67 protein-coding genes are annotated in these 42,853 nt (G+C 32.1%); 35 read left to right on the top strand and 32 right to left on the bottom strand.

Annotation, left to right across the window (positions count from 1 at the left end):
- A partial coding sequence (locus tag A6V39_RS05250; protein ID WP_187150625.1) for a restriction endonuclease subunit S occupies nucleotides 1-361 on the bottom strand: 361 nt, incomplete at its 3' end.
- A gap of 385 nt (nucleotides 362-746) precedes the next feature.
- Here A6V39_RS05250 and A6V39_RS05255 point away from each other — a divergent pair.
- Nucleotides 747-1,124 carry a hypothetical protein gene (locus A6V39_RS05255; protein WP_187150626.1) on the top strand — a complete coding sequence of 126 codons (378 nt, stop codon included), beginning with the start codon at nucleotides 747-749 and terminating at the stop codon, nucleotides 1,122-1,124.
- Nucleotides 1,125-1,658: 534 nt separating this feature from the next.
- Here the strand turns inward: A6V39_RS05255 and A6V39_RS05260 are convergent.
- A complete protein-coding gene (locus A6V39_RS05260; RefSeq protein WP_187150627.1) occupies nucleotides 1,659-2,312 on the bottom strand; it encodes a hypothetical protein in 654 nt (217 codons plus the stop codon).
- 8 nt (nucleotides 2,313-2,320) lie between these two features.
- Nucleotides 2,321-2,992, bottom strand: coding sequence for a hypothetical protein (locus tag A6V39_RS05265; RefSeq protein WP_187150628.1), 672 nt, complete (start codon nucleotides 2,990-2,992; stop codon nucleotides 2,321-2,323).
- Nucleotides 2,993-3,092: 100 nt separating this feature from the next.
- On the opposite strand from A6V39_RS05265, the gene A6V39_RS05270 reads away from it, so the two are divergent.
- Nucleotides 3,093-3,233, top strand: coding sequence for a hypothetical protein (locus A6V39_RS05270; RefSeq protein ID WP_187150629.1), 141 nt, complete (start codon nucleotides 3,093-3,095; stop codon nucleotides 3,231-3,233).
- On the top strand, nucleotides 3,211-3,603 hold the full coding sequence (locus A6V39_RS05275) for a hypothetical protein (protein ID WP_187150630.1): 393 nt from the start codon (nucleotides 3,211-3,213) through the stop codon (nucleotides 3,601-3,603). Before A6V39_RS05270 ends, A6V39_RS05275 begins: the two co-directional genes overlap by 23 nt.
- A 340-nt stretch (nucleotides 3,604-3,943) precedes the next feature.
- Here A6V39_RS05275 and A6V39_RS05280 read toward each other — a convergent pair whose 3' ends face one another.
- Together A6V39_RS05280 and A6V39_RS05285 are read right to left on the bottom strand one after the other, a co-directional pair.
- On the bottom strand, nucleotides 3,944-4,579 hold the full coding sequence (locus A6V39_RS05280) for a hypothetical protein (protein ID WP_187150631.1): 636 nt from the start codon (nucleotides 4,577-4,579) through the stop codon (nucleotides 3,944-3,946).
- A complete protein-coding gene (locus tag A6V39_RS05285; protein ID WP_187150632.1) occupies nucleotides 4,569-5,006 on the bottom strand; it encodes a hypothetical protein in 438 nt (145 codons plus the stop codon). Before A6V39_RS05285 ends, A6V39_RS05280 begins: the two co-directional genes overlap by 11 nt.
- 31 nt (nucleotides 5,007-5,037) lie before the next feature.
- Here A6V39_RS05285 and A6V39_RS05290 point away from each other — a divergent pair, with 31 nt between their 5' ends.
- The 4 genes from A6V39_RS05290 to A6V39_RS05305 are packed head-to-tail and all read left to right on the top strand — an operon-like array spanning nucleotide 5,038 to nucleotide 6,424.
- A complete protein-coding gene (locus tag A6V39_RS05290; RefSeq protein WP_187150633.1) occupies nucleotides 5,038-5,649 on the top strand; it encodes a hypothetical protein in 612 nt (203 codons plus the stop codon).
- A gap of 45 nt (nucleotides 5,650-5,694) precedes the next feature.
- Complete coding sequence (locus tag A6V39_RS05295; protein ID WP_187150634.1) at nucleotides 5,695-5,910, top strand: hypothetical protein; 216 nt, start codon at nucleotides 5,695-5,697, stop codon at nucleotides 5,908-5,910.
- A 31-nt stretch (nucleotides 5,911-5,941) separates the two neighbouring features.
- Nucleotides 5,942-6,169 (top strand): hypothetical protein, encoded by a 228-nt coding sequence (locus A6V39_RS05300; protein WP_187150635.1) that lies wholly within the window; start codon nucleotides 5,942-5,944, stop codon nucleotides 6,167-6,169.
- Between the two features lie 24 nt (nucleotides 6,170-6,193).
- A complete protein-coding gene (locus A6V39_RS05305) occupies nucleotides 6,194-6,424 on the top strand; it encodes a hypothetical protein (protein ID WP_187150636.1) in 231 nt (76 codons plus the stop codon).
- A 40-nt stretch (nucleotides 6,425-6,464) separates the two neighbouring features.
- Here A6V39_RS05305 and A6V39_RS05310 read toward each other — a convergent pair whose 3' ends face one another.
- The 10 genes from A6V39_RS05310 to A6V39_RS05355 form a co-directional block, all read right to left on the bottom strand.
- Complete coding sequence (locus A6V39_RS05310; protein WP_187150637.1) at nucleotides 6,465-7,106, bottom strand: hypothetical protein; 642 nt, start codon at nucleotides 7,104-7,106, stop codon at nucleotides 6,465-6,467.
- On the bottom strand, nucleotides 7,106-7,504 hold the full coding sequence (locus A6V39_RS05315) for a hypothetical protein (RefSeq protein WP_187150638.1): 399 nt from the start codon (nucleotides 7,502-7,504) through the stop codon (nucleotides 7,106-7,108). Before A6V39_RS05315 ends, A6V39_RS05310 begins: the two co-directional genes overlap by 1 nt.
- Before the next feature lie 69 nt (nucleotides 7,505-7,573).
- Nucleotides 7,574-7,801: a hypothetical protein gene (locus A6V39_RS05320; RefSeq protein WP_187150639.1), complete on the bottom strand. Its 228-nt coding sequence runs from the start codon at nucleotides 7,799-7,801 to the stop codon at nucleotides 7,574-7,576.
- Between the two features lie 52 nt (nucleotides 7,802-7,853).
- Entirely contained in the window at nucleotides 7,854-8,372 is a 519-nt protein-coding gene (locus A6V39_RS05325; RefSeq protein ID WP_187150640.1) for a hypothetical protein, read from the bottom strand.
- Entirely contained in the window at nucleotides 8,372-9,004 is a 633-nt protein-coding gene (locus A6V39_RS05330; RefSeq protein ID WP_187150641.1) for a hypothetical protein, read from the bottom strand. The genes A6V39_RS05325 and A6V39_RS05330 overlap by 1 nt, the downstream gene beginning before the upstream one ends.
- A 12-nt stretch (nucleotides 9,005-9,016) precedes the next feature.
- Nucleotides 9,017-9,649, bottom strand: coding sequence for a hypothetical protein (locus A6V39_RS05335; RefSeq protein ID WP_187150642.1), 633 nt, complete (start codon nucleotides 9,647-9,649; stop codon nucleotides 9,017-9,019).
- Nucleotides 9,649-10,005 (bottom strand): hypothetical protein, encoded by a 357-nt coding sequence (locus tag A6V39_RS05340; protein WP_187150643.1) that lies wholly within the window; start codon nucleotides 10,003-10,005, stop codon nucleotides 9,649-9,651. The genes A6V39_RS05335 and A6V39_RS05340 overlap by 1 nt, the downstream gene beginning before the upstream one ends.
- 31 nt (nucleotides 10,006-10,036) lie before the next feature.
- A complete protein-coding gene (locus A6V39_RS05345) occupies nucleotides 10,037-10,522 on the bottom strand; it encodes a hypothetical protein (RefSeq protein ID WP_187150644.1) in 486 nt (161 codons plus the stop codon).
- A gap of 2 nt (nucleotides 10,523-10,524) precedes the next feature.
- On the bottom strand, nucleotides 10,525-11,145 hold the full coding sequence (locus A6V39_RS05350) for a hypothetical protein (protein ID WP_187150645.1): 621 nt from the start codon (nucleotides 11,143-11,145) through the stop codon (nucleotides 10,525-10,527).
- Nucleotides 11,138-11,596 (bottom strand): hypothetical protein, encoded by a 459-nt coding sequence (locus A6V39_RS05355; RefSeq protein WP_187150646.1) that lies wholly within the window; start codon nucleotides 11,594-11,596, stop codon nucleotides 11,138-11,140. Before A6V39_RS05355 ends, A6V39_RS05350 begins: the two co-directional genes overlap by 8 nt.
- Nucleotides 11,597-11,778: 182 nt before the next feature.
- Here A6V39_RS05355 and A6V39_RS05360 point away from each other — a divergent pair, with 182 nt between their 5' ends.
- Nucleotides 11,779-12,294 carry a hypothetical protein gene (locus tag A6V39_RS05360; RefSeq protein WP_187150647.1) on the top strand — a complete coding sequence of 172 codons (516 nt, stop codon included), beginning with the start codon at nucleotides 11,779-11,781 and terminating at the stop codon, nucleotides 12,292-12,294.
- A gap of 22 nt (nucleotides 12,295-12,316) precedes the next feature.
- On the opposite strand, the gene A6V39_RS05365 is transcribed toward A6V39_RS05360, so the two are convergent.
- Both A6V39_RS05365 and A6V39_RS05370 read right to left on the bottom strand, forming a co-directional pair.
- On the bottom strand, nucleotides 12,317-12,901 hold the full coding sequence (locus A6V39_RS05365; protein ID WP_187150648.1) for a hypothetical protein: 585 nt from the start codon (nucleotides 12,899-12,901) through the stop codon (nucleotides 12,317-12,319).
- Between the two features lie 232 nt (nucleotides 12,902-13,133).
- Nucleotides 13,134-13,604, bottom strand: coding sequence for a hypothetical protein (locus A6V39_RS05370; RefSeq protein WP_187150649.1), 471 nt, complete (start codon nucleotides 13,602-13,604; stop codon nucleotides 13,134-13,136).
- Nucleotides 13,605-13,656: 52 nt separating this feature from the next.
- On the opposite strand from A6V39_RS05370, the gene A6V39_RS05375 reads away from it, so the two are divergent.
- The gene (locus tag A6V39_RS05375) at nucleotides 13,657-14,286 is read left to right on the top strand and encodes a hypothetical protein (protein WP_187150650.1); all 630 of its coding nucleotides are present in this window, start codon (nucleotides 13,657-13,659) and stop codon (nucleotides 14,284-14,286) included.
- Here A6V39_RS05375 and A6V39_RS05380 read toward each other — a convergent pair.
- Together A6V39_RS05380 and A6V39_RS05385 are read right to left on the bottom strand one after the other, a co-directional pair.
- Nucleotides 14,276-14,929, bottom strand: coding sequence for a hypothetical protein (locus tag A6V39_RS05380; protein ID WP_187150651.1), 654 nt, complete (start codon nucleotides 14,927-14,929; stop codon nucleotides 14,276-14,278). The two genes, A6V39_RS05375 and A6V39_RS05380, sit on opposite strands and share 11 nt — an antisense overlap.
- On the bottom strand, nucleotides 14,919-15,389 hold the full coding sequence (locus tag A6V39_RS05385) for a hypothetical protein (protein WP_187150652.1): 471 nt from the start codon (nucleotides 15,387-15,389) through the stop codon (nucleotides 14,919-14,921). Before A6V39_RS05385 ends, A6V39_RS05380 begins: the two co-directional genes overlap by 11 nt.
- Before the next feature lie 42 nt (nucleotides 15,390-15,431).
- Here A6V39_RS05385 and A6V39_RS05390 point away from each other — a divergent pair, with 42 nt between their 5' ends.
- The 12 genes from A6V39_RS05390 (at nucleotide 15,432) to A6V39_RS05445 (ending at nucleotide 22,553) form a co-directional block, all read left to right on the top strand.
- Nucleotides 15,432-16,052, top strand: coding sequence for a hypothetical protein (locus A6V39_RS05390; RefSeq protein ID WP_187150653.1), 621 nt, complete (start codon nucleotides 15,432-15,434; stop codon nucleotides 16,050-16,052).
- A gap of 12 nt (nucleotides 16,053-16,064) precedes the next feature.
- Entirely contained in the window at nucleotides 16,065-16,715 is a 651-nt protein-coding gene (locus A6V39_RS05395) for a hypothetical protein (protein WP_187150654.1), read from the top strand.
- A 59-nt stretch (nucleotides 16,716-16,774) separates the two neighbouring features.
- A complete protein-coding gene (locus A6V39_RS05400; RefSeq protein WP_187150655.1) occupies nucleotides 16,775-17,035 on the top strand; it encodes a hypothetical protein in 261 nt (86 codons plus the stop codon).
- Between the two features lie 6 nt (nucleotides 17,036-17,041).
- Nucleotides 17,042-17,209 carry a hypothetical protein gene (locus A6V39_RS05405; RefSeq protein WP_187150656.1) on the top strand — a complete coding sequence of 56 codons (168 nt, stop codon included), beginning with the start codon at nucleotides 17,042-17,044 and terminating at the stop codon, nucleotides 17,207-17,209.
- Nucleotides 17,210-17,437: 228 nt separating this feature from the next.
- On the top strand, nucleotides 17,438-18,469 hold the full coding sequence (locus tag A6V39_RS05410) for a hypothetical protein (RefSeq protein WP_187150657.1): 1,032 nt from the start codon (nucleotides 17,438-17,440) through the stop codon (nucleotides 18,467-18,469).
- A gap of 3 nt (nucleotides 18,470-18,472) precedes the next feature.
- Nucleotides 18,473-18,934 carry a hypothetical protein gene (locus tag A6V39_RS05415; RefSeq protein ID WP_187150658.1) on the top strand — a complete coding sequence of 154 codons (462 nt, stop codon included), beginning with the start codon at nucleotides 18,473-18,475 and terminating at the stop codon, nucleotides 18,932-18,934.
- Nucleotides 18,935-18,989: 55 nt separating this feature from the next.
- Nucleotides 18,990-20,069 (top strand): ICP22 family protein, encoded by a 1,080-nt coding sequence (locus A6V39_RS05420; protein ID WP_187150659.1) that lies wholly within the window; start codon nucleotides 18,990-18,992, stop codon nucleotides 20,067-20,069.
- Between the two features lie 2 nt (nucleotides 20,070-20,071).
- The gene (locus tag A6V39_RS05425) at nucleotides 20,072-20,692 is read left to right on the top strand and encodes a hypothetical protein (RefSeq protein ID WP_187150660.1); all 621 of its coding nucleotides are present in this window, start codon (nucleotides 20,072-20,074) and stop codon (nucleotides 20,690-20,692) included.
- 6 nt (nucleotides 20,693-20,698) lie between these two features.
- Nucleotides 20,699-20,911 carry a hypothetical protein gene (locus A6V39_RS05430; RefSeq protein WP_187150661.1) on the top strand — a complete coding sequence of 71 codons (213 nt, stop codon included), beginning with the start codon at nucleotides 20,699-20,701 and terminating at the stop codon, nucleotides 20,909-20,911.
- A 96-nt stretch (nucleotides 20,912-21,007) separates the two neighbouring features.
- Nucleotides 21,008-21,322: a hypothetical protein gene (locus A6V39_RS05435; protein WP_187150662.1), complete on the top strand. Its 315-nt coding sequence runs from the start codon at nucleotides 21,008-21,010 to the stop codon at nucleotides 21,320-21,322.
- A 12-nt stretch (nucleotides 21,323-21,334) separates the two neighbouring features.
- Nucleotides 21,335-21,958: a hypothetical protein gene (locus A6V39_RS05440; protein ID WP_187150663.1), complete on the top strand. Its 624-nt coding sequence runs from the start codon at nucleotides 21,335-21,337 to the stop codon at nucleotides 21,956-21,958.
- A 4-nt stretch (nucleotides 21,959-21,962) separates the two neighbouring features.
- Complete coding sequence (locus A6V39_RS05445) at nucleotides 21,963-22,553, top strand: hypothetical protein (protein ID WP_187150664.1); 591 nt, start codon at nucleotides 21,963-21,965, stop codon at nucleotides 22,551-22,553.
- Here the strand turns inward: A6V39_RS05445 and A6V39_RS05450 are convergent, their stop codons facing one another.
- A complete protein-coding gene (locus A6V39_RS05450) occupies nucleotides 22,554-23,165 on the bottom strand; it encodes a hypothetical protein (RefSeq protein ID WP_187150665.1) in 612 nt (203 codons plus the stop codon).
- Nucleotides 23,165-23,761 carry a hypothetical protein gene (locus tag A6V39_RS05455; RefSeq protein WP_187150666.1) on the bottom strand — a complete coding sequence of 199 codons (597 nt, stop codon included), beginning with the start codon at nucleotides 23,759-23,761 and terminating at the stop codon, nucleotides 23,165-23,167. Before A6V39_RS05455 ends, A6V39_RS05450 begins: the two co-directional genes overlap by 1 nt.
- 55 nt (nucleotides 23,762-23,816) lie before the next feature.
- On the opposite strand from A6V39_RS05455, the gene A6V39_RS05460 reads away from it, so the two are divergent.
- From A6V39_RS05460 to A6V39_RS05480, 5 genes are all read left to right on the top strand, one after another.
- On the top strand, nucleotides 23,817-24,848 hold the full coding sequence (locus A6V39_RS05460) for a hypothetical protein (RefSeq protein ID WP_187150667.1): 1,032 nt from the start codon (nucleotides 23,817-23,819) through the stop codon (nucleotides 24,846-24,848).
- 76 nt (nucleotides 24,849-24,924) lie between these two features.
- Nucleotides 24,925-25,932 (top strand): hypothetical protein, encoded by a 1,008-nt coding sequence (locus tag A6V39_RS05465; RefSeq protein WP_187150668.1) that lies wholly within the window; start codon nucleotides 24,925-24,927, stop codon nucleotides 25,930-25,932.
- Nucleotides 25,932-26,405 (top strand): hypothetical protein, encoded by a 474-nt coding sequence (locus A6V39_RS05470; RefSeq protein WP_187150669.1) that lies wholly within the window; start codon nucleotides 25,932-25,934, stop codon nucleotides 26,403-26,405. The genes A6V39_RS05465 and A6V39_RS05470 overlap by 1 nt, the downstream gene beginning before the upstream one ends.
- Before the next feature lie 3 nt (nucleotides 26,406-26,408).
- On the top strand, nucleotides 26,409-27,077 hold the full coding sequence (locus A6V39_RS05475; RefSeq protein WP_187150670.1) for a hypothetical protein: 669 nt from the start codon (nucleotides 26,409-26,411) through the stop codon (nucleotides 27,075-27,077).
- Between the two features lies 1 nt (nucleotide 27,078).
- Entirely contained in the window at nucleotides 27,079-27,654 is a 576-nt protein-coding gene (locus A6V39_RS05480) for a hypothetical protein (RefSeq protein ID WP_187150671.1), read from the top strand.
- Here A6V39_RS05480 and A6V39_RS05485 read toward each other — a convergent pair whose 3' ends face one another.
- The 9 genes from A6V39_RS05485 to A6V39_RS05525 all read right to left on the bottom strand — a co-directional run bounded on the left by A6V39_RS05485 (nucleotide 27,655) and on the right by A6V39_RS05525 (nucleotide 33,901).
- Nucleotides 27,655-28,269 (bottom strand): hypothetical protein, encoded by a 615-nt coding sequence (locus tag A6V39_RS05485; protein WP_187150672.1) that lies wholly within the window; start codon nucleotides 28,267-28,269, stop codon nucleotides 27,655-27,657. It abuts the gene before it with no gap.
- Nucleotides 28,269-28,862 carry a hypothetical protein gene (locus A6V39_RS05490; protein WP_187150673.1) on the bottom strand — a complete coding sequence of 198 codons (594 nt, stop codon included), beginning with the start codon at nucleotides 28,860-28,862 and terminating at the stop codon, nucleotides 28,269-28,271. The genes A6V39_RS05485 and A6V39_RS05490 overlap by 1 nt, the downstream gene beginning before the upstream one ends.
- Nucleotides 28,855-29,505, bottom strand: coding sequence for a hypothetical protein (locus tag A6V39_RS05495; RefSeq protein ID WP_187150674.1), 651 nt, complete (start codon nucleotides 29,503-29,505; stop codon nucleotides 28,855-28,857). The genes A6V39_RS05490 and A6V39_RS05495 overlap by 8 nt, the downstream gene beginning before the upstream one ends.
- Nucleotides 29,505-30,134: a hypothetical protein gene (locus A6V39_RS05500; RefSeq protein WP_187150675.1), complete on the bottom strand. Its 630-nt coding sequence runs from the start codon at nucleotides 30,132-30,134 to the stop codon at nucleotides 29,505-29,507. The genes A6V39_RS05495 and A6V39_RS05500 overlap by 1 nt, the downstream gene beginning before the upstream one ends.
- Nucleotides 30,134-30,736, bottom strand: coding sequence for a hypothetical protein (locus A6V39_RS05505; protein WP_187150676.1), 603 nt, complete (start codon nucleotides 30,734-30,736; stop codon nucleotides 30,134-30,136). The genes A6V39_RS05500 and A6V39_RS05505 overlap by 1 nt, the downstream gene beginning before the upstream one ends.
- Nucleotides 30,736-31,368, bottom strand: coding sequence for a hypothetical protein (locus tag A6V39_RS05510; protein WP_187150677.1), 633 nt, complete (start codon nucleotides 31,366-31,368; stop codon nucleotides 30,736-30,738). Before A6V39_RS05510 ends, A6V39_RS05505 begins: the two co-directional genes overlap by 1 nt.
- Nucleotides 31,368-31,973, bottom strand: coding sequence for a hypothetical protein (locus A6V39_RS05515; protein WP_187150678.1), 606 nt, complete (start codon nucleotides 31,971-31,973; stop codon nucleotides 31,368-31,370). Before A6V39_RS05515 ends, A6V39_RS05510 begins: the two co-directional genes overlap by 1 nt.
- Nucleotides 31,973-32,614, bottom strand: a complete 642-nt coding sequence (locus A6V39_RS05520) for a hypothetical protein (RefSeq protein ID WP_187150679.1) — start codon at nucleotides 32,612-32,614, stop codon at nucleotides 31,973-31,975. The genes A6V39_RS05515 and A6V39_RS05520 overlap by 1 nt, the downstream gene beginning before the upstream one ends.
- A 654-nt stretch (nucleotides 32,615-33,268) precedes the next feature.
- A complete protein-coding gene (locus A6V39_RS05525; protein ID WP_187150680.1) occupies nucleotides 33,269-33,901 on the bottom strand; it encodes a hypothetical protein in 633 nt (210 codons plus the stop codon).
- Between the two features lie 88 nt (nucleotides 33,902-33,989).
- Here A6V39_RS05525 and A6V39_RS05530 point away from each other — a divergent pair, with 88 nt between their 5' ends.
- On the top strand, nucleotides 33,990-35,042 hold the full coding sequence (locus A6V39_RS05530) for a hypothetical protein (protein ID WP_187150681.1): 1,053 nt from the start codon (nucleotides 33,990-33,992) through the stop codon (nucleotides 35,040-35,042).
- 13 nt (nucleotides 35,043-35,055) lie between these two features.
- Nucleotides 35,056-35,670 carry a hypothetical protein gene (locus A6V39_RS05535; RefSeq protein WP_187150682.1) on the top strand — a complete coding sequence of 205 codons (615 nt, stop codon included), beginning with the start codon at nucleotides 35,056-35,058 and terminating at the stop codon, nucleotides 35,668-35,670.
- Between the two features lie 4 nt (nucleotides 35,671-35,674).
- On the opposite strand, the gene A6V39_RS05540 is transcribed toward A6V39_RS05535, so the two are convergent.
- On the bottom strand, nucleotides 35,675-36,310 hold the full coding sequence (locus A6V39_RS05540) for a hypothetical protein (RefSeq protein ID WP_187150683.1): 636 nt from the start codon (nucleotides 36,308-36,310) through the stop codon (nucleotides 35,675-35,677).
- Nucleotides 36,310-36,909, bottom strand: coding sequence for a hypothetical protein (locus tag A6V39_RS05545; RefSeq protein ID WP_187150684.1), 600 nt, complete (start codon nucleotides 36,907-36,909; stop codon nucleotides 36,310-36,312). Before A6V39_RS05545 ends, A6V39_RS05540 begins: the two co-directional genes overlap by 1 nt.
- A 133-nt stretch (nucleotides 36,910-37,042) precedes the next feature.
- Here A6V39_RS05545 and A6V39_RS05550 point away from each other — a divergent pair, with 133 nt between their 5' ends.
- The 7 genes from A6V39_RS05550 (at nucleotide 37,043) to A6V39_RS05580 (ending at nucleotide 42,677) form a co-directional block, all read left to right on the top strand.
- Nucleotides 37,043-37,732, top strand: a complete 690-nt coding sequence (locus A6V39_RS05550) for a hypothetical protein (protein WP_187150685.1) — start codon at nucleotides 37,043-37,045, stop codon at nucleotides 37,730-37,732.
- A gap of 67 nt (nucleotides 37,733-37,799) precedes the next feature.
- The gene (locus tag A6V39_RS05555) at nucleotides 37,800-38,894 is read left to right on the top strand and encodes a putative sodium/potassium/calcium exchanger (RefSeq protein WP_187150686.1); all 1,095 of its coding nucleotides are present in this window, start codon (nucleotides 37,800-37,802) and stop codon (nucleotides 38,892-38,894) included.
- A 416-nt stretch (nucleotides 38,895-39,310) separates the two neighbouring features.
- On the top strand, nucleotides 39,311-40,330 hold the full coding sequence (locus A6V39_RS05560; RefSeq protein ID WP_187150687.1) for a hypothetical protein: 1,020 nt from the start codon (nucleotides 39,311-39,313) through the stop codon (nucleotides 40,328-40,330).
- Nucleotides 40,331-40,334: 4 nt separating this feature from the next.
- Nucleotides 40,335-40,778 carry a hypothetical protein gene (locus tag A6V39_RS05565; RefSeq protein WP_187150688.1) on the top strand — a complete coding sequence of 148 codons (444 nt, stop codon included), beginning with the start codon at nucleotides 40,335-40,337 and terminating at the stop codon, nucleotides 40,776-40,778.
- Nucleotides 40,779-41,387, top strand: coding sequence for a hypothetical protein (locus A6V39_RS05570; RefSeq protein ID WP_187150689.1), 609 nt, complete (start codon nucleotides 40,779-40,781; stop codon nucleotides 41,385-41,387).
- A 28-nt stretch (nucleotides 41,388-41,415) separates the two neighbouring features.
- The gene (locus A6V39_RS05575; protein WP_187150690.1) at nucleotides 41,416-42,087 is read left to right on the top strand and encodes a hypothetical protein; all 672 of its coding nucleotides are present in this window, start codon (nucleotides 41,416-41,418) and stop codon (nucleotides 42,085-42,087) included.
- A gap of 5 nt (nucleotides 42,088-42,092) precedes the next feature.
- Nucleotides 42,093-42,677, top strand: a complete 585-nt coding sequence (locus A6V39_RS05580) for a hypothetical protein (RefSeq protein WP_187150691.1) — start codon at nucleotides 42,093-42,095, stop codon at nucleotides 42,675-42,677.
- The last annotated feature ends 176 nt before the right edge of the window (nucleotides 42,678-42,853 follow it).

Below are 42,853 nucleotides of genomic sequence, written 5' to 3' on the forward strand. Positions count from 1 at the left end.
TGGATTTGGAAATTAGGAAATGATAAAGATAATCTCTATTGACTTTGTCAGATATAGGCTCTATCTTTAATATATGGCTGTTAAATAGGAATTCTCTATCTATATTAATCTTTCCCAATTTCCCAATGGATGCATCCTTTGCAATAATTAAGTCGTTTTTCTTAAGTAAGTATTTATTTAAATCTTGAGAGTAGTCTTCAACATCTATATAGACTAAATTCTTTTCATTAATTTCAAAGTTATCAATATTTGCCACTCTAAGAATAGGAATTCCTGTTTCTTTGTATGTTGAGGCTTTAAAGCCTCCAAATCCTTTTGAAAACGTACAAACTTCTCCTAAAGTTAAAGACTTAATATTCAATTAGGTCAAAAAATTACTCAAATTTATAATAAACAGCCAATAATTTAAATCTATCTAAAATTGCCTTATTTAATGAGTTCTCAACAATAATTTTTTAAAAAATGATAATTAATTTTATTTATTTAAAGAAATATTTTGTTTAATTTAACACTATTAATAGTAATTTCATTTGCAACATTCAAATATATTTTTTTATTCATAAATTAAAGGATTCCAGCTTTAAAGATTTTTAAAAAGATTAACTAAAAATGGCTTTAGTAACTTATTTCTTTGAAAATATTTATCCTATTTTTGGAATCATAAGGCATTAAATTTTGCTTGGTGTGTTAATGAGAAAAAGCAAATTTAAAAGGTAGAATTGATTTATTGGACAAATTAACAATTAGTGTTTAATTTTAAAGCTTTAATTATTGGATTTATTATTGTTGCTTTGGGAACTGGCGTTACTTATTTATCTTACAAAGCAGAACAAGAAGAATTCAGAGAAGAGTTTGAACTAAATAAATTTAATGAAAAATGAAATAGTGGCGATGATTCTCAAAGATTAGATTTATTGGAAGAAGAATTAAAAAAATTATGTAATGCAAATCCAAATGGATGTAGAACCGATCAAGAAATGAAGGATATGGTTAATAAAAAACCAGATTTAAAAAGAATACTTGAAGAAAAATTTACTAATTTTTCAGGAACTAATAATAGTTTTAGCGATATATGTAGGCAAACAATTAAACAAATGAAAATTAAAGCCTTTTGTCCAACCTAGCATTAAGTAAATTTTTTGAAAAATATTAATATTTTTAATTGCTATTAATGAGTCTTATGGGACTGTTTTTGATTTTAAATTTTTTATATCCGTTGCTAAGATTGAAATTTTAATGTTAAGAAATGCTTTTATCTATTAGACATGCTTCGCATCATGAATTATAATCTGAGTCTCCTCCGCATCGGCTTAATTGTTGGTCTGACTCAGCCTCCTTGTAGCAATAATCTCTAAATGATAAAGCATTTGGATATTTTTTTATGAAGTCTTCTTTGTTATTTTTAAGATCAAAGCTTTTTGTTCTGTTAGCATAAATTGTTTGTCATAAATTATTATTTTCGTATTCTGGTAAATCTAAGCTTTTTCAATAGTCTCCCCTATTTGCTTTAATAATTTTATTTATGTTTCCATAATGAACGACCTTTTGATTTCAATCTATAGCGTCCTTTGTTTTAATCCCTCCAAAAGAAGCAACTGCAACCGTTACCCCCCCCCTAGCAAGCCACCAATAATGTTCTTATTTATTTGCATTAATTCCTAATCAGATTTAGCTTCAGTACATCATTGTTTAACCGCTAAATAAGTTGGATCTTTAGTATTTTTTACCTCTGTTTGTTTTTTGCTGTCACATTTTGTTTTGTAATCATTAGGTGCATTTAGGCTGTTACTTTCTTTTATTGTCGGTCAATCATCAAGACCTAATTCATTGTTATTATTTATGTTAGCGATGTAATTTTTTCAAGCTTTGTTTCATTTTGCATCTCCTTGATTTGCATTTATTAGTACGATATCTTTTTCTTCTCCTATTAAAGATGAAATGGAAAAAGACTTAGTACATAAATCTTTAACTTGTTGATAAGTATCAGATTTATTATCTGTTGTTCTTTCAGATGCTTTACTATAGCAGGTATCTTTAAAGTTTTGTGGAATATCGCTTTCGCTAGTTGTTTTTCCAGTATAGTTATCTAATCTTCATATGTTATTTCCTTTTGCAACATATTCTTTTCATCTTTTCAATCACTCTGTATCAGAATCACTAGAACTTAGCAATTTTAAGTCTTCTTTCTTAATAAGTTCTGAAATACTTTCTTTTGTAAGTCGATCATAGGCTACATAACTACCAGTAGAAATAGCGGCAGCTCCTGTTAATCCGATAGCTAATTTTGCTGCTATGCTTGGACTAAGATTCATTTAAAGAATTATGCCGGCCTAGAAACTGGAGTTTTAGCTTCAGTACATCATTGTTTAACTACTGAATATGCTTTATCTTTATTATTTTTTATTTCTTCTGCTTGTTTTGCTTCACATCGCGTACCATAGTCATTAGGAACAGTTTCTGCTTTGATGTCGCCAGTTAAAGCAAGACCTAAAGGATTTTCTGTTTTGGCTTCTGCAAAATATTTACTTCAAACAGCCTTTCATTTTGTGTTATCTGAAGGAGTTGTTTTTGCGGATATTAGTTGGATACTTTCATCTTTTGCTATTAATTCGGATACGGTAAAGCCTTTAGTACAGAATTCTGCAATTTCATCGTAGATATCTTTTTGACTAGTGATATTAATTCTTTTGGCAGATCTATAGATACATGCATCTTTAAAGTCCGCAGGAGCATCATCAGATTTGCTAGTGTTTGCTTGATAACTTGATAACGCTCATTTATTATTGCCTTTTTTTACATATTCTTGTCATCTTTTTCCTCATTGGACTTTTTCTCCTTCTTTTGTAAGTAAAGTTAAATCATCCTCTTTAAGTAATTCAGTAATCTTAGTTCCTAAGAGATATTCATTTGTTAAGTAGCCTCCAGTAGCTATAGTAGCTGCACCAGCAACGCCCGCAACCACTTTTGTTCCTATACTTAAATTAATTGCCATTTAGATTAAATAATAGTTTTGTTTTTTAAAAGAATGAAACTTATATGAGTTCATTAATACCAAAAATAATTGGCGGTAGCACTAAGCACTTTAGGAGCTGATGCTTATTTATTTTGGAATTAAAGAATTATTAAAGCCTACAACATTTAAAGGTAAGCTAGTCAGTAAGGGATTTAAACCTATTAGATCAGATGATATTGCTCATCGAGATTTAGAGTTTGAATCTGATCAAGAAGAATAATGGTACTAAATTAAAGAAAGAGTGTGAAAAGTGATTAAATTCAGATTCTGAGAAAGATATAGAGAATGTTAAGAAATGATGTGGAATAAGGTTAATTAGTAATGAGATAGCAAGAAGAAAGAAAATTCTTTTTACTAAAGTTGAAGGTGTTGGTTTAGATTGGAATAATACTTACAGTCAAAGAATGCGTTTAAATTCAGATACCTCTCACTTGAGACTAGGTGTTGATAAATTAACAGACGACGAAAAGTGATTGAAAGTTGTTCAAGGATGATGCAAAAAAGTGGAGGGTTCAGATTATTTAGCTTCCACGAAAAATATTGCTAAATTAACTGAAGATTGATGTACTAAAGAGGGAGTCAATCAGTAGTAAATTATTATTAAGTTGTTTTTGGTTATTGTTTATTTCTTAAATGGTTTGTAGTTTATTGCTACAAGAAAAAAAATTTTAATTAGTTAATAATGACTTTAATTCAAAAGATTGGTGATGGCGCATCTGCAGAGGTTATTACTTCTTCTGCGGGATCAGTTATCAAGTTATTCGACAACTACTAAGGAAGTTCAAGTAGTCGCAAAGTCAGAAATTAGAAAAGAAGAAACTCCGAGGTATTCAGGTTTCTTAGATTGGCCGTTTAAGAGTGATGTTAATCTTTCTTTGGATATTTAAAATTTTTTTATTTTTGGCGTTAGTAATAAGAAACTAGTTTAAATTATTTAGCGCAACCACTCTTTACAGCCAAGTAAAGTTTTTCTTTTTTATTCTTTACTTCTTTTTCTAGGGCAGCCTTACATTTTGTTTTGTAATCAGAGGGAACTTCATTTTCTTTTGTACTTGCTGTGTCTCAACTACCAATCTCTAATAAATTATTTGTTTTGTAATCTAAACGATATCTTTTTCATGCATTAGTTCAATCTGTTTCATTATTCCCTGTTTCTTGTAGTACTATTACTTTTCCCTCTAATAATTTTGAAATTTTTGTAGATTTAGTACACCATTTTTCTATGTCTAGATAAATACCCTTTTCATTACCTTTAGAAGCTAAAGAATAGTTATTTAAACAATGGTCTTTAAAATTCTGAGGAGCTTTATCTAAATTTGACTTGGATGTTAAATAGCTTGGTAATTTTCATTTATCATTTCCGTCATTAACATATTCCTTTCATCTTTTGGCTCATTCTGTGTCGTCATCACTGGAAGTAAGAAGAGTTAAATCATTCTTATTAATAAGGTCAGAGATTCTTTCTTTTGTTATGTTGTCATAAATAAAGTAGCTACCAGTAGCTAATGTACTTCCCCCAATTAAACCAATAACTACTTTAGCTCCTAAACTTGAATTAATTGTCATCTGTCTCTTCTTTTGTACAGTATTTTTCTACCTTTTTAAATTCATCTTGCCATATTCCCGAAACTTCTTTGTTTGCTCTACTAATGCATTCATCTTTAAATTCATCTGGGGCTTCATTGGGCTTCTTCTTTTTCTCAATGTAATTTGATAAGTTTCAGTTATTTTTTGATTCATCTACTGTCGCTTGCACTTGAGCACCATCTCCACTTGGTTGTGGTTTGGGAGTATTATCTTTTACGTATTCTGCCCAATTCTTATTTCATGCATCAACATCTTCTGTTTTGGACAGCATTATTCGTTTCTTTACTTTAAGAAACTCAGTAATTTTTCTTGGATTATCTTTAAGAAATATATAACCTCCGGTTATTATTCCTCCTACAGTAGTTAATCCAATACCACTCAAAACTAAGTTAGTAGATAATGACATATTCTTACTTCTTTTATAAGTAATAGCCAATATGAACCCATTAATACCCAAAGCAATTGGTAGTACTGTAGTACTAAGCGCTTTGGGAACAGGTACTTATTTTGGAGTTAAGGAGTGAACAAGAGAAGAAACACTTAGGGAGAAATTGACTAAAGCAAACTTTAGGTTTATTAAGATGGGAGAAAAAGCGCAGTGGGATTTGGAATTTAAATCAGATGAGACTACTATTAAGCAAGAATTGGGAGCACATGTTACAGGCGGAGATAAACTTGAGCAGGAGTGCCAAAAAATGTTGAATTCTTCTTCAGATGTAAATTTAGTTAAAGCTAAGAAATGATGCGGAATAAGATCAATTAGTAATCAGTTGTCAAGAAATAAGAAAACGTTTTTAGTTGCTGATAATTCAAGAGATGTTGAGGCTAAATGAACTGCCACTTATGGTAAGAGAAGAACGGATGTAGCAGATATGAAAAAAGTAGGATTAACTGAGTCTTGGCCAGATAATGAAAATGCAGGTTTGGCAAAGGTTAAAGAATGATGCGGTAAGCAAGTAAATGTGGATTATTCAGTTACTAATGTTGAGACTTACGAAGTTACTGAGGCTTGATGTACTGAACAAGGAGCACAAGCAACATTTAAGTAATTATTCTTTCTTTTGTTATTCCTTGTTATAAGATAGACAAAAATAATGACAATAGCTAAAAAAATATCTACTGTCGCAACTGGGGCTGTTTTTGCTTCTTCAACTAGTGCAGTTATATGTTATTCTATGTTTAATAAATCTGCAACAACCCAACAATACGAAGATAAATTAGATACTCCAGTCAAGTTTGAAAATCACGTAGATTTTTCAACTTGACTTTCATATAAAGAAACACCCGATAGCTATTTAAGTTGATTCTAATTTTGTTTTTTGAGACGATAGTTTATTCTATATGACTTTAAATAATAAGATACTTGCTATCGCGACTACTGCTTTAGTTACTTCCTCTGCTGGTTCAGTTATCAGTTATTCGGTAACTACCAACATTAAAGTTGCGGAAAAAATAAAAGAGCCAATCAATACTGAAACAGTACCAAAAAGCAAAGGAGATGGTTGTTATGACTTCTCAAACTGACCTTGTGTTTCTATGGGCAAGGAAACATATGATGATTGATTTTAATTTTTTATAAGTAGATGGTTAGTAATGACTTTAACTAATAAGATATTGATGGTTGCAACTACTGCTTTAGTTGCTTCTTCTTCCGGAGCTGTTGTAAGTTATTCTACCTCAAATACTAGTTCAATATCAACAAGAACTGAAGCACTAGAAAAGGAAGATAATAAAATTGATAATCCTTTGGTTTGAGCTAGTTTTAAAGATAAGGGTAATTCTGGATCTAACTCTGAAAATGTTAATCCACTGGATTGATTTTAATTTTTCGAATTTACTTAGCAGTTGAAACTTAACTAATTTATTATTTATTGGTTGTGCATCAAGATTTAACTGTTAAATAAGTTGGATCCTTTTTATTTCTCACTTCTTTAACTTTTTCTTCATCACATCTGGTTTTGTAATTGCTTGGAACTGTCGTTCTTACAGAACTCTCTAAATTTCCAAGTTTAAGTGGGTCAGAAGATTTAACTTCGTCAAAATATTTACCTCAAGCCTCTTTTCATTTTTGGTGTTGAGAATCTCCTTCAGCTATCAATTGAATTTTTTCTTCCTTTCCTATTAATTCAGATACGGCAAAGCCTTTAGTACAGAATTCTGCTACTTCCTTGTAAATATCTGTTTGATTATCATTCACCTTTTTTGTGGAATTGTAAGTGCATGCTTCTTTAAAATTTTCTGGCGCTGAGCCTGTATTTTTAGAGCTAGTATCATAGTTACTTAAATTTCATTTATTATCGCCTTTATCAATATATTCTTTTCATCTTTTTGTCCATTGTCCAGCATCACCTCCTTTAGCCAATAAAACTAATTCATCTTTTTCAAGTAATTCAGTAATCTTAGTTCCCGATAAATATTCATTAGCTACATAACCACCGACACCTACAGTAGTAGCACTTCCAATTCCCAAAGCAATTTTTGCTCCTAAATTAAATTTAAGTGCCACTATTTAGAACAATAATTTTCTACTTCCTTGTATGCTTCATCTTTGTCACTAATTACTCTTTTTGTTGCACGAATTCCACATTCTTTTTTGAAGCTATTTGGAGCAGTATTTCTTGTATTCTTTTGTGTAGATCAATCCGATAATCCTCAAATATCTGTTTCTTTTGGAGTTTTGGCAGACTCTCCAGCGCTATTAGTGTCTATATATTTTCCTCAATTTGTATTCCAAGCGCTAGCATCACCAGATTGATCAGTTAGTAATGTCTTATTATTTTTTTTCAGTAATTCAGTAATAGATTGTGTTTTGTCTTTAAATACTTCATATCCTCCGTAAGCCACACCTCCCGCAACAGCTAACCCACCAACTCCTATTGATATATTAGTTAATAAACTTGGCATAATTATTATGTTGATTTATTTCTTGTACACCATTCAATAAAGTTTTTTATTCTTGAGAATTTTTGTTACTTACTTTTCATTAATTGTTGATTTGCAAGTTGATTCAAAATTTTTGTTTATTTTTAATAGTATTTCCAAAATATTTTTTCATGACACGCTCTTCAATTCATCCACGCCATTGTTACCTAATACTACTTTTGTGGTTTCTGACTTAAGTAGCTCTGAAATTGGGGTTTCTCTATTACTTAAGTGAACAGCGCCTATGATTCCGCCAACTATTACTACCCCTCCCGCCATGACAACTAACAATTTTGTTTATAGGGACGTATTAACTAATTTTTTGAATTAACTATGTATCTTCTCCATCCTCTGATTGAACCGCTTTAGTACAGTACTTTTCAATATTTTGATACTCACTATCTCAAGTGCCAGATACATTTCTGGCTTTAAATTCTTCACATTTATCTTTAAAGCTACTCAAAATAATATTATCCTTTACTTCTTGCGGATTTCAACCATCTAATCCTCAAATATCTTTTTTGTTTATAGTTTTCACAGTTCTTCTTGTCGTCCTTGGGGTTTGCCCAGCTTTAGTACTTGGTGGAGTAGCTGGAGGAGGAGGGACTTGAGAAGCAGGCTCTTCAGTTACTTTAGTAGTACTATTGTCATCCACATACTTTTTCCAGTTTGCATTTCAACTATCATTATCTGCATTCTTATCTAAAAATGTTTTCTTTTGTTTTTGCAGTAACTCAGTAACGGGTCTCGGATTATCTTTGAATACAAAATAACCTCCATAAGCTAATCCACCAGCAGAAGCAATTCCTACTCCTGTTATTGTTAAATGAGTTGTTGTTGGTAATGCCATTATTGAGCCTTAGTACATCAATTTTTAACTGATATATAGTTTGTCTCTCTTGTGTTTCTTACTTCCATACCTTTAACTATTTTGCACCTTTCTTTGTAATCACTAGGTAGTTGTTTTGTATTTCTTTTTACAGAAGGTCAATTACCAATAGTTAAAGGATTTTTGCCTTCATTATCTTTAACATACTTTTCTCAAGCAGAATTTCATAGATTTACATCGTCTCCTTCTTGCAAAATTGTGATTCCTTTTTCTTTACTACTTAATAAATCAGTAACTTTGAAAGATTTAGTACAGTATTTTTCAAATTCTGCTGCAAATGTTTCTTGTCCTTCAATAGCTAAGCCAGTGCTATTTAAGCATTTATTTTTAAAATTATCGGGAGCTTTGTTTTCATTGCTTTTGTTTTGTTCATAATCTGTTAATTTTCAAGGATTATTGGCTTTGATATATTCTTTTCATCTTTTTGCCCATTCTTCTTCACTATCTTTTGAACTTAATAGAGTTAGGTCTCTTTTGCTAATACGATGAGAAATTCTTTCCGTGTTGTAGTATCCTCTAATGAAATAACTACTAGTAGATACAGCTGTTAATCCTGCTATACCTGCTCCTATTTTGATTACAGTTCCAGACATTGAAGTAATTTATTAGTTGATTTGGGTACATCAATTTTTGACTGATATGAAATGTTGATCTCTTTTGGTTCTTACTTCTCGGCCTTGAGTATTTATGCATTTACTACTGTAATCGCTAGGTAAATTATTTTTGTTCTTGGTAATAGATAGATTTCATTTATCAATTTCAAGAGGGTTACTATTTTTGTTGTCGTTTAAGTACTTGCCTCAAGCAGCTTTTCATAAATCATTGCTATCCCCTTGCTTTAATAAAGTAACTTTTTCTTCCTTTAGTAAATCAGTAATTTTGAAAGACTTAGTACAATAATCCTTTACTTGTGAAAATAATGATTCATTTCCTTCGATAGCTAAATAAGCACTATCTGAACACTTATTTTTGAAGCTCTTTGGAACAACATTACTATTTGCTTTAGCTTGAGCATAATCAGCTAATTGTCATACATTTTTGTCTCCATTTAAATATTCTTTTCATCTTTTCAATCATTCTTTGTCATCATCTCAAGAAGTAAGTAAAGTCATGCCACCGTTAGTGATACGGTGTGTTATTCGTTCTGTATTGTAGTAACCTCTAATAAAGTAACTACTTGCGGATACTGCAGTTAGGACTGCAACACCAGCTCCAACTTTAATAGTAGTACCAAGCATTATTGTGTCTTTGTTTTAGTACATCAATCTACAAAGTCTAAATAGTCTTGGTCTTCTTTGTTTTTGACTCTAGTATTTAGACGTTTGGTACATTCTGTTTTTATGTTTTTATTTATTGTCGCTTTCTTTATTTCGCCATCAATATTTCATTTGTTTTCGGTTCCTGAAGTACCTACATATTTATTTCACGCATCAGTTCAATTATCTCCTGTAGCTAGTATTTCTTTCTTATTATCTTCCTTTAGTAAATCAGAAATCAAAACATCTCTAGCGCCAAAATAAATAGCACTTGCTGTTCCGCCAGCAACTACTGTACCTCCGGCTCCAAATGCTAATAGTTTTGTTGCTAAAGACATAATTTGATATTTCTAAAAGTAATAGTTATTTTTATGAATCTTCAGCAGGAGCTACTTTAGTACAGTATTTTTCAATATTTTGATATTCAGTAGTTCAAGTACCAGATAGTTTTTCGCTTTCTCAACCCAAACATTTATTTTTGAAACTATCTGGAACTTTATCTTTTTTAGATTTCTGATCTTTTCAATCAGTTAATTTTCAAATATCTATTTCTTCGATAATTGTACTGGATTGTGCTTTTGGAGCTGCCGGAGTTCTTGGTGCAGTAGGCGGTTCAGCAGGAGCTGGATTTGTTACTGTCTTAGTATGTGCTTGAATATATTGTTGTCAACTAGTATTTCAAGCACTTTCATCTTCTTTAATGTTTCTTAAGAAAACTCTATTTTTGCTCTTCAGTAACTCAGTAACTGGTCTTGGATTATCTTTGAATACAAAATAACCTCCATAAGCTAATCCACCAGCAGAAGCAATGCCTACTCCTGTTATTGTTAAATGAGTTGTTGTTGGCACTGCCATTACTAGACTTTAGTACACCAACTTTTAACTATTGAATATTTTTCGTCTCTCTTGGTTCTTATTTCGCTATTTGCGTTCTTAATGCAGTTTTCTTTGTAATTATCAGGTAAATTATTATTTGTAAAATGCTTAATATCTAATGGGTCTTTGTTATTTTTTTTCTTATTTTCAAAGTATTTATCTCATGCTGCTTTTCAAAGTTTTGGGTCATCCTCTCTCTTAAGTAAAGTAATTCCTTTTTCTTGTCCTAATAAATCAGTAATTTTGAAAGACTTAGTACAATATCTTTCTATTTGACTTAATAAACCTCTATTACCCTCAATAGCTGTGCCGGTACTGTAATAACATTTATCTTTAAAGCTCTTTGGAACTTGATCTTTATTGCCTTTTGTTTGATCAAAATCAGTTAATTTTCATATATTATTCGAATTTTCGACATAATCTTTTCATCTTTTCGCTCACTCCGCCTCTGGATCAGAATAATTAAGTAAAGTCATTCCAGAGTTATTAATTCTGTGAATTATTCTGTCAGTGTTGTAGTAACCTCTAATGAAGTAACTACCTGTAGTTACAGAACTGATACCAACAATACCTGCACCAACTTTAATTAAAGTATTAGACATCGTTTAAATCATCTTTAGTACAGTAATCTAAGAAATTCTTAAATTCTTCTTTTCAAATACCAGCAACTTTTTCATTTTCTTTTGATTTGCATTTTTCTTTAAATACAGCAGGAACTTCGGTAGGTTTTCCTTTTATTGTGTCTCAATCCTTCAAATCCCAAACATTCTTAATAGGCTCCGGAGCAGGTTCGGGATCAGCAGGAGGTTCAACTACCTTAGGAGGGGTTTTTGGAGGATTGTACTTATCTAAATATTTTTTTCAATTAGTCTTTCAAGCCTCTTCATCGCCCGTTTGCGAAAGTGCTACTTTCTTCTTAACACTTAAAAATTGAGATATGGGTCTCGGATTATCCTTAAGTAATTCATAACTACCATAAACTACACCACCAACAGTTGCTAATCCAACACTACCTAAAGATATGTTAGTGATTAGTGATGAAGGAATTGCCATTTCTTTATTTTTTTAAAATTCTTTAACTTGTATCTTTTTTGAATAGCTATAAGTTAGGAGTATGAATCCTTTATTACCAAAGGTAGCTGTAGGTACTTTAGCACTAAGCACTAAGCACTATTGGAACCGGCGCTTATTTTGGAGTTAAAGAGTTATTTAAAGGCATTAGTGTTAAAGAAAAATTGAATGGCGAGGGATTTAAATTTATTAATTTTGATGATGCAGCACAGTGAACTGCTGAATTTGAATCAGATAGCGCAAAAATCCAAGCAACTTGAGGTACTGAAATTAAGGATGGGGAAACTTTAAAGACTAAGTGCGGTAAGGTTATGTCTTCAGATTCTGAAAAGAATAAAGAAGATATTGAGAATGTAAAAAAATGATGTGGAATAAGATCAATTAGTAGTCAGTTAGAGAGAAAAGGCAAGAAATTTTTGGTTAATTCAAAAGAAGATGCTGGAACTTTAACAGGTAAATGAACAGCAACTTACAATAAGAGAAAGGAAAATCAAACAAGTAGAGCAACTTTAGGCCTTTCAGGAACATGACCATCTACTGATCAAAATGAAATTGAAAGAGTTAAAGCGCTTTGTCGCGAAAAAGGTAATTCTGATTTCTTAGTTAAAGATAATGTCATCTATACAGCAATAGAAAATTGATGCACTGAAGAAGGTGCTAAAGTAGATGTAAGACCCTAATTAAATATCTTTAAAAAAATTGTTATTGACACTTTAAAGTAACTCTTGAACCTAGAGGGCTTTCCATTGGTTCACACCTAAAACTTTCATAATAACCATAAGGTCCGCTATTTCAGCGCCCCCAATCTTCTGAACGTTCAACATCTTCTAGAATTATTTCATAATTAGAATCTTGAACGAATTTTTTTAGTATCCTGTCATTTGGATCAGTCTTTAAAGGTTTAGGCAATCATTTTTTACAACGATAGTCCAGTCCTCATACTCCACAACCACCAGGATATGGAAATGACATTTTTGATATTACTTTCTTTTCGTTTCTTGTTTGATAATCGTATTCCTTTGTAAGAAGATTATCAAAATCAAAACTAATGCTACTCTGATTAACTGCTATCGGACTATCTCTATGGTCATATAGTCATGAAGTGTAAGGAATTCAATCATAATTACCTGATTTTCCTACTACGGTATTTCATTTTCTAGTTTCTGAACGAAGCTCATCCAGTTGACGAATTTCAAAAACTTCTTTATTTAAAAGACGAAAAGAATTTTCGTAATATTGTCCTCTTCAATTTAAAGGACTATTTTTATTAAGGTCATAACAAATCAAAAGCTCATAAATATTATCTTCACTGGTTGCCAGTATTTTGCAGTATTTAGGATAGTTTGGCTCTTCTTTATCAATTAATTCAATACTTTCTTCCTTTCTTCTGACTTAAGGCCGTCTCAGTAGCACCTGTAACAATAATGGAAGTTAAACCTAATCAAGAAAAAACAGCTTTTTTACCTAATGACATGCAATAAACTTAATTATTTAAAGAAACAATTAATAATTAAGTAAATTAAAGATCTTCTGGAGTTGCTTTTGTACAATATTCTTCTACTTCTTTAAATTTAGCACTTCAAATACCAGGAACATTCTCTTTAGATTTAGTCGAACAAGCATCTTTAAAGGTTTGCGGAACCTTTTCTTTATCACCTTTCTTCTGGTCTCAATCACTTAAACTTCAAACATCTTTAATTGATTCTGGAACAGGATCGGGTTCTGTAGGTGCTTGTGAATCTTTTGGCTTGAGTGGTTTAGGCTTTGGAGGAGGATTAAATCTATCTATATATTTACCTCAATTAGTTTTTCAATGAATATCATCTGAAGAATCAGTAAGTGATAACAAAGTTCTTTTCTTTACATCAAGAAATTTAGTAATTGGTCTTGGATCGTCTTTAAGTAAGTAATAACCTCCACCTATTATCCCACCAATAGTTGTTAATCCAATACCACTAAGAGATAAATTAGTGATTAGTGATGAGGACATTTAATTTGTTATTTTCTTGTATTCTACTTTTTTGTAAATATAAGTAAGGAATATGAATCCTTTATTACCAAAGATAGCTGTAGGTACTTTAGCACTAAGCACTATTGGAACCGGTGCTTATTTTGGGGCTAAAGAGTTATTTAGAGGAACTACTATTAAAGAACAATTAGCAAAGGAGAATTTTAAATTTATTGATCTTAGTAATTCTGATCAGTGGAATTTAGAGTTTGAATCAGATAGCGAAAATATTAAGAAAACATGAGGAGACAAAGTTAATAGTGGTGATAAGTTAAGAGAAAAATGTGAAGCAATGATGTCTTCAAATTTCGAAAAGCATAAGTCAGATATAGATAATGTTAAGAAATGATGCGGAATAAGATCAATCAGTAATCAGTTAGCAAGAAAAAACAAAAAATTTTTAGTTAATTTGGATGGAACAACAGAAGAGCAGAATAGGCAGTGAACAGCAACCTACAATAAACGAAAAACAGACAAAACAAATAGGACTAAGTTAGGTTTGAAGGGCGAGTGACCTACTGATAATAGGGATGAAATGACTGAATTTAAGAGATTATGTGGTGAGAAAGGTAAAGCTGATTATTTAGCTAATACTAAAGAAACTTATACAGTAATTGAAGATTGATGTACAGTTGAGGGCGCTTCTAAAACGGTTACAGGTTAGTTTTTGTCTTTAATTTAGTACATCAAGTCTTAACTGTATAGTAATCAGATTCATCTTTATTTCTTACTTCTGTTTCTTTGAGTATTTCACATTTTGTTTTGTAATCAGTTGGTAAGTTATTGGGAGTTTTCTTAGCATTTTCAAAATTATTAATATTTAAGAAATTTGAGTTTCAATGTTTGTCATCACTTAAATATTTATTTCAGGCCTCTTTTCAAGCAGGCTCTTGATTATCTCCAGTAATAAATTCAACTAATTCTTCCGTTTCTAATAAGGTTGCAATTTTGAAAGATTTAGTACATCATTTCTTAACATCATCTAAGTTTTGTAGATTATCTGATCTATCTTTTGCTTTATTAAAGCAAGTTTCTTTAAAGTCTTTTGGTACTTTATTTAGATTAGTACTATCTGTTGGATAATCCTTTATTTTTCATTTATTATCTCTGTTTTCAACATATTCTTTTCATCTTTTTAGTCATTCTGATTCATAATCAGTATCAGTTAATAAATGTATTTCATTCTTTTTGAAATTATTTTGAATATATTCTTTAGTTAAGTAATCATAAGTAAAGTAACCACCAGTAGCTATTGCAGTGGCACCAATCAAATTTGCCACTACCTTTGCTACTAAACTAGTCCCCATCTATTTCCTTAGTACAATAGTCTACCACTTGTTTGAATGTATCAGCTCAAATACCATTAACTTTTTCTTTAGATTTTTGTTCACAAGTTGTTTTGAAAATAGTAGGAACTGTATCTGATTTTGATTTATGTTTCTCTCAACCCTCCAAATCCCAAACATCTTTTTTAGTTTCTTTAGGAGCTGATGAAGGTTGTGAAATTGCAGAATCGCCTACTTCAGAAGGGGTTGCTGGTTTGGGAGTATTATTAATTATGTATTTAGATCAATTATCTTTTCAAGCTTGTTCATCATCGTTTCCATTGGTAGATAACAAAGCTCGCTTCTTTACTTGTAAAAACTCTTTGACTTCTCTTGGATCGTGTTTAAGTAATTCATAACTACCATAAACTACACCACCAACAGTGGCTAATCCAATACTACCTAAAGATATGTTAGTGATTAGTGATGGAGAAATTGTCATACTTGATTAAATACAAGCTTTGTAACTTATAAGTAGAAAAATATGAGTACTTTACCTCTAAAGATAGTTGGTGGCACTGTGGCACTAGGTTCTTTAGGGACTGGTGTTTACTTTGGAGGCAAAGAGTTATTAAGAGCACCAACAATTAAAGAGAAATTAAGTAGTGAAAACTTTAAATTTATTCCTTCCGTTGCTAATAGTAATAGTCAATGGGAGGCAGAATTTAAATCAGACGAAGTAGCTATTAAGGAAAAATTAGGCAGTAACGCTGATGCAACTGCTCTTAGACAATGATGTGAATCTAAATATGGTTCACCTAGCACTAGTGTGAAAGATTTAGAGAATGTTAAGAAATGATGTGGAATTAGAGATATTAGTAGTCAATTAGTGAGAAAAAATCGAAAATTATTGATAGGTCAGACTGGTAGCGATGTTGATAGTAAATGAACAAAGACTATAGAGAAAAGGAAAACAAGCAATTCTGTAAGAAGTAAATTAGGACTAGAAGGAGAGTGAAGTGCTGCTAAGAATGATGACAAAGACAACATTAAGAGATGATGTTCAGATAAATCTAAAGAGGATTTCTTAGTTGGAGAAGAAACTTACAAACTTGTTGAAGCTTGATGTACAGAACAAGGAGCAACAATAGAAAGCATTCAGTAATAGCTAGTTATTATGGCTTTTTCTTGAGCAAAATTTAGTCAAATTTACACTTGTTGTGGTTCTTTAGGAACCGGTGCTTACATATATTTCTTAATTCCCAAAGGAGAAGCGTCAAGTGTATCAGAAGTATTGGATAGAGCAGGATTTACTGGTATTGAAAAAGCCAGTGTTAGTGATTTAAAGAAATTAGTAGCGGCATACAAGAAAGCTCTCGAAAGAGAAAAAGATGACTTTAAAGAAAGGATTGAAGAAGTTACAGATCCAAATGCAAGTGATGAAGTTATAGGCGAGCAAATAAGAGGAGGTTGTAGGAGGTTAACATTAGGCGGCGATTTATCTTCTAAGAGTAGAGATACTTCCAGAAGATTTTGTGTTGTGCCTGTAACAATAGAAAAAACATTAGAGAAACAAGGATTTAAGTTTATGGATTATTCATTGAGTAACAAAGCATATGATGATAAATGAGCGGCCAATGCAGATAGGTTATTAGATTCTTCAAATGCACCGGAATCGCTTAAGAAGTTAAGAGATAACAAAGATGAAAAAGTGAAGGCGATTAAGACTTCTTGTAGGGATGTTGCTGGGGCTCCAACAACATCAAGATTATTTAATAAATTTGTTGAAGTAGCAAGAGACTATTGTTCAGACAAATCAGGAAAGTAAGTACTATATAAGGTGAAGGCATATTAACACTCTAATGGAAATAATTACTGTCTCTAAGGTTGTCATTAGGTAATAAGATAGTTGAATTAATTAAGCAATACAATTCAGAAAAGAAAGTAATATCTAGCTTTATTTCGTTCTATAGTGAGAAGTGAAGAAATGCTTGAAATAAATATTTATTAGATAATAAAGGCAAATATGCTTGTGAAAGATATTCAGAAACTTGTTGAAAGGTAGCATTAATTAAATATCCAAGGATTTTAGGTAATCTATTAGGCATCGCTGAAAAATTAAAGCAAGAACTTTTAAGTGATTTGTAACCTGCTATGAACAGCTTTATTAAGCAGTCTCAAACATTAGGTGAAAAAATAAATGGTGTAACTGGAGAGTATGTATCAAAATTAATAGAGTACTGTTCTGTAGATCATAGCGTTCAAGACTTAATTGGCAACGAATATCCAAATAAAAAATTCGTCGATTTTAGTAAGATTTAAACTACTGACTCTATAGCTATTGAGCTTTATGGAAGATATGAAAGTAAAAACAATTAAAGAAGTAGTTAACTATTGTACTTTTGATCAAAGTAGATCAGTAGATTATGGCAGTGACAGAGTTAACAAATAAGGACATTAGTACAAAGTAAGGTTATTAAGTGTATTTATTTTCTTAAAAGAATTAATAAATAATGTCTATTATTAAAGTTATCAAAATTGGGTTGCCGGTTGCCGGTTGCCACCGCAACATCAGCAGCTATAGCAACTACTTCTTTAGTATCCTTTAGAAAAAAAGATACGCTTTCAAAAGAAGAAGACTTAGATAAATCAATTGATGATTTAAAGCTACCAGATGAAAAGTATCAAGATGTAAAATTGTTCTATTCTGAGGATGGAACAGGAAAGAATCATAAAGTATTGGATCCAGAAACTGCAGAGAAGTTAGCTCAGTTACTTAAAGAGCGAGGAAGTTTAGATAGCCTTGATAAATCCAATAAAGACGTAAAACTTCCAGAAAATTTAGATGCTGTTGGTGTCCCAGATCCAGTCGTAAAATCTCCAACAAATCTTGATTTAGAAAAATCAACAGAAAAAAGACCGCAACAAATTCCTAATGATGTAGGTAGCGGATATGAACAAGGAAGTGCGGAGTTACAAAAACCAGCTAATTTATCTGATTCAGTAGATCAACTAAAAGGTAATGTAGATGATGTTATTAAAGGTCAAAACACAGAAAATGAATCTACAGAGCCTGCTTCAGTCGGAGGAGAGCAAAAAGGAGTCGAACCCACTTTGTCCGAAAAATTGTCACAACCAGAAGGATTAGGTAGCCAAGATCAACAACAAGATCTTTCATCAGGGGATGAAGAGAATCGTACTAAAGTTGCTTCCTCCTCTTTAAGTAGTGCGGATAGTGGTGATAACTTGGACCAAAACGAAGCAAAACCGGGACTTGAAACGGATTCTACTAACGATATAGGAACACCAAATAATTCAGAATTAGGAGCACAAGTTAGACAACAAGAACAAAATGAAGTGAATGATGGAAGTGGAAAAAATGGCGAATCAGAAGGTGCTCCAAAGGGCCCAGACTTTAATGGTGATGGAAGATCTTCAAATGGGGATAATTCATTAAATGAAGGAACAGATTCTTCTGGTAATAGACAAAATTTAACTGACGAAGATATTAAGAGATGAAGTAGTGTGGAAGCAGAAATATCTTCAGTTGTTGATGAATTGCAAGCTTTAATAAATATTTAGTTTGTGAATCTTTCAGTAATTTTCAGTAAATTAAAGCTATTATTTCCAGTAGCTGTTGTTGCTTCTTCGATAGTAATAACCGTTAAGTTACTTACTTCAGAAACTCCTTTAACTTCTGAAATATTGAAAGTTGAAGCTAAAGAAGATATTCACGTTACTAACTTTAAAGATGAATTAGTTATTCCAGAGGAACCCCCAGAAGAAGCTCCGCCTGACGAGAAACAACCTGAATCTTTAGATTCTGAAAAAGATGAACAAACAGATGATAAAGAAGAGAAAGATTCTGATGACAGAAAGGAAGAAGAGGATAAAGGAGATGAAAATAAATCAGATTCTCGAGAGAAATCAGAAGACGAAAAGAAAAAAGATGAAAAACAAGAACAACAAAAATCCAAACGGAGATTTAATCCCAGCAATCCTTTAAGTGGTATGTTGTCAAAAATATTAGGAAATAAAGGTCAGTAATTATTTAAGTAAAAATAAGTAATCTGTCTTTCATATTTAAAAGAATTAACAAATAATGTCTGTTATTAAAGTTATCAAAATTGGGTTGCCGGTTGCCACCGCAACATCGGCAGCTATAGCAACCACTTCTTTAGTATCCTTCAGCAAAAAAGACAAGATTCAAAATGAAGAAGACTTAGATCAAGAACTTAGTGATTTAAATATTCCTGATGAAAAATATGAAGATAAAGAACTTTTCTACTCTAAAGATGGTAGTGGAAAAAATCAAGCAATATTAGACAAGGCATTAGCGGAGAAATTATCTCAATTACTTAAAGAAAAAGGAGATTTTAGTGATGCAAAAGGCCCTGCACCCGATTTATCTAAATTAAATTTAGATCAAGTTGTGCAGGATGCCCCACCTTCTCATGGACAAGGTCAAGAGCATAATGATAATAAAGATCAAAAAGAAACAGACCCACTTGGAACAAAGAATGATAAGCCAGAGAGAACAACAGATCAATCTAATTCAAGTGATGCTGATGATTCCGAATTATCAGAAGATGAAGGCCCTTCTTTACAAATTCCTATGATACCAAAAGCACCAGATATTGAAATTAAAGAAAATTCGGATTCCGGTAGCGAAACAACTTCTTTAATTAAGGGAGATAAAGGCGAAAATAATGAAGGTGTTTCAGATCAAGAAAAACCAGATGAAACTTCAAAAGAATTGAATTTAAATGATCAGAAAAATGATTTCGAAAATGAGTCTACAAAACAAGTGGAAAATGAACCTGATCAAGAAGATTCAAATTCACAAGAATTAGGAGATTCATCAACAAAAAGCCCATCAGAAAATGAGTCTAAAGATGCTTCTTCACAAGCATTACAACAAAGTCAAGATGATAAATCTGTTCAAAACTCAGAAGATGGAGGCGTGAAGAGTGTAGGTGGTTCTCATAGTAAAGAAAGCCCTGAAGACAAGGGAACCTCTGAAAAAGGTCCAGATGATCATTCTTCAGGTTTACACTCTAATGGCATTGATTCAACAGGTAATAAAGAAACATTTACAGAGGACGATATAAAAAAATGAAGCGAATTAGGTGATCAATTATCTTCTGTTGCTGGTCAATTAATGTCTTTGATTGATAGTTAATTATGGCTTTACAAGCAAAGCTACCTATTATTGTTGCTACTTCTTCTGTAGCAGTTGGTGGAGGTGTATATTGTTGTTATCAATATTCTTTAGGTAATAAAGGAACTCTAAAATCTTTTGCTGATTATTCAGAAGCATTTTTGAAAGTTGGAGAAGATAATGAATTATGAAGCGCTAAATTAAAGGCTTTAGAAAATGGTAATGTTTCAGGTCATTTGACAGAATTACAGAATGCAAAAAATAGAAAGGATTTAGCTTTATTGAAACTAGCATGCGAAAAGTTTTATGCTCCTGATTTTGTTAGTAAAGGGGAAGGAGATTTTTTAGATTTCAAAAATTATTGTGCCAAGAACAATAAAGATGTAGTTGGTACAGGTTGAATTAGTAATTTTGAATCTGTAGATAAATCTGAAAAAGTTATTAAGAAAATTAACGAAAGGGGAGATACAATCATTTCATCTTCTTTAATTATTATTGGTACTAAGCATGCTGAAAAAGCAAAAGAAGAAACTGCTAGAACTGATTTAAATAAATGGTGCAAGGATACTGGAGAGTCTATTTATTTGGGAGAGCAATCATTAGATTTAAAAACAGGAAAGGAATATTGTAAAGAACCTACTTAATAGATTATGGCTACTCCTTTTGCTTTAAAGGCTAGTATGGTTGCTGGAGGTATTGCTACTTTATCTGGTTTAGGTTCTGTTGCTTACTTATCAACTTGGATTACTATTGGAGACAAGCTTCAAAAAGATAAATTAACTCTAATAAGTGAAGATGAGGACTACAAAATTGTGTTGTTTAATAATAAAGAAAGTAGCGATTTAAAGACAGCAATATCATAAACAAGCATTAATTATTCACAACACTTAAGCAATATTAAGCAATGATGTGAAGGAAAAGTTAAAGAATGGTTTTCAAATGATAAAGATAAGACATTTTTGAATGCAAAAGCATGATGTATAGTTCCAAAAATAAGATTATTAGGTGATAAGCTAGAGAATAAGTTACATGAAGGGACAGCATGACAAACTAAATTTGCAGAATTTTCAAAAGAATTAAATGGAAATAACAAATTTTTGGAGGCTTTAAATGTTGGTGTTGATAGAGATAAATTAACCAAGGATTCTCAAAACGGAGGAGAAAAATTAAGAGATTGATGTAATTCTGCTGTTAACTTAAAGGTTTATGTTGAAGATGCTCATAAAACGGAAACTAATGTTAAAGCTTGATGTTTAAGTGACAAGAAGAAATAGATACTGTCATATATGTTTGTAGAGCTTGCACAAAAAGCAATAGGAGGAACAGTAGTTATTGGAGGATTGGGAGGAGGATATTATGCTTTAACAGGAGGTACTTCTGCTACTTTATATGGAATGCATTCCTCTATTGGTAGACAATTAAATAAACGATGAGATCTTATTGCAGAAGAATACAGAGGAGAAAAAAATAATAATTTAATTGCCGGAATTAAGAAGACTTCTGTAACACTTGAAAAAGATCTTGAAGAATGATGTGATAATAAAGGAAGTGATTATTTCTTAGGCGCAACAGATTCAACTTATAGATCTTATTCTTTTTGATGTTTGCTACATGCAGATATCAAAGATGTTTTGATAGGTCAAGGATTTAAGATAGTGAATGAAAAGTGAGATAAGAAATTGAAAAAATACAAAAACAGTTCTGAACAATTTATTAAGGATCAATATGGAAAAGTTAAAGACAAAGAAGAATTAGATAAATTTGATATTGCACAGTGATGCCACGTTAATGGTATGGAAAGATATAGATGGCAAGGAGAGGAGTTAACTCATAAAGTAAGAGAGTTTTGTTTTTGAACTGATGAAGAGATAGCAGAAGATAATAAAGCTTCAAAAACAACTTTAAATTAATAATATGGGAGTATCTCCAGTTCATGTTGCAGGTGTAGTATTGACTGGTGGTTTAGTAACTGGAGGATACTTTACATATCAAGCATTAGTGCCCCCAACCTTAGAGGAATATTTAAAGAAATTGAATGTTGATTTAATTAGTAGTAATTGAGGAGAAAAGGAAGCTAAATACAAACTTGCACAAGAAACAGATTTAATACCTAATATTTCTAAGAGCACTAGCACTAATGTTAATAATGATTTTGCAAGACAGTTGCAAGAGTGATGTGAAAAGAAGAAATCAAAGAATTATCTTGGAGAAACAGATCTAACTTACAAACGTTTTTCACTTTGGTGTACAGTTACTAAGAAAATTAAAGATGTATTAGGTGGAAGGAAGCTGAAAGCTTTAGATGATATTAAAAAACAAGCTAAAGTAACTGCTTATGGGCAACTCCAAGAAGGAGAAAGATTTATTACTAAATCTAATAAAAAACCTGCAACAATAGAGGCGGCTGATTTAAATAAATGATGTGAAGATGAGCAAAATAAAGACTACCAGTATGAAGGAGATGAGAATTTAAAGAAAGTAATAAGTTGATGTTACGATAAGTAATTAAGAATTTTTGCAAATTTCTGAAGCATTTTTGTATTCTAGATCTTTTTCTCCTTTGTAAGGTCTATCATAAATACCAGAACACCAACCCTTAACAGCTTCATTAGCACTATTTCCACTTGCTTGTTCTTTAATAGTGTGTAAGGCCGGAACTAATTTATCTTTCGAAATTGATTGTAATTTATCATGTCCCTTTTTCCATTGATCATTTGCCGCACTTGCGTCAATAGATTTAGTTAGCTTTTCTTTATTTGAAAAAGTACAATAACTTTGAATATTTTGAAACTCTATATCTTTCTCTCCTTTACTTTGATTATTTATGTTTTTCTTACATCAATCTCTTAATTCATTTCATGTTGCTTCTTTTTGTGTAGATTTCTTTGCTTTAATTGTCTTTAGTTCGTTTATTAACTCGTTGTCTTTTGCTTTTTTTAAAGTTGCCAGCCTCTTTTCTCATTTATCTTGGTCTTCTTTATCATTAGTACCTAATAAAATGCCTTTAAGTAAATCAGCATAAGTGGATGAGTTAAGGTTATGGAATACTCCATAACCAATACCACTAATTCCTGCGATAGTTCCAATAGCTATTCCTCCTTTGGCTAATGGATTCATTAGTCTTTTGCTCCGCAAGAAGCACTAGCATCTTTAAACTCTAAATTTTTTTCTCCTTCAAATACTTCGTTTGCTTTAGTTTCACACCAATTCTTTAATTCATCTCCTGTAGCACTATCTTTAGTTGCTATTTGTTTTAGGGAATCAGAGGAAGGTTTAGTTGCATCTACCTTTAATTTATTAAATCTATCTTTTCATTTAGCGTTGTTAGTTGCTCAACCTGTCTTTGTTATCCTATCCTTAATAGTTCTGGCGCAAAAGGATTGAAAATCTTTAAATGTATCAGAGTTTTTGTTAGTAAAGCTACTGTCATATATCTCTTGACAAGCACTCTTGAAATCCTTTAATCCGTCTCCTTTTTTTGAACTTTCCTTGGTTTTGGCTTCTTTGAGCTTGGGATGTTTAGGGTCTGAACTATTTTCCTTTAATTTTTCTAGTTTTTCATTAACTAAATCTGTTTCAGTATCTAAATTAATAAGAGCTTCTTTAAATGTATCTCTTATTTTTGTGTTTTGTGTTGATAGTAAATAACCACCACCCCCAGCAATAATTGCTGTGCCAGTTGCACCAGCTACAATAGGTAAAAACTTAGACATTGTTAGTTTCTTTTACTTTTTTCTATTATTAATCTAGAAAAATAAGAAATAAATTATGGCAAATACTAACTTAGCTAAGACAACTTATGGTTTATTAGGTACTGGAGTATTACTAGGGGCAGGATATGTAGCTAAACCGTGAATATTAGGCGATAGAGTAGTTGATCTTCTTAAAGTACATAATCCAGAAAGACAAATATTAACCATTGCTTCTCCAAGCTATAGTGATAGATGAAAGAAGGCTTGATTTGACTATAGGGAATCTAATAAAGATAGGGATAAAGATGCATGAGAGATTGGAGATTGAGAGAAGGCAAAAACTAATAAGAATGATGTTCCTGCCCCTTCTTCTTTCATAGATGCTTGTGAAAGGAATTCACAAGCAAGAATATCTGGTAAATCGCATCCACTATATCAAGAAGTATTACAGTGATGTACTGGTAGCTCTAAAGTAAGTATTAGAGATTTAATAAGAGATTCTGGCAAGAGATCTTTAAATGAACATGACTCTAAGACAAATGAAAAAAATGGTTGAAAGCCATTATTTAAGAAGTATTTTGATAATTACAAAAATCAAAGCACAGACCCATTAGGTGTAGAGGGATGGCAAATAAAGGAAAGCACAGTTACTGCTGAAAACAGTGGAATGATGGAGAAATTTATAGAGAAATGTAAATCATTAGCTCAAACAGAAGTTGAAGGTACAGGAGATCCTACTTATCAAAAAATAAATTCCCATTGTTCTGCAGATATTCATGCCGAAGACATAATTAGAGAAGCTTATCCAGGAAGAAGACTAGTTAATGTAAGTAAATTTAAGAACAAAAAAGATAATCCATTAGCTTTGGAAATATGACAAAGATATGTTTCAAAAAATAAAGAAAAAACAACCGGAGAAGATCAATGAGGCGTAAAGTCATGACATTTAGCAAAAGAGAGACATGAAGTACCCGAAAACTTTTGAGATAAGTGTGATGAAAAAAGAACACAACCTATTAAAGGAATTGAAGATGCGGCCTTTAAAGAAGTCTTTGATTATTGCACTGTAGAGGCAAGCAAGATAGGAGATTGAGGAGATACTGTTTAATACTTTAGAAGTATTTATGCATGCTATCCTGAATTAAGCTTTCAAAGATTATGTTGCAACAATAGCAACGGCAACTGTGGCTACCGTCTCTTTAGTATCTTTTAGAAAAGAAGATTCCAAAAAGAACGCTGATGATGAAGATAAGGTATTGAATGATTTTGAACTCCAAGCAAAGAAATTTGAAGAGAAAACAATGCTTTATTCTAAGGATGGACAAAATGAACCAGTAACTTTAGAGAATGATGCATTAAAGGACAAAATTCTTGAGAAATTTAAAGAGGGAGAAAATCTAGGAGATTTAGCAAAAGAATTGCCTAATGCAGACCAAATTGAAAAATTATTATCAGAGGTTAAAGAAAGTAATTTAGTGAAAAGTATGTCTCAAAAAGATTCTGAACCATCTAGAGGTATTGAAAGTTCAGAAAGTCAAAACAGCCCAGCACCTGAACCTATTGATACTGCTCAAAGTACCGAGGAAAATTTAGGAGCAGGGAAAACTGATATTGATGAAAAACTAGATGAAAATATTGACTCTTCACATACAGAAGCTTCAGGTATGGAAGATCTTTTAAAAAAATTAGGTGAAGAAAATGCTAATAAGAACGATGGACAACCTGAACCTACAAGTGATAAAGAAGATTCAAAAGAAGAAAAAACTGAAAATGATGATTCAGGAAATAATGTTGCAGAAGGACAAGAATCAACAACACCTTTAGAGGCGGAACAAGATAAAGCGAAAAATACTCAACAGGATCAAAATGGGGAATCAAAAGAGGATATTCATACAAAACAAGATTTACAAATCGAAAGAAATAGTGACGATTCGAAGGAATTAGAGTCAAAAGATCCAAAAGCTACTGAAGCGGCTAACTCTGAACAAAAACTGCATCAAAACGGTCAAGAACCTAATAGAGAAGTTAAAGACGATAAAGCTTCCGATATTACAAAAAGTAGTGTTGACGGAGAGTCTACAGAAGGTAAAAAAACATTATCTCCGGAAGAAGTAAAACATTGAGAAGATTTGTTAAATACAGTAGGAGATGTTGCCACACAACTTCAATTATTAGTAATAGATAAGAATTAATGAAGTTACCAGTAAGCTTAAGTAAGCTGAAAGCATTATTTCCGGTATTTGTTGTTGGTGCTTCTGTCGCAATAACAATTAAGTTGCTCACTGAGTCAACTCCTTTAACTTCAGACATATTGTCAGTTCCAGCAGTTGAGGATATACAGAAAACTGAATATCAAGACGATCTACAGGAACCTATTGAAGAAAAGGAAGATAAACCAGAAGAAACACCTCCTACTCCCCCTGAACCGCAAACTGAAGAAAATCAAGAACAATTACCACAAGAGGATTCAGAGAAAAAAGATGAAGATGAGCCTTCTTCTGAGCAAAGTGATTCTCAACAACAACAACAAGAAGAGAAAGACAAACAACAAAAGGATCAGAAAGAACCTCCTAAATCTGCACCAAGAAAATTCAAATCTGATAGTAGTAACCCAGCTATTGGTGTTCTGCAAAAATTATTAGGTTTAGGAAAAAATAAGAAATAATTAATGTCTGTAGAGACAATACAAAAAATAGCTGCAGTAACTATAGTTGCTGGAGGTCTAGGTGGTGGATACTATGCTTTAACAGGCGGCACTACAGGAACATTATCTGGAATGCATTTTGCTTTAGATAGGGAATTAATTGAGAATTGAGAAGAAGTTGCAAGCAAGTATAAAGAAAAGGACCAAAAAGATTTAATTGAAGGAATTAAACAAACATCTTCTAAGCTGGCAAGTGATATTCAAAAATGATGTTTGGGTAAAGGTAGTACTTATTTTTTAGGAGAGACAGATCAAACTTACAAGTCCTATTCTATTTGATGTCTTAAAGAAGCAAATATACAGGCAGTATTAGAGAAGAAAGGATTTAAGTGAGATGATAGTAAATGAGATAAGAAATTAGATAAATACAAGCAATTTCAACAAAACTTTATTACTCAGTTACCAGAAAATAAACCAATACCTTTAGATAATTTAAGACCTGAGAATATTAGTAAATGATGTGAAGATAATCGTATTCAAAGATATAGATATCAAGGAGATCAAACGGAATACAGAGTAAGAGCTTTTTGTTATTGAACAGATGAAGAAATATTAGAGGCTAATAAACCTCAACCACCTCAACCACCTCAACCAAAAATTACAGATCCTTTACAATCTCTACAAGAAGAATAATATGGGAGTATCTCCAGTTCATGTTGCAGGTGTAGTATTGACTGGTGGTTTAGTAACTGGAGGATACTTTACATATCAAGCATTAGTACCTCCAACTTTAGAAGGGCATCTTAAGTCTTTAGGTCTTGAATTAGCGGGAAGTAGTGATTGAGTTGGAAAGGCAGAACAATACAAGAAAACACCTAATTCATATCCTATTTCAACAATTACTGATCCAGCCAAAGATAATGATGTTGCTGGGAAGCTGCAAACTTGATGTGAAAAGAAAAAAGGTAAGAATTTCTTAGGAGAAACAGATCAAACTTATCAGAAATTTTCTGTTTGATGTTTAGTTACTCAAGATATTAAGGCTGTTTTGGAAAAAAGAGGAAAGAAAGCATTAAGTTTAGAAGAAAAAGCAATTAAAGTTACAGCCTATAATGCAACTACTAATACTGATAAGTTTATTGCAAACAAACCAAATGGTATTGTGGAAGCAGATTTAACTAAATGATGTGAAGAAAAGGAAAAAGTTAATTATCAACATGAAGCAGATGCAAATTTTAAGAAAGTAATTGAATGGTGTTATTCTAAATAATTAACTACTTACACAAACTCTGGAAGCGTTTTTGTAGTCTTTATCGTCTTTTCCTTTGTAAGGTTTTTTGTATGCTTTAACACATCACTCTTTAACAGCTGTATTTCCTGCGCCATTCTTTTTGCCTTTAGCAACGACTAAATCAGAATCTAATTCACTATCATCTATTTTTTGTAATTTACCATGCCCTACAGCTCATTTACTATCATCACTGCCCCCTGTGCCTTCATCAACAGAATTAGTTATTTTTTCTTTAATTGAGAAAGTACAGTAGTTTTGTATTCCTTGGAATTCTTTATCTTTCTCTCCTTTGCTTTGATTATTTATGTTTTTCTTACATCAATCTCTTAATTCATCTCAAGTAGTTGCAGATGGTTGAGATTTATCCTTAATTGCTTTAAGTTCTGTAGTTAAAGTATCATTATTTGCTTGTTTCAATGATTCCAATCTTTTGGTTCATTTATCTTTGTCCTCATTGTCTTTGGTACTTAGTAAGGTTCCGCTTAGTATTTCCGCATAAGTTAAGGTTCTAAAAACACTGTATATTCCATACCCCACGCCTCCCATTCCACTTACAGCTCCTAAACCTATTCCTACTTTAGCTAATGTACTCATTAATCTGTTTTTCCACAATATGTTTGTGCATTAATGTAGTTTAAATCTGTATCTCCTTCAAATACTAAATCTGCTACTTCATTACATCAATCTTTCAATTCATCGCCTGTAGAGCTATTTTTTGATTTAATTTCTGCTAATTTAGGAGCTAGTGAACCATTTAGTTTTCCATATCTAGTTTTTCAATTTGCCCCAGTATCAAATCACCTTCCGTTTGTTATTTTGTCTTTATTTGTTCTTGCACAATAAGCTTGAAAGTCTAGGAATATCTTTGATTCTTTATTAGTAAAACCACTATCATATATTTCTTGACAAGCTTGTTTAAGTTCAGCTAAGCCACCATCTGTTCCATCAGTAATCTTAGATTTTGCATCACTTAACTTAGTATTATTTGAATTAACCTTACCTGATTTAAGTTTCTTAAGCTTTTCCTTTAATAAAGTATCTTCTTTACTAGTTAAGTCGATTAAAGCATCCTTAAATGACTCCTTTATTGTCTTTGTGTTTTGTGTTGACAATAAATATCCTCCAACTCCACTAATAACTGCTGTTCCTCCCGCTCCAATTGCAACAACAGGTAATAATTTAGACATTATCTATACACAATTTCTTAGCATTAATAAAACCTTGATCTTTTTCACCTTTGTAGGGTTTTTGATATTCTGCAGTACATCACTCTTTAATAGCTTTTTTTGCTTCTGCGTCTTTCTTTTTCTTAGCTTCCTTTAATTTTTCGTCTAATTGGTTTTCATCATTAATTGTTAATAGAACATCATGCCCTTTTTTCCATTTTTCACTACCTTCATCTTCGCTTTCATTAACGGCATTACTTATTTTTTCTTTAATTGAGAAAACACAATAACTTTGAATATTTAAAAATTCTTTATTTTTTTCATCTTTACTTGGATTCTTAATATTATCTTTACATCAATTTTGCACATCCTTTTGAGTTGCTTCAGAAGGAGATTTCTTACCTTTAATTAATTTAAGGCTCTCTACTAAATCTTCTTCTCGGGCTACTTTAAGTTTTTCAAGTCTTTTCCCTCATTCTGTTGAGTTTTGACCATCTTCAACACTTAGTAGAGTACCACTTAATTTTTCTGCATAAGAAGGGGTTTCTGTTTTTTCTTCATGCACTTCTGGTTTAGATTGCACATTACTATAAATTCCGTATCCTAGACCACTAACTCCAGCAATAGTTCCTATTCCTAAACCAGATTTAACTAGTATATGCATTAGTCGTTTTTTCCACAGGATGCTTGAGCATCTCTAAAACTTGCATTTTCACTGCCTTCAAATACTAGATCTGCTACCTTAGTACATCAATCCCTTAATTCGTTTCCATTTTGACTTGTTTTTGATGCTATTTGCTGTAGTTCTTGTGAGGAAGGATTAATTTCTTTTTTGTTTAATTTGTCGAATCTACCTTTTCAGTTTGCTCTATCTGTTGCTCAACTTTCTTTTGTTATCTTATCCTTAATAGTTCTGGCGCAAAAGGATTGAAAATCTTTAAATGTATCAGAGCTTTTGTTAGTAAAGCCACTGTAATATATCTCTTGACAAGCATTCCTGAAATCCTCTAATCCATCATTAGGCTTCGCAATTTCTTTTCTTTTTGCTTCTTTAAGTTTAGTGTGTTTAGGATCTGAACTGTCTTCCTTTAGTTTTTTTAATTTTTCACTAACTAATGTATTTTCGGTCGAAAAATTAATGATAGCTTCACCAAATGTATTTCTTATCTTTACTATATTTATTTTTTCTGGGGCTTTTGGAGCAGGTTGCATAACATTGTAAATTCCATAACCAGCCCCACCAATTCCTGCAACCGCTCCAACTCCTAATCCGGCTTTAGCAAAAATATGCATTAGTCTGCTTTTCCGCAATATGCTTGTGCATCTTTGAAGTCCAAGTTACTTTCGCCCTCAAAAACTAAGCTTTCTGCATTAGTACATCATCTTTGAAGTGCCTCTTTATCTACATTAGATTTTTTAGGTAGCTTGGTTAATGTTTCTGATAATGGTCTAGGATTGTTGTTCTTTAATTTAGTTAATCTATTTTCTCAATTAGCATCAGTACTTGCTCATTTTTCCGTAGTTACTTTATCTTTAATAGTTCTTGCACAATAATCTTTAAAGTTATTAAATGTTTCAGAGTCTTTTTTTGTAAAGTTACTATCGTATATTTTTGTACATGCTTTCTTAAATTCAGCTAGCCCACTATCTGTTGTTTTCTTTTCTGCAACCTGTGCTACTTTGAATATAGATTTTTCTGAAAGATCTGTTGCATCCTTTAATTTCTTTAGTTTTTCTTTAACTAATTTGTCTTCTGTTTCAAAATTAATGATAGCTTCATTAAATGTTTCCTTTATTGTCTTTGTGTTTTGTGTTGATAATAGATATCCTCCGACTCCACCAATAACTGCAGTTCCGCCTACGCCAACAGCAATAGTAGGAAGTAACTTAGACATTAGTTAATACAAATTTGTTTTGCATTATCAAAATCGGGATCACTTTCGCCTTTGTAAGGATTGGAGTATGTAGCAACACATCAATCTTTAACTGATTTCTTTCCTGCCGCAGTATCTGAATTATCCCTAGCAGTTCTTAATGTTTGATTTAGCTTTAAATTATCTATGTTTTTCAATTTGCCATGAGCAGTAGCTCATTTTCCATCTGAATCTCCTGTACTTGGATCTATAGCATTCTTTATTTTTTCTTTAATTGAAAAAGTACAATAACTTTGTATATTTTTGAACTCTTTATCTGATTCTCCTTTACTTGGATTATTAATGTTATTTTTGCATCATTCTCTTAATTCCTTTCATAAATCTGCGTCATCTTTAATCTTTAATGAATTTAACTCATTCACTAAATCTATATTTATTTTGACTTTCTTTAAAGAATTTAATCTTGCTACTCAATTATCTTTATGTGAATCATCTGTTGTAGTCAATAAAGTTCCCTCTAATACGCTTGCATAAGTAGTAATTTTTTCTGGGGCTTTTGGAGCAGGTTGCATAACATTGTAAATTCCATAACCAGCCCCACTAACTCCAGCTATAGCACCAATACTTATTCCTGCTTTAATTAATGGATTCATTAACTATCTTTGGTACAAAACTCCTCTATATTTTTGAAAGTTTTATCCTCGTCTCCTTCAAAAACTAATTCACCATTATTTTTGCATCAAGTTTTCAATTCTTCTCCATTTGTACTTTTCGTATTTGCAATTTGATTTAGTTCAGCTATTAAGGACGATTTTGGATTCTTTAACTTTTCATGTTTAGTCTTTCACTGCGCTGTAGAATCATCTATTGCCCATTTACCTTTTGCAACTTTATCTTTATTTGTTTTTGCACAATAAGCTTGAAAATCTTTAAACGTATCAGAGTTTTTGTTAGTAAAGCCACTGTCATATATTTCTTGACAAGCCTTCTTTAGATCGGCTAACCCACTATTAGTAGTTGTTTTTTCTTTATCTTGTGCTTCTTTAAGTTTCTTGTTTCCTGAAAAAATAGTTCCTGTTTTTAGTTTTGTTAATTTAATCTTCAATAATTCCTCTTCGCTATTGTCTAGCTTTATTAAAGCAGGTTTAAATGAATCCTTTATTGTCTTTGTGTTTTGTGTTGACAGTAAGTAACCGCCGCCGGCCCCTATTATTGCTGTTCCAGTAACCCCTGCTACAATGGGAATAAGTTTAGACATTAATTCTTAGATAAACAAATTACTGAAGCATTTTTGAACTCTTTATCTTCCGTTCCTTTGTAAGGTTTTTTATATGCTTGAGTACATCAATCTTTAATAGCTTTTTTTGCTTCTTCGTTTTCTTTATTCTTTGCCTCCTTTAACTTATCATCCAATTGACTTTCATCACTAATTGTCTTTAAAGCTTCGTGTGCTTTTTGTCATTTTTCACTATTATCTTGTTCTGTTTCACTAATAGAGTGCACTATTTTTTCTTTAATTGAAAAAGTACAATAACTTTGTATATTTTTGAACTCTTTATCTGATTCTCCTTTACTTGAATTATTAATGTTATCCCTACATCAATCTCTTAATTCTGTTCAAATCGCTACATCGTTTTTGGCCTTTATTGTACTTAACCCCTCTATTAGCGTGCCTTCTCCAGCGCTTTTTAAAGATGTAAGTCTAGAAGTTCATTTTTCTTGATCTTCGTTATTCTTAGTGCTTAATAAGGTTCCTCTTAACTCTTTTGCATAAGAAGGGGCTTCTGTTTTTTCAGGGCTTTTTAGAATAGATTGCATACTATTGTAAATTCCATAACTAGCTCCACTGATTCCTGCAACCGCTCCAATTCCTAAACCGGCTTTAGCAAGGATATGCATTAGTCTGTTTTTCCACAAGATGCTTTAGCATCTCTGAAGGTCAAATTATCTTCACCTTCAAAAATTAATCCTTCTGTATCTGTACATCACTTTTTAAGCGTTAAACCGTCGTTGCTATTAATAGCTACGATGGCTATTAATCCTTGTGATAAAGGTATTCTTCCAGTTGTCTTTAATTTTCCAAATCTATCTTTTCAATTTGCATCATCACCCGCTCATGCTTCACTTTTTATTTGATCTTTAATTGTTCTCGCGCAATAAGTCTGAAAATCCCTAAATATTTCTGATGTTCTATCAGTAAAGTCAGCCCCATATATTTCATTACATTCTTTCTTTAATTCTTCAAAACCACTATTTTCTTGTTGCTTTTCTTTATCGTATGCCGCTTTAAATTTAGATTGAGCCGGAATAGAATTTAAGTCTCTTAATTTCTTTAATTTTGAATTAACTAAATCTCTTTCGCTGTCAAAATTAATAAGAGCCAGTTTAAATGAATCCCTTATTGTCTTTGTGTTTTGTGTTGATGGCGAAGAGTCATCCTCTTTTGTTGTAAGAACTTTACTTTCAGACGTTACTCTGTGATAAATTCCATAACCAACTCCACTGGCACTACTATAGCACCAGTTCCTGCTCCTACTTTAGCTATTAAATTCATTATTTAGTGCAAAACTCATTTGCATTTTTGTAAGTATCGTCTTCCGGTCCTTTAAATACCGAATTTTCTATGCCTGTACATCATGCCTTTAATTTACCACCATCGGTACTTTCTTCACTGGCTATTGTTGATAATTCTGCCACTAAAGTTATTCCTGTTTTGGGTTGCTTTAATGCATCATGTTTAGTTTTTCATTGAAAACCTGTATCGCCTACGGCTCATTTAGTAGCAGTTATTTGATCTTTAATATTTTTTGAACAATAATCTTTGAAATCTCCAAAAACATTTGAGCTTTCATCAGAAAATTCACTATTATAGATTATTCGGCAACCATCTTTAAGTTCTGCTAATCCATCTGTTTCTCCACCGCCCTTTGTTTTTGCTACTTGTAATTTGTCGTTATTTGGATTTACGCTAGCGCCTTTAAGTTTTTTTAGTTTTTCCTTTAATAAAGTATCTCCTGCACCTGTTAAATCTATTAAAGCATGTTGAAACTTATTCCTTACAAATACTTTATTAATTTCTATTTTTGTTTCTTCCTTTGTGTTTTGTGTTAATAATCAGTAGCTACCACCAGTCGCTACAGCCGCTGTACCAGTTACACCAGCAACTATTGGTATTAACTTAGACATTTAAAGTGCTTATTACTTTTATTAATTAATTTCAAAAGTCTTTATTTTTGGTTGGTTTTTTATTAATAAGTAATAAAAAAGTAAATCGATGGCGAGTACTAATTTAGCTAAGACTGCTTATGGTTTAGCAGGAGCAAGTGTATTATTAGGTGCTGGTTATGTTGCTAAGCCATGATTAATAGGCGATAGGATTGTTGATTTACTTAAAGTACATAATCCTGAAAGACAATTATTAACCAAGCTTTCTGCTGCTTATAGTGATAGATGAAAGAAGGCCTGATATGACTATAGGAAAGGTAATGAAAGTAATGTTGTAGATAAGTGAGAGATTGGAGATTGGCAGAAAGAAATAAATATTAGAAATGATGTTCCTGCGCCTACTTCTTTCATAGATGCTTGTGAAACAAATTCACAAGTAAGAGTATCAGGTAATTCAGATCCACTATATCAAGAAGTATTAAAGTGATGTACTGGTAGTTCCAAAATAAGTATCCGTGATCGAATAAGGGATTCAGGTAAGAGAATTTTAAATAATTATGATTCTAAGAAGAATGAGAATTTTGGGTGGAAACCTTTATGGAAGAAATATCTTGAAGCTAATAAGAATAGCAATACAGATGCTTTAGGAGTTTCTGGATGAATTAAGAATCCAACTCCAGAAAATTCTCTGGAAAATAATACAGGAGTAATGGATGATTTTATTAAGAAATGTACTGAGCTGTCTAGAGTAGAGGTTGAAGGTACAGGAGATCCAAACTATCAAAAAGCAATTAGTTATTGTGCTGATGATATTCATGCAGAAGATTTAGTTAAGGAAGTATATCCAGGAAGGAAAATGATTAGCTTAAGTAAGCTTAAAGAAAGAGGAACAGATGGTTCTGTTGATCCGATTGCTAAAGAGATATGGCAAAGCTATATTGCTAAGAACAGAGATAGAGCACCTGGAGAAGATGAGTGGAAAGTTGAATCATGACATTTAAAAAAAGATCAACCAGAAATAATTCCAGATAATTTTTGAGATAATTGTACCGAGAAAAGAAGAATTGTTATTAAGAGTGTTGAAGATGTGGCATTTGATCAAGTCAAGAGATATTGTACTATTGATAAGAATAGATCACATGGATATGCTGAAGATCTTTAAAAGCTAACTAAATATGGCTACAGCTTTAGTTAAAGGGGTCGTAGCAGTTGGTACATTAGCTACCGCTTCAGGAGTAGGGACTGCAATATATTTCAATACAGGCACTACTATAGGAGATAAATTAGCAGAAAAGAAATTGACATTAATAAGCGATATCAATGACTACAAATATCATCTTTTTGAACACAAAGATAGTAAAGAATTAAAGAAGGCACTTAATAAACAAACTATAGATCATACAGATAACATAAGCGATTTAAAGCGATGATGCAATGAAAGTGTTAAGGGATGGGCTTCAAGCGATAAAGATGAAAGTATTTTTAAGAAAGTCAAAGAGTGATGCGTTGTACCTACAATAAGAACATTAGGAGATAAGCTTGGAAGTAATTTACATGGACCAAACGAATGACAAGGTAAATATACAAGTTTTTCCGCACAAAATGGGGGCAGTAATGATTTTATGAATGCGTTAAAGGATGAATTTAAGGGTTTTGACTTTACACAAAATGCTAGCCAGGGAGGTGAAAAATTAAAGGCTTGATGTGAGGCAGTCATGAAGTTGAACACTTATGATGTTACAACACATAAATCAGAAGCAAATGCAAGAACTTGATGCTTGAAGGGTTAATTAATTAAGATTTAACGCAAATTTTTGACGCATTCTTAAATTCTTGGTCTTTTTCTCCTTTGTAAGGATTTGCAAAAGCTTTATTACATCAAGTCTTAATACTTGTATTAGCCGTTGCGTCTGTTTGAGATTTAGCTGTTTGTAATTCTGAATCTAGCTCTTCGTTTGGAACATTCTTTAATGCTGTATGACCTACAGCCCATTCATTGTCACTATTATTGTTTTCTTCAGTAATTATGTTCTTTAGTTTTTCTTTAATTGAAAAAGTACAGTAACGTTGTATATTTTGAAATTCATTTCCTTCTTGTTTTGTATTTCCAATAATATCTTTACATCACTTTTGTAAGTCTTTTCAAGTAACAGAAGGATCCTGCTTAGCTTTTACTTGTTTAAGACTATCTACTAATGTATTTGGTTCGGCAGAGGTTAATGTACCCAGCCTTGCCGTTCATTCTGTTTGATTTTCGTTCTCGTTAGTGCTTAATAAAGTGCCGTTTAATGCCGTTGCATAAGAAATAGCTTCTATTTTTTCTGAAGATACTTCTGGTTTAGAATTAGCACTACTATAAATTCCGTATCCTAGACCACTAACTCCAGCAATAGTTCCTATTCCTAAACCAGCTTTAACTAAAGTGCTCATTAATCTGTTTTTCCACAAAAACTTTTAACATCTTTAAATTCTTTATTTTCATCACCTTCAAATACTGCATCTGCTTTTTCATCACACCATCTTTTCAAACTGTCTCCATTATTGCTTTCTTTTTTTGAAACAGCTATTAAAGAAGGGGAGATTGGTTTAGTATTGTCTTGATTTAATTTAGCGAATCTATTATTTCATTGGGCACCAGTCGTTGCCCATTCCCCTTCACCTATCTTATCTTTATTTGTTTTTGCACAATAGTTTTGGAAATCTTTAAATAATTCAGATTCTTTCTTTTCAAAAACGCTATCGTATATTTCTTTACATCCTTCTTTAAATTCATTTAATCCACTATTAGAACTTACCTTTTCTTTAGTTTGTGCTGATTTAAGTTTTAAATTGGTTGGTCTGGTACTCGCATCCTTTAACTTTGTCAATTTTTTTGTAATTAAATCGTTCTCTCTATCAAGATCAATAATTGCATCTTTAAATTTGTTCCTTACGATTGTTGTGTTTTGTGTTGATAATAAATAACCACCAACTGCACTAACAGTTAATGTACCAGTTATTCCCGCTACTATTGGAATAAATTTAGACATTTTGTTAGTTTCTTAAAAACTATAGTGCTTTCTAAGTAATTAGTAAAAAAATAATATAGTAGTAATCATTTTTACCAAAGCAATAAGCTTTGTTTTTGTTACAAATATGAAAAAGAGGGAGATTTTGTAAGGTATGGCCAAGGGAATTAGATCTTTCTTGCCTCAATTATCTATTGCTGTTCCTGCAATAACTACAGGAATGCTTATTTTTTCTGAAAAAGTCGATCCCATTACTTCATTACTTTCCAGTTCTGGAGAAGAAAAGAAAGAAGATAGTAGTATAGAGAAGACATCAAAACAAAAAGGAGATAAAGAGGGCGATGAAGCTGGCAAAGAAGGTCAAAAAGGCAAGGGCGAAACAGGTGATGGTAAGGATAAAGGTGGAAAACTAGGAGAGGGTTTAAAAGATGGATCCTCAGATGGTAAAGGGCAAGGTACTGGAGAAGGCGGATCAGGAGATCCTGATTCTAAGGGCGATAGTCTTGGTGATGCAAAAGGTCTAGATGGTGGTTCTCCTGCTTTAGAGTTAAATAAATTGAGTGGTGTACAAGTAGGATCTGACGAACAAGGCCAACAAATACCTAATCAAGTGAATGGCGATCCGCAAGGAAGCGATCAAAATGATCATGCTATGGGAGATTCACAAACATCTGACGGACAAGAGAATTCTGATAGCAGTTTAGGTAGCGTAATTTCAGGAAGTCCTAGTCCTGATTCTGAAAGAAGAGAAGTAAATGGCGGTTCCGTAGGAGGCGAAACAATTTATTTTGCTCCAGCTTTTTCAGAATTTTTTGGAATAATTACTTCTGAAGATGTTGGTTAATAATTATTAAACAGATTAAATTAGTAATTAAGTAGTGATATCTTTAATTAAATTTTTAAAAATTGTATTGCCTGTTGCCACAGTAGCAACGGCAACTGTAGCTACTGTTTCTTTAGTATCCTTTAAGAAAATAGACTTAGATAAGAATAAAGACAATGAAGATAGAGTATTGGATGATCTTGAACTGAAAGCAAAAGACTTCAAAGAGAAGAAGATGCTTTATTCAAAAAATGGAAAGAATGATTCAGTAACTTTAGAAGATGATTCTTTAATAGAAGAGATTCTTAAGAAGTTTCAAAATAACGAGGATTTAGTAGAACTGGAAGGTAAAGTTCCAAATATTGAAGAGCTTAAGAAATTCTTATCAGAAAACAAGGATGCATTAGCTAATGCACCTTCTTTATCTGACCAAGAAAAAAGTAATAAAGATTTAACGTTAAATAAACCTTCTGCGGTTGATCAGGAAACAAACAATGGAGATACTGGTCTTCCAAATCAATTACTTTCTCCACAGGCCCCTCAATCTGAGCATAAGGATGTCAATGAATTAGGAATACAGTCTGAACAGGGTGCTCAAGATGACCTAGGTATTAGTAGACAAGACTTAGATCTTGGATTAGATAAGAAAGAAGAAAGTGGCGACGCATTTGAACAAAAAGAGAAGAAAGATCTTGAATCGAAAGAACTAACTAATATGCAAGGCGATTCTCAGCTAACACAAGAGGAGCAGGATAAAGATGAAGAAACAACGAAAGAAGTTGATAAAGACAAAATTGATGACGGAGGACTACAACAACCATCATTACAAGAGCCAAAAGATGCAATTCTAGAAAAGGATTCAGGCAAGGAAGAAGGTTCAAAAACAGTACCTGAAGAATTGGGACCAAAATCTGGAGAAGTTCAAGAACAAAAAGAAGGCAGAGATATTGCTATTCCTAATGATTCACAAACACAAGATTCAGCATCATTAAATCTAGGGGCTAAACAATTATCGGAAAGTCAAGGAGTTGACGGCTCAGTTAAAGGTGATGAAAAAAGTACTCATGAAGGCACTTCTTCCGAAGGAAAGAAACAATTATCTTTAGAAGAAATACAAGAATTAGAGAATCTAAAAAAGGAGATAGAAGATTTAACGAATAGTTTGAAAATACTATCTCTTTAAGGTTTATTTATGTCTTTTTTAGCAAGTTGAAATCTTTATTTCCAGTAATGGTTGTTGGTGATTCTGTAGAGGGCGCTCCAACAAATTACAGAATTAATTATTTTTGAGGCAAAAGAGGTTATTCTCGAGACTAATTATTAAGGTGAGTTACAGATTCCTGAACCAGAAGTAGAATCACAATCTAAAAAAGTTCCTTCTCTCCCTCCAGACCAAGCGGATGAAGAATTTAAACTAGATACACCAAAAGAATAGGAAGATGAACTATCTAAGGAAGAGGAAAAAGATACAAAAAACCAGAAAATAAACCAATGAAATTTAAAGAGAATTATCTTGGAAAAATGTTATTTGCAATATTTGGTAAAGGTAAGAAACAATAGTAATTCTTTTTGAATAAATTAAAAAGCCTTGTTTAATTCGTGTTAACTTTTGCTAAGTTATTAAAGGTTTTGTTGCCAGTTGCCAGTGTAACATCAGCAACACTGATTACTGCTTCTTTAGTATCTTTCAGAAAAAAGAATGATAATAACCAAAAACAAAATAGCGACATCTTATTAATTGATTTTGAAAATCCTGTAAAGGAGTTTGAAGAAAGGATTATTTTCTATTCAGAGGACGGGAAAGGACAAGGAGATGTATCTTTAGATAAAGAAAATGCAGAAAAATTAAAGAAACATATTAATAATAAACAAGATCTTAATAAGGGTTTAGAAAAAGGTGGTTTTGTCCCTGACGAAGTAGGAGAATCAGTTCCAAGAGAAAATAGTGATTCAAAAACAGAACATAATCAAACTTCAAAGACATCTAAACCAAATTTAGATAATCCTAACCAAGAAGGTGAGGGAGCTTTAAGTCAAGAACAGGCACACGATAGTGATGATGAAAGTATTCCTAAAAGGGATGCAACACCTTTACAAGATGAACCACAATCTCTATTAACTAAAGATGGATCTTTAGTAAATGAAAAAAGTGAAGAAACAAAGGAGTCTGATCCAAAACTTAAAAATACTGGCGAGCTAAATAGTGATGACAGTGTTGATCAATCTGGGCAAAAGGTTGGCAAAGAGAATCAAGACGATAATTTAAGTTCTGAAGATGGTCAACAAGGAAGAGATGACGATTCTTCATCGGAACTTAAAGAATCAGAAGGACAAGTTCAATTATTAGAGTCAAATCCTCATAGCCCCACCTCTTCTCAAGCTGAAGAAATTAGAGAAAGCAATAAGTCTGATGGAATCCCAGAATCAAATTCTGCTGCTTCATCCGATTTATCTCTAAATGAAAATGTAGGAAGAAAAGGTGGAATAGATCCTAGTTCAAATTCAGGTGGAGTTGATAGTCTTAACGAAGAGGGGCTAAGAGAGCTACAGGAATTAGGAGAAAAACTGCAAGCATCTAGCGAACAATTAGAGAATATATTGGCCTCTTTGGATGCATAAATAGATGTCTTTGAAACTATATTTAAGTAAACTAAAAGCGCTATTTCCAGTATTTGTTGTTGGTACTTCTGTAGCAATAACTATCAAATTACTTACCGAATCTAGTCCTACAACTTCAAATATATTTCAAGTATCTGCAACAGAAGATATCTTAGAGACTAGTTATGAAGATAAATTAGAGGTTCCTACAGAGCCCGAACCAGAAAAGCCTCCTGTACCTGAAGAAACTCCGCCGCAAGAAGAACAATCAGAGCCTGAAGATGAAAAAGAGGACGAAAAAAGTGATGAAGACAAAGAATCTTCAAGTGAAGATAAAAAAGATGAATCAAAGGATCAATCTGAACAAAAACAAGAGAAGAAAGAACAACAAAAAACTACTGCTAAAAGGAGACTTATTCCGCACGGCATCGGTGGTTTGTTGGGAAAAATATTAAATCCACAAAATTAAATGTCACCAGTAGGCTTTAAAGTTAGTGTAGCTATAGGAGGTTTAGCAGCATTATCTGGAACTGCTACTTATTTCTTTACCAGAACTACTATTGAACAACAATTAGTATCAGAGGGATTGACTCTGATAAGTGATAATAAAGATTACAAATTTGTGTTGTTTACGTACAAAGATGATGAAGAATTAAAGAAAGCATTATCTTCGAAGGAGACTTTAGACTTTAATACGAAAATTACAGATATTGAAAAATGATGTAAAGAGACTCTTAAACAATGAACTTCAAATGGAAAGTTATTAAAGAACGCAAAAACATGGTGCATTATTCCAAAAGTAAAGATTCTTAAAGACAGAATAAAGGAAACATTGAATAAACCAAAAGTATGGCAAACTCATTTTACTAAGTTAGTTGGCACTTCCGAAACAGAGAATAAGCTTTTGGCGGCCTTGAATGCCATTTCAACAAAACCAACCTTGACTAAAGATTCAAGTAATGGAGGAACAGTATTAGATGGATGATGCACTTCTGCTTTGGATCAAAAAATATATGAAATAGATAAGACATATAAAACAGAAGAAAATGTAACGAATTGATGTTTTGAAACTGCTTAAAGATTACTAACTTGTTTTTGTGAGTAATATGTCTCCTGAATTTGTGCAAAAGCTAATTTCAATAACAGTAATCACTGGGGGACTGGGGGGTGGATATTATGCTTTGACTGGCGGCGGCACAGGCACCTTATCAAAGATGCATTTGGCAACTGGCAGACAATTAATTACTGATTGAACAGTTCTTGAAGCAAAATACAATTTACAGGATAATCAAGACATAATTGACGAAATACCAAAGAATTCTAAAAAATTTAATGAAAAAATAAAGAAATGATGCGAAAGTAAAGGAAGTACTTATTTTTTAGATGCGACAGATAAGACTTATCGTTCTTATGCTGTTTGATGTGTAACGGAAGTTAGTTTAGATAAGGAATTAAAGAGATTAGGTTTTAAATGAGACGATAATCATTGAGATAAGAAGGCTAAGAAATACAATGAATCAAATCAGACATTTATGAAACAAGCTCCTAAAGGAGGAAAAATAACCCCTTTAAATGAAAGCGAAATTAGAGCTTGATGTGAATCTAATAAAGACGGAAGATACAAATATCCAGGTGATGAGGCGGAACATAGAATGAGAACATATTGTTATTGAACTGAAGAAGATTTAACAGCTACTAATAATCCAGAATCTGCACCAGAAACTCCTCCACAATTACCTCCATTAGATCCTCCAGCTCTTGACACTGATAAATCCTAAGTAGTATGACTATATTACCTCATCATATTGCTGGTATCTTTTTGTTAGGTGGTTTAACTGTAGGAGGTTACTTTACTGTTATTGCATTTACTCCTCCATCATTAGAAAGTAAGTTAAGTCAATTAGGACTTGAGGTGCTTAAAGGAAACTGGGGAGATAAGGAAGATGCATATCAAAAAGCAAGTGAAGATCTAATAACCTCTATTCCTAAAAATGGCGCAGGCAAAATTGATGGATTTGTAAACAAATTAGAGGATTGATGTAATAAATATAAGACAAAGAATTTTTTGGGCGAAAATGATGCTAATTACAAACGATTTTCACGTTGATGTACAGTTACTAAGAAAATTCAAGAAGTTTTAAAAAAGAGAGGAGGATTTGCTGATTTAGATGCACAAGAAAAAGCAAATATGTTTAGAGATTACAGTGCTGACACAAATACAGATAATAAGTTTGTTATTCCAGCAAAAGCACCACTTCAAGAATCAGATTTAAATAAATGATGTGATACTAAGAAAGAAGAAGTTTACAAATATGAATCAGATCAGGATTTACAAAGAGTAATTAAATGATGTTACAAAAAAGCATAATTCTTTAGAAGTTATTAATACATTAAGGTTTAGAATTAATGAAGTTACTAGCAAGCTTAAGCAAGCTGAAATCATTATTTCCAGTAATAGTTGTTGGCGCCTCTGTAGCAATAACTATTAAGTTATTGACAGAGGGTGCCCCAACTGCGACAGAGTTAATTAAAGTTTCTGCAGAA

The organism is Candidatus Mycoplasma haematobovis (genome assembly GCF_001645765.1).
In the GTDB taxonomy this organism is placed as follows: domain Bacteria; phylum Bacillota_I; class Bacilli_A; order Mycoplasmatales; family Mycoplasmoidaceae; genus Eperythrozoon_B; species Eperythrozoon_B haematobovis.